This is a genomic window from Candidatus Neomarinimicrobiota bacterium (genome assembly GCA_022567655.1).
Taxonomy (GTDB): Bacteria; Fidelibacterota; SORT01; order SORT01; family SORT01; genus JADFGO01.
In genome coordinates, this window is record JADFGO010000004.1 from 1 (window position 1) to 50,438 (window position 50,438).

Below are 50,438 nucleotides of genomic sequence, written 5' to 3' on the forward strand. Positions count from 1 at the left end.
TCCCTAACAAAGTTGTGTTGCTTGCCGATGTGGAGAACAGGAACAATTTCACGAGTGAGAATTTGCCTATAATGAAATCAATGAATATGATAGGCGAAAAAGCAACGGCATATGTCTGTGAGGACTATGCATGCAAGCTACCTACGAACGACATTAAAGTATTTTTATCTCTTTTGGAGTAATTAAACTAAAGTAATTTAAAATAGATTACGGCGCTCTGCTGAATTGTATTATTTGTAAGGGGCGTTGAGTTTAATCAGATGATAGAGCCGGGAGAAAAATTGTATTAAGGGGAATTCGGCTTGCGTGGCAGCGTCTTACGAAGTATTATAATACTCACTATGATGCTTGATGTTCAAGATATCCTCAACGGTAACCGCAGAGCTATAGCAAGGGCTATCAGCTTAGTTGAGAATAATTCCGATGATTCAAAGGCACTTCTAAACAGTATTTTTGCGCATACCGGAAAGGCGCATAGACTCGGGATTACGGGCCCCCCGGGGGCTGGTAAAAGTACTATAGTAGATAATCTTGCCAAATTATTCAGAGAACAGAAGAGGAGCGTCGGAATAGTTGCCGTCGATCCTACGAGTCCGTTCACGGGAGGCGCACTGCTCGGGGACAGAATCAGGTTTCAGGAATACGCACAGAGCGATGATCTTTATTTCAGGAGCATGGCGACCAGAGGGAGCGTCGGCGGAATATCGAGAAAGACAGATGAAGTAGTTGACATACTTGATTCATCAGGAAAAGACGTAATACTGATTGAGACAGTGGGAGTCGGGCAGTCAGAACTTGAGATAGCCGAAGCGAGCGATACGACCATTGTTGTTCTTGTTCCTGAATCCGGAGATGATATTCAAGCCATGAAAGCCGGTCTGATGGAAATCGCTGACATTTTCGTTCTAAATAAATCCGACCGCGAAGGCGCCGATCTGGCTTATGCGAGCATTTCCAACTCTCTGCATCTTCGGGATAATAACGGCTGGGTACCACCGGTCATAAAAACAAGCGCGATCAATGGCGAGGGGATAGAAGAACTTATCGCGGCAATCAGCGAACATCATGATTGGATGGAAAAAGAGCAGACAGAAGAAAAATCACGGACGTTCAGGTTAAGAAAAAGGGTAAAAGAAATTATTAGTGAGGAATTAGATCAGAAATTCTGGACAGATAAGCGAAATAGACTACTGGACAAAATTCTCTCCGGAGATCAAAATGGAACTCAAACCCCGTATGAGATAGTTGAAGAGCTAAAGAAATAGAAATGAGCGGAAATTATTATCAATTGAAATTGATTGTCGATAGGCGTTTTTGGTGTTCATTGATCATTCTCATGAGTGTGGCTGAGATCGCGGACGCACAGTACCATTCGTTCGGGAGGAACAAAGTTCAGTACACAGATTTTGAATGGCAGGTGCTTTCGACCGATCATTTCGACATCTATTACGATCCCGATATGGAGGAGCTGACTCTTATCGGAGCAAAATACGCCGAGGAGTCGTACAAACTGCTGCAAAATAAATACAATCACACATTGAACTATCGGGTACCGTTAATATTTTACAGTTCGCATCTGTACTTTCAGCAAACAAACGTCATACCCAATATCCTCCCGGAGGGTGTAGGCGGGTTTTTCGAATATTTTAAGGGACGTGTTGTAATTCCAAGTGACGGTTCGATATCCCAGTTTAAACGGGTGATACGGCATGAATTGAACCACGTGTTCATGCACAGCAAACTTGTGCGGGTGCAGAAAAACCATCGAGTCTTAATTCCTAAGTTTCCACCCCTGTGGTTTTCGGAAGGGCTGGCAGAATTTTGGTCCGGAGAATCGGATACTCAGGCGGAAATGGTTATCAGAGACGCCGTACTTAATAATTATCTGGTTCCGGTCGATCAGCTGTTCACAATAGCCGGATCATACTTAATGTATAAAGAGGGAGAGAACTTACTTTCATTCATATCCGAGCGATACGGCGAAGAGAAGATTTTGCTTATAATGGAAAATTACTGGCTGTACTCCAAGTTCAGTGAGGTAGTTAAATACACCCTCGGCGTGGACTACAAAGAGCTGAACCGTCAGTGGACGTATCACTTGAAGAAAAAGTATTATCCCCTTTTAGAAGAGAAGGATAAGCCGCAAATGGCTTCGTCAATTGTAGATGAGGATGGATTTAACTCCAAGCCCACAATTTACACGGATAAAGACGGAATTAAGCAGGTGATCTACGTGGGAAATAAAATGGGATATTCGGGAATCTATCAAAAGCCATTTGATGCGCTAAAGCATGATGAACCTGAAGTTGTGCTTGTGGGCGAAAAATCAGGCGATTATGAGACGTTTCATCTTTTCAGGTCCTCAATCGACGTCAGTGAAAACCGCACTCTCATATTTGTTACAAAAAGCGGTGAGACAGACGTTATTCACAGAATCAGCCTTGATAACGGTCATAAATTTCCACCGTTGTTATTTCAAGATTTAGTTTCGATTGCCTCTCCCTCCTGGTCGCCGGACGGGAAAAAGATATCATTTGCCGGATTATCGAGAAACGGATATAACGATATTTATGTGTACGATCTATCTGATGATAATCTGTTAAAATTGACCAATGATTTTTACGACGATAGAGATCCCTCCTGGTCGCCGGATGGAAATCAGATATTGTTCGCATCGGACCGGACACAAACAGGACCTGCGGGTAAATACAACCTCTTCAAGGTCGGAATCAAAGATCTACAGATAAGATATCTCACTTTTGGAAATTTTAACGACCGGGCGCCAAAAGAGACCAAAGATGGAAAGATTATTTTTTATTCAGACCGGGGAGGCATGAATAATATATGGATGCTGATCCCGGTAGATAGAGAGGGCGGATTAAATATTATTTCTGCCTCTTTAAACAAAATGCCCGTGAGTAATCTGAAGAAATACCGGGCTGCCCGCATTACAAATTTTACTACTTCCGCGCTGGACCCTGTACTGAGTGACGACGGAGAGCTCATATTTACTGCATTTGAGGATTTTAGTTTCAAGATCATGAAATTAAAAAAATATAAGACGCACGAAATAAAGGTCGATAACGAGGTCGCTGTTCTCAACCGAACGGGATTATGGAGTCATAGTATATTGAAAAAGGACGTTTCGTCCATCAGCAAGAAATATAAAAGCGGTTACAGCCTCGACATAGCGCAAAGCCAGGTCACCCAGGACCCGATATTCGGTACGAGTGGAGGAGCGGCTTTCGCCTTTTCTGATATTCTCGGGAATAATCAATATTATATTCTCGTTTACAATAACGCACGAAGTTCGGGTGAATTACTAAAGAGTTTTAACGTGGCGGTAACCAAAATATCGCTGGCTGGAAGAACAAATATCGCCTACAGTGTTTTTCACCTAAATAACAGGAGGTTCAATCGAGTCAAAGGTTTTTTTGACGAGAGAAGATATGGCGGATTTTTGTCCGTTTCGTATCCGCTCTCATTTTTCAAAAGGATAGAAGCTTCCACGAGCCTAAGTTACTCCGACGAGGATAGGATAGGTATCGATTCCCGGCAGGCGTGGCTCGCCGTTAATTTCCTGCGATTCGTAAAAGACAACTCGCTTTGGGGACCCACAGGTCCGCTCGACGGTGAAAGGATTAGTTTATCAATTGGATATACAAATGATGTTCGGTACAACAACTTAAACTACTATACACTCATTGCCGACTACAGAAGATACTTTCGTTTCACGAGACGAACTTCATTTGCAACGAGATTAATGTACTTACACAGCCAGGGAAATCCGGACAGGGAGGTACAACGATTCTATCTCGGTGGTTCATGGACACTGAGACTATACCCGCGTTTTCAGGTTTGGGGAACGAGAGCATTTTTAATCAACAACGAATACAGATTCCCGTTCATCGACCAGCTGGGTATTAAATTTCCGTTTGGTACCATTGGATTTAGAGGTATCAGGGGCGCTGTGTTCTTTGACATGGGTAACGTTTATAATGGTGAATTGTTTGATGACAGGTGGGAAGACATCAAAGGGAGTTACGGAGTAGGATTTCGATTCAGGATAGGGGGGTTTCTCGTTCTGAGATATGATATAGGAAGAAGGACTGATTTTCGGGATTGGCCTGATACAATCTATAAACAATTTTTCTTCGGCTGGGATTTCTGACGGCATGATACTTATACACTTAATGACGTCGTTGATGCTATTGGCAATGTTGAGTTGTCCAGGTTCGATCAAGGTGACGAATATATCCACCATAAATAAGGATTCAGACTGGACACAGCTCGGGGGCAATCCCGAACATAACGGCAAGGCATTTAACGAGGTGAAACCGCCGTTGACTCAGCTATGGAGATCCTCTGTGGATCACGCACCCAACGGGAATTTAACAGCGGCACAGGGCAAAATATTTGTAGCCACGATGGGAGGTAAAGTCGTCGCACTCGATCACGAAACAGGTATATCATTAGGGTCATTAAATTTGGAGAAATCTATCGGGAAAGGAATTGCAATAGACGGCATACATGGCTACTTCGGAAGAGTGGGCGGTGACGAAACTTTATTCGGTTATGAACTCAGAAACGGAATTTACGTGTGGCAGAAAAAAATAGGTCCCGTAGAATCAATGCCCCTTGTTGTGGGAGAGCTTTTATATGTAACGACCGCTAACGGAGAGTTGTTTTGTCTCGACGCGGAAACAGGGACGGTAAAGTGGAGCTTTAAGAGCGGGAAGCCTTTTCATTCTACACCAACAAAGTCCGAGGGATTGATTTATGCGGCTAACGACTCCGGTTATGTTTATGCGCTGTACGCTTCGAGCGGAAAATTGAAATGGAAATACTTAACGGCAGCGCCTGTATTCTCCTCACCGATTGTTCATGGCGCTGATCTCTTCACAGCTAATCTGTCCGGACGTATATATTCTCTTGATAAAATCACAGGCGAAATTAACTGGGAATTCAGCGGAGAGGGAAGTTTTTATTCCATGGCTTCGATAGGCAATGACGCCTTATTTATAGCAAGCGGAAGCGGTATTCTCTATAAAATCGGCTTATCTCAAGGAAATTTAATCTGGGAGAGCGACTTATCAGCTCCGGTGAGTGAAGGATTACTCGTTTCAGGCAACTATATCTATGTGGGGTCACTAAATCATAATTTATATTGCTTGAGCGCCGAAACGGGTGAAATAGTCTGGCAGGAGAAACTTGACGGAAGAGTCAGAACCGCCCCCATCGAACACGCGGGAAAGATTTTTATCGGGGCTGAAGACAAATATGTTTACGCCTACTCAAATTTGGTTCAAGTGGATGAATAAGGTACTTATTCTCACTTTAACGCTGCTATTACAAACCGGTATGATAGAAGCTCAATCCGGCAGTGACAGCGATATTGAAATGTCATCTATCTTGATCACCGCACCGCGCGACGGCTTAACTCTATATATAGATGATTCGCTGATTGGCTACGTTACGAACGATACGCTGAGCATCCCGGCGGGTTTCCATCAATTGAGCGTTACCGACGGCAATTCCGACGTCTGGTCTGCAACTGATTGGACATGGTCGGGAATATTGGAACCTGACAGCGTCTATCTGTTCGAAGCAAAGATAGAAAGATTTACAATATTGAATACAATTCCGTTTGGGGCTAAGGTTGTGATCGATGGAATTCAGGTCGGCACCACACCTTTCGTTCTCAACAGTATAGAATCGGCGGTTGAGATTGTCATGGCAAACTACATGCCTGTTCGCCTGGAAGCTTCAGAACTTTCCGGGAAAAATATAATGACTATAGTCTTAGTTCAGGAATCTCCGGTTATGGCATCAGAATCGTCAGGTATTAAGCCTGAAATAACATCCGTCGGAGGAAGTATGGTCACCCGCTCGGCATATCTTCTGACAGCCGCATCGGGAATTGCAGCTGTTTGGTTCAAGTTCGAGGCGGATAAAGCGTTTAACGCCTTGCCGATGGCATTTGATCCGGAGGATATTGAGTATTATGAAAACCGAGCAAAAAAATATGACGATCTTGCAGCAATATCATTCGGAACATTTCAAATAGGATTCTTATATTCGATTTACCGTGCAATCCGCAATTGATTAAGAGCTAGAAAGGATTAGGGATAGGTGCAGGAGGAAAATTCCCATGACAGTGACTTAACAGAGGATAAAAAAGCCGGAGAAATGGGCTTTCTCGACCACCTCGAGGAGCTCAGATGGCGGATCCTCAAAGTTTTGATATCAGTTACAATTTTCAGCGTATTGTCATTCTTTTTTTCAGACTTCTTTGTCAATTTTCTTATTGAGCCGACGAAAGAAATGGATCCTCCCCTGAAACTCCAAGTCCTCAGGGTTCAAGGGATGCTGATAGTAAAGATGTGGATTGCGGTTTTAGGAGGATTTATAATCTCCCTGCCCACAATCGTTTATCAGGCGTGGCAATTTGTCTCACCCGGACTTTACCAAAGTGAAAAAAAGCACCTGCCAACTCTTATAGTTGCTACCTTCTTATCATTCATTCTCGGCGCAGCGTTCGCATACTACGTAATTATACCGCTGATAATTCCCACACTGCTTGCATTCGGAGTAGAGGGCGTGGAAAATAATATCTCGATAAATTACTATTTCGGTTTTGTGATACAGATGATTCTTGCAAGCGGGTTGATATTTGAAATGCCGGTTCTTTCGTACTTCCTGGGGAGAATAGGATTACTTACTCCTGCTTTTATGAGGCACTATCGAAGATATGCATTGGTAGGCATTATGATATTAGCAGCCCTGCTGACACCTCCTGACCCGCTAAGTCAGCTGTTGCTTGCAATACCGTTACTCATTCTCTATGAGATAAGCATTTACATTTCCGGAATCGCCTCAAGGAAACACAGAATAGGTACCTGAGCGGCATTGCCTTTATCTTCTATATGCTCACTTGAGTTTCGCATTCCCGGTCAAATGGATATTCACGGTTATTGCGTGTGTGTAAATGTGCCAAGTTCGATTAACGGGACATTAAAACTTGACCTTCAACAATCAGTGGATTACCTTTGCACTTTCAAATTTAAGGGCAATTAACGGAACAGATCGTTGGACTTATTCTTATCTACAAAAGCAGAAAAGATCAGAATGAAAAAGATCGTCGAGAATATCGGTGATGACCTGAAACTATTTAAAAGAGCCTACAAGTCCGCCATGCGGACGGATGTCTTCTTGATCAACAGGATTACAGGATACATGGCGGGACGATTCGGTAAATTACTGCGTCCTAAACTAGTAATTCTTTCTGCCCGTATGTTTGGGAATACAAATCAGAATTCAATCGCTTCCGCTGTCCTAATAGAACTGCTTCATACTGCTACCCTGATGCATGATGACGTTGTTGACAGGGCTGAGGAGAGGAGGGGAATACCCTCGATTCGTTCACTGTGGAAAAACAAAACCGCTGTGCTGATGGGAGATTTTCTATTCAGCAGAGCGTTGATAAACCTGATTGACCTTAAGGATTTCGATGCTCTCAGCGTACTTTCAAAAACAGCTGAACGGATGAGTAAGGGAGAGCTCCTACAGTTGGAGAAGAACCGGTCGACGGGGATGGACGAAGCCACGTATTTTAAAATGATCAGCGATAAAACCGCCTCACTCTTTTCAGCCGCCTGCGAAATGGGGGCGCTGACGACGACTGATTCCTCAGAACATAGAAAATCGTTGGCTGATTATGGAGAAAATCTCGGGATCGCATTTCAGTTGAAAGACGATCTATTCGATTTCACAGGCAAAAAGAAGCATACAGGCAAACCTGTCGGTAGGGACGTCAAAGAGAACTTGATGACTCTTCCAGTAATTCATTCTTTGTCCAACGGCAGACTCAGAGAATCGAGAAAATTCGTAGTTGCGCTCAGAAAGAGGAACGGAGCGCAGAATTTCGAAGAAGTTGTGGATTTTGTCAGAGGAAAAGGCGGTTTGGAGTACACAAAAGAAAAGCTTTTATTCCACAATCAAAAAGCACTGGACGCAATAGAAGGCATAAAAGAGTCAATCTATAAGGAAGCGCTCGTCAACTTCGTGCAATTTAACATCGACAGGTCAAATTAACTTTCAACTAATCAGCACGCACTTTTATTTAATAATTCTGTAACATGGAACGTAAACGATTCTTAATCATTAGATTAAGTTCTATCGGTGATATATTGCTTACGACTCCATTTATTCGATCATTAAGGCAACGGTTCGATGACGCCCTGATCGATTATCTTGTTAAAGATGAACACCGTGAATTATTAGAACATAATCCTTACCTCGACGAAATACATCCGTTCAATACGGCAAATGGACTCAAGGAGATACAAAAGTGGAGGAGATTTATACGTCAGAAGGGATATTCTGAGATATTCGATCTTCACAGGAACCTTCGTTCCATCCTTATGACCGGAGCAGTAAGAGGTGTAAAAGTGCGCAGAGTAAACAAAAGACTTGTGAAGAGGTACATCCTCATCAAATTCGGTATAAACCTATACAGAAATATAACACCTCTGCCCGAAAGATATTTAGAAACAGCATCGGCTTACGGGATTGAGGATGATGGAAAGGGGTTGGATCTGTTTCCTAACAAGAATATTGATATTTTCAATCAAAATAGGAGCTCGCACAGGTATAAAATCGCCATGGCGCCCGGAGCCGGATTTTATACAAAAAGATGGCCTATCGAATATTATGCGGAATTAGGGGACAATCTAATAGAAAATGCCGACGCTCAAATTATCTTAATCGGTTCCACGGAGAATAAACAAACAGCTGATGAGATAAAAAGAAGAATGAAGAACGATGTGAGAGATCTGACCGGTGATTATACTATCCCGGAGACGGCGGCAATTATAAAAACTGTTGACGCTGTGATTACTAACGACAGCGGTCTGATGCACGTTGCCGTTTCTCAGGATGTCCCTGTTGTATCTTTTTTCGGTTCCACCACGGAAGAGCTGGGTTTTTTCCCGTATAATGACAATAGTAAGGTTTTAGAGGTCAGGGGACTGAAGTGCAGACCCTGCACTCATATAGGTAGAGAGAGCTGTCCGTTGGGTCACTTTAATTGTATGAAAGAAATTACTCCCACCGCAGCCTACGAAGCTGTTGTCGGACAATTATCAAGAAAACTATGAAAGTTATATTATCCTTCATACTGTTTTTTATTTACTCTTACTTTTTACTCCCTATGTTTGTAGTCTTTTTGATAATTATTTCTCCGTTCAATAAAAAAGTGAGGGAAGGTATTGCCGGCAGAATAAGAAGCAGGAACGATATCAAGACTCTCGATAAGTCGCCCGCAAAAACGGTATGGATTCATTGTGCGTCACACGGTGAATATGAACAGGCGAAACCGATTATCAATGCCTTGAAAAGAAGCCAAGACGGGGTCAAAATAATCCTGACGTTCTTCTCGCCATCAGGTTACAAAAGGGTAAATGACGAAAACGTGGATTTAAAGTTATACCTGCCGTTCGATTTCCCGCATTCCATAAAGAGACTACATCAAGCGATAAAAGCGAGCGTTTTGATATTAGCAGGCTATGATGTCTGGCCAAACGCAGTAAAATGGACGCGAAAATCCGGCACTCCTGTTGTTATAATTTCTGCCAGATTGCGGCAGAACTCGCACAGACTTAAACCGGTAATATTGATATTTCAAAGATTCGTTTACAGTTTTATTGATGTGATTTTAGCCGTAACAGAAGAGGATGCCGAACGTTTTAAAAAATTGGGAATTAAAGGGAGTGCTATAAAAGTTCTCGGAAATACCCGGTATGACAGAGTCATCGAAAGAAAGGGCGAGCCGATCCTGAATGAAGAACAAATTTCTAAATTTTGTGATGCGAAAAGAGTGATGGTAATGGGAAGTATCTGGAGATCCGATTTAACAAAACTAATGAGTTCAATATTCGGGATATTAGAACGATACCCGGATTTATCTTTGATAGTGGCTCCACACGAGCCCCACGACAGCTTCTTAACCAAATTCTCCGAAGAACTACTGTCGAACGAGATCAGTTCTATAAGGTTTTCCGACCTGGACTCTAATTCAGCAGTTCACAGGGTTTTGATAATAGATAATGTTGGTATTCTTGCGGGTCTCTATAGATTTGCCGATATTGCTTATTTAGGGGGCGGATTTGGTCCCGGAGTACATAACGTTATGGAACCCGCGGTCTATGAAGTCCCCGTGTTGTACGGACCGAAACTGAAAAGCTCGGAAACAGCCCGTTACTTGAGTAAAACCGGTGGTGGATTTATAGTGGAAAACGGCACGGAATTTACGGAAATATTTGACCGCCTGTTCTCCGATGAAGAGTTCAGACTTAAAGCCGGAAAAGCCGCCGGGCAGGTTATTCTCGATAACATGGGTGCGACTCAACGAACGGCGGAGATAATTCAAGGATTGATCAGTTGATAAACCTGGTTAACGCATCCTATAAATTCAGCGGACAAGCGGGCAATAACGAATTTGCAATTAAGAATCTTTCGCTGATGATTGAAAAAGGGGAATTTGTTTCTTTGATAGGCTCTAACGGCTGTGGGAAATCAACAGTTGCAATGATATTAAACGGCGTGTATGAACTTGATTCAGGGTATTTAGAAGTGGATGGGATGAGGGTTGTCGATAAAACCGATAAGACCAACGCAAGAAAAAAGATCGCCGTTATTTTTCAAAACCCATCGGAGCAATTAATTGCCGGCTCGGTGGAAGCTGATGTAGCATTCACGCTTGAAAATTTCGGAATTGAAGTAAAGACGATTCGAGAGCGAGTTGATGCATCGCTGAATCTATTTAACTTGAATGACGTTAGAGGTAAGCATCCCGGAGAATTGTCCGGAGGTGAACAACAAAGGGTCGTCCTTGCGGGCGTATGGGCTCTTCAGCCCGATTATATCATTTGTGATGAGGTAACAACTTATCTTGATCATTATTCCACAAAGTTGATTATAAAAATGCTTCACGACTTCACCGAGAAAGATGGAGGGGTTCTTTTTATCACTCAATATCCTATTGAAACAATGAATTCCGACAGGCTTCTAATTATGAAGGACGGTGAAATTATATCCGAAGGAAAGCCGGAAAGTATACTACGGGACAGCGAGATGCTGCTGAAAGCAAATCATATCGTACCCCATGAAATCATTTTTGAGGAGCTGACTAAAAATTATTCAGGACGAGGAATTTGAACTTATTAAATCTAAATAAAATCAACTTCTCGTATGATGAGCTTCCAACCGGTAACTCATTTCAGCTGAATATATCTGATTTCAGTTTGGAAGCAGGTGAATCTCTCGCGGTAACCGGCAACTCCGGCGCGGGTAAGACTACTTTTGCAAAATTACTTTCCGGTATTCTAAAGCCATCGACCGGTGAATTTCAGATTTTGCAAAAAGGAATGAAAATCGGTATGTCATTTCAGTTTCCGGAAAATCAATTTTACCTGGACACTGTTTTGGACGACATTGTAGCGGGGCTATTGGCGAAAGGAACAGACGAAAAGGAAGCAATCTCCTCTGCCAAGGAAGCTTTAGAAATGGTCAATTTGAAACCTACGGTATTCGGAAAGCGCAGCCACACGACTTTGAGCGCAGGAGAACGAAGAAGAGCGGCAATAGCGATTCTTTTCAGTCTTCGTCCCGACCTGTATATCATAGATGAACCGACTGCCGGTCTCGATGGAATCGAGATAGAAAATCTTTCTAACATTTTCAACTCGTTATCGGATGAGGGAAAGACGCTGATAATAATTTCTCAGGATACAACCTTCATAGCGGAAACCTGTCAAAGGATAGTGCTTTTTGACAGGGGAAGCATAGTCTGCGATGATTCTGTTTACGATTTCTTCACCAACAGAGAGGTGACACAGAAGTATGGAATAGAAGTACCGCCTTCGGCTAAATTTGTGATGTCCAAAGAATTCATCGATCTGAGGGATAATACAAAGAGCCTAAAATTAAAAGATATTATGAGCTTAGTTGTGAATAAGAGGGTAGCAGAGGATAACATATTAACGGCATGAAACACTTCAACTTGCCAAACTGGATTTCTATCAGCCGAATATTGTTGACAGTTCCATGTTTAATGTTTTTTGATGCCGGGGATAATTATCCCGGTCTGTTGATGCTCGCGCTGATGATCGTTTCTGATTATGCGGACGGGATATTAGCCAGAAGAATGAAAATGGTTTCCGATGTTGGAAAAGCGCTCGACCCTTTAAGTGATAAAATTGTAACAGTTATACTGATTTCATATCTAATTTTGGAAAAAAGTTTTCCGATATGGTTTGTATCAACTCTTATTTTCAGGGACCTCATATTGTCGTATCTGGGGTTAAAAGTCAAAAAGAATACGGGTGTTATGCCTCAGGCAAACATGGCGGGGAAAATCGCTGTAAACGGCATCGCCATAATGATTATAGGGTGGTTCATGGACTGGGAATGGATGAAATTAATCGGGCTATGGGGAAGCGTAGTGATCATTTTATACTCGTCCGTTGTTTATTTTCGGGACTATTATAAACTGCTGAGGGTTGAAAATTTAAGTAAGGAGTCACAATAAAAACAATTTTTCAAAAATTCGTTTCCGGTCTTTCAAAGACTCGAAGTAAATTTCGGGCAACGCTGTCAGCGGCAGTAAGCCGCGCATCGAATCTGGATGAGGAACTGCTTGAGAATATAGAATCTGCGCTAATCCAAACTGACATGGGGATTGATATGGCGGCAGAATTAATTGATAAATTAAAAGCGGGGGTTGAAGCTGATATTTCGGAAGAGGAAATTTATGGATTCCTATCCCGCGAGATCAGATCAAAATTCTCCGGTCAGGATTGGGATATTGACGTTGGTGATGACCTACCCGCAAAGCCTTATGTTATAATGGTCGTGGGAGTGAACGGAACCGGAAAAACTACCACCGTCGGAAAATTGGCAAATTTACATAAAAGGCTTGGAAGGAAGGTATTGCTGGCTGCCGCCGATACATTTCGCGCCGCTGCCGTTGAACAGCTCACCGTATGGTCGGAGAGAGCCGGAGTTGATTTAGTCAAAAGCGACAGAGGAGCGGAACCGGCGTCTGTGGCACATAACGCTCTCACGTCCGCTCAATCACGAGGAATGGACGTTTTGATAGTTGATACGGCAGGGCGCTTGCATACGAGTAAAAATCTGATGGAGGAGCTGAAAAAAATAAAGCGGGTACTCGGAAAGGATGATGAGACTTCTCCGCATGAGATTTTGTTAACTCTTGACGCTAATAACGGCCAGAATGCTCACCGTCAGGCAAAAGAATTCAACGAAATGGTTGGCGTAACAGGGATAGTTCTGGCTAAATTAGACGGAACCGCGAAAGGAGGTATAGTTCTGTCCATAAACAATGAACTTGACATACCTGTAAAGTATATTGGTGTCGGTGAGGATTTGGAAGATTTGGAACCTTTTGAACCTGAGGCATTTGCCTCTTCGTTATTTTACGCAGGAGAATATGACTAAAAACGTAAAGATAGTAACTCTCGGCTGTCCGAAGAACGAAGTGGATTCCGAAGTTATGGGTAACGGTATTCAGAGAGCCGGATTCAACATTGTGGAAAATGCGGAAGAAGCGGACGTAATCATCATAAATACGTGCGGGTTTATCGAAGAAGCGAGAGAGAATTCGATTGAAGCAATACTTGATGCGGCAGACATAAAGAAAAACGGGCATGCGTCTGAACTCCTTGTCGCCGGATGTATGTCGCAGCGTTATGAATCCGAATTGAGAAAAGAGTTACCGGAGGTAGACGCTTTTTTCGGAGTAGAAGATTTCCGGAATATATTGACTCATTTAGGAGGTACCGAGGCTGCTCACTTTGCCCGTCCCGGCAGGAGGCTCCTGAACGAGACGAAATACTACGCATATCTCAAGATTGCCGAGGGATGCGATAACGAGTGCAGTTTCTGCGCCATACCCTCAATGCGGGGGTTACAAAAGAGCAGGAGCGTCGAATCACTCGTCGAAGAAACTGAAAAATTATTGTCAAAGGGGGTTAAAGAGATAATTCTTATCTCACAGGACCTCACTACTTACGGATGGGACTTAAAATCAAATGGAGACGGGAACGTAAGGATACATGATCTCGTTCGTGAAATATCCGGTGTCAAAGGCGTGGGATGGGTGAGGCTAATGTACGTTCATCCGGCTCACCTGACAAAGGAACTTCGAAATGTTATTAAAGAAGAGGAGAAGGTGTGCAATTATATCGATATGCCGATACAGCACATAGCCGATCGAATACTTAAATCTATGAAACGGGGCAGTGATGGAAATACCATTAAACGGTTAATTGAAGATCTGCGTAATAGGGATGATGAAGTAGCGCTGAGGACTTCACTGATAGTGGGATATCCGGGAGAGACTGATGAGGAGTTTCAGCAACTTTATGACTTTGTTTCAGAAACAGAATTTGACAGACTTGGAGTATTCACGTATTCTCATGAAGAAAATACAACTGCGGGATTCATGCAGGATGACGTGCCAAAGGCGGTTAAAATAGAGAGAATGGACGGCATAATGCTGCTCCAGCAGGAAATATCGCAAAGAAAAAATAGAATGATGTTGAACGGAACGTTCAATGTGTTGATAGATGAGTATAAAAACAAGAGTGGAGTTTCAATCGGAAGAACGTTTAAAGACGCACCGGAGATTGACAATATTGTGGTGGTTGATGAGAAGATAGACCCGGGCAGATTTGTCGATGTGCAAATCACCTCTACAGATGTTTATGAAGTAAGAGGAGTCCTGGCTTAAAGAGATTCGACGTATCTGATTAAACTCTTTATTTCGATCTAAGCAAGTCTTATGGCAGTGGATAAAAGAGCATCGAGCAACAGACTAACAACGTGGAGATTGTTGACGAACTCTCTTGTCTTACTGGTTACATTTTCCGCTCATATTCAATTCTCGTTTGCGCAGGAGACAGCTAACGAAAGATTCATAATATCACTCGATTCCGATCCGAATGCGAGAAATTATGAAGATTACTACGTCCAAAATCGTACTGACTTGGATGTTGCCGGGATAACGGTATTGCGAGCAATGAGAGAAAAATCTACTCTGAGTCAGGTAAAGTGGATTCAAAAACTTAACGATATGGTGCAGGATGGAAAGATAACCGACTTTCAACCGCTCTGGTTGATAGACGCAATAATTGTTACGGCGGATGACAGCATGATGGCATTATTTGAATCAGATAAAAATATAAAACACGTTTACGATGATATAGCGCTGACTAATCAGAGGACTGAACCGGTTCCGGTCGATACTTCCGTTTTTCACAAATTAAGGAACGTGATATCCGATCTGAAAGCAGCAAGCAGTAAAAAACCCTTAAATAACGGAGATGAAAGAAGGATAGCTCTCATAGGAGGCTATCTTCCGGAATTCTATCCCTACGGTCCGGAAGATTTAAGAACAAGGGAAACAGAAGAAAAATTCCTAATAGAAGAGGAGGCCGGTAACTGGGATTGGCTTGCCGTTTCGGCAGCGGGATGGTCAGATAGCTGGGATGATCGGGGTATAGCGTCAAGTTCCTCATTCGAGTACATTCCAATATTCAATGACGGCTATACCGTGAATCTTTCTGACATGCTCCTGATATTAGACGATTTAATGGATATCGCCGATGGAAAAAAGAAACCTGATGTGATAGGATTAACCTGGAAAGTCATGTTCGGGGTGGAATACGAACTTTTATGGGAAGCCATAAGAGCGATCGAATATTCCCAAACACCGGTTGTGATGATTTATCCTGAGAGTTCACCGGCGCCGGTGAACGAATTACCGGGATTGTTTGTGCAGGGGTACACCGATCAACCCCGGTTATCCGAATACGTTTTGGATATGCCGCAATTACTACAGACTCCGGACGGTTCGGTCTACTTCACCGAGCTGGTCTCTCTTGGATATGCAGTGGGGGCGTTAGCACTTTTAAGGAATTCCAATAACCGCTCTATAATAAAAAATCGTTATAATGCGTTGCGTTATGGAGCAGGATACAGGGAGGATTCTGCATTTGATCTTGACGTCGTTGTCTCCGCCCTTAATCTCGGTATCACTTCGGTTGAAGGTGCCTTAACACAAGCGGGAAGCAGAACACCTATACCGGGAGTACTTGTTGAAGTCGTTACGCTCAAGGAATCGAAATCTGGGAAAACGGATGAGCGGGGCCTCTATGAGATAAATATTGTTTCCGATGACGTTGTAATAAAAATCAATGATACAAAATTTTATCCGGATTCCCTGGTTACGAGTTTCCGGGGGAAAAACAGATACACGGCTGATTTTTCTTTAGTACCTAAAAAAAGGGTGATCGTTTCCGGGTCTATGGTCGATGACAACGATTTACCGGTACAGGGGATTATACAATACTTCATGGAGGATGAAAAATTCACGGAAGCAGACGTTGATGAGAAGGGCAGGTTCGAAGTAGAGTTAGTCCCGGGTAATTTCAATCTGAGAATTATACCCGAGTTTCCGTATGCGGTCGGCAGGTCGAAATACTGGGTCATAGACGGTCTCATGCCGCCTCAGAAGATCATGGTGAAAAAGGCGGACGTTGGCCTGATTTCACTCGATGGCAGTGATGAACTCTTAACATACTTTGCCTCTCCGCTTGACAGTCTGGAATTAACATATTCATTCAGCATTTGGGAGAACGACATTGATAAATACCAGACGCTGAATAATCTTGTTTATAAAACTGTGATAATATATACAGGGAGCGCAACACCGTTAACGTCTGTAACTTCGTTGTTGGAGGCGTTGAACGACTTCATAAATCAGGGTGGGCATGTTCTGTATTCGGGACAAAGGATTATGGAGTTTCTGAGTATGTACGAACCGTTCAAAGGTGACGGACTTGCACATGCGGGGAACAGGAACGAACTTCTGTTATATAACGCGAAATATACAGGATTACCCGTTTACACATCACTTTCCGGCGCCGGAAGTGCGGACAACCAAACAGATCCTGATGCGATTACCGTACCAACAGAAAACACTCCTTTTATATACTATGACGCACAGCAAAAGATAATTGCCGGAACCATTATACACCGAAACAGAGGAGGTGGCTACGTCATCCTTGGATTCGGACTTGAATCGGTGCACAAGCCTCATGGCAGCTCCTCTTTCACAAGCGGAATGGAGATGTTTGACTACTTGTTTAAAAAATTATGGATTGATTCCGAGCGAGGTATCCTCATCACAAGATTCGATTTTCCCATAACTGAAAATCATAATACTATCAGGTTACTGCAAAGCTCGCCGAACCGATATAAAGGTGAAGTAACGATCAAATTTTTTATTCCGCAACCCGCATCTGTAAAATTGGAGCTGTATGACCTGGGTGGAATCTTGGTAGGAAGTATAATGGAGGATGAGAGAGACTTGGGCGGATATTCGGTAACCTGGCAGCCGGCGAGAACCGGGCTGAATATGAATTCAGGTATGTATATCTTAGCGCTCCGGGTTCAGGGTACAACAGGAATCGAGCATTTACTTCTGAGTAAATTAGTATGGTTATAGTTTGTATACGCACTCAGAATAAAATAAAGCATCAAAATATTATGACAATATTACTTGATAATTATCAATAGTCCACCTAACTTTTAGGGTTATAACTGGGGAACATATGTCATAATGGCACTGTTTGAAATAGAATCGAATTTTAACCCGAGCGGTGATCAACCCAACGCGATAAAGGAACTAACATCCGCTCTCAAGTCGGGAAATGCCCACAACACCCTTCTCGGCGTCACCGGAAGCGGAAAAACCTTTTCAATGGCACATGTGATTAAAAATTTAGGGCTTCCCACGCTGGTCATCTCACATAACAAAACTCTTGCCGCACAGCTCTTCGGAGAATTCAAATCGCTATTCCCGAAAAATGCTGTTGAATTCTTTATATCATATTACGACTATTACCAACCGGAAGCGTATCTACCCGTTACTGACACTTTTATCGAAAAAGATTCTTCGGTAAATGAAGAGATAGACAAGCTTCGGCTTCGGACGACAAGCGCATTGATGGAGCGAAAGGATGTGATCGTAGTCTCTTCAGTTTCATGTATATACGGAATCGGGTCGCCAAAGGACTTCAGTGATATGTGCGTCATTCTGAACAAAGGCGAAGAAATTGATCGTCGCAAGGTTCTGATGAGTTTGGTAAATATCCACTACTTGAGAAATGACGCGGTGCTCGAAAGGGGCAACTTCAGGGTCAGAGGGGACGTGATAGAGGTATTTCCCGCTTACGATGATCATCCTGTCAGAATCGAGTTGTTTGGAGACGAGATCGAAAACATCTCCACGATCGACGCGCTGACGGGTGAAATATTGAATGAAAAGGATAGAACGGTGGTCTATCCCGCTAAACACTTTGTAACACCCGAGGAGAAAATGAAAGCCGCTATCGTCGAAATTGAAGAAGAGCTTTCACTCCGGCTTGAAGAGCTCAGAGCAGAAAATAAGCTGGTTGAAGAGCAAAGACTTGAGCAGAGGACGCGGTATGATATTGAGATGATCCAGGAGTTGGGATATTGCTCCGGTATTGAAAATTACTCAAGAATTATAGCCGGCAGAAAACCGGGTGCTCCGCCGGAAACTCTATTGGATTATTTTCCTGATGATTTTCTGGTGATGGTCGATGAGTCCCATGTAACATTACCTCAGGTCAGAGGTATGTTCAATGGGGACAGGGCTCGAAAGGAAGTGCTCGTCGATTATGGGTTCAGGCTTCCGTCAGCATTGGACAACAGGCCTCTGAAATTTGATGAGTTTATGTCCAAGATCAAACGTTTCGTGTACGTATCCGCTACACCGGGAGAATATGAATTAGAAAAGAGCGCGGGAGTTATTATCGAGCAGTTGGTGCGTCCTACCGGTTTGCTCGATCCCGAAATTGAGGTATTACCGACTAAGGGGCAGATCGATCACCTCGTAGCGAGTATCAGAGAGAGAGTGGAATCGGGAGAAAGAGTTCTGGTTATTACCTTAACGAAAAGAATGTCGGAGGATTTGACAGATTATCTTACCGAAATAAAAATTAACGTCCGATATTTACATTCGGAAATCGGAGCGTTGGAAAGGGTAAAAATATTAAGAGATTTGCGGTTAAATAAATTTGACGTACTTGTTGGAATAAATCTTCTGCGAGAGGGTCTCGACCTTCCCGAGGTGTCTCTTGTTGCGATACTTGATGCGGATAAGGAAGGTTTTTTAAGATCGGAAGTTTCTCTGATGCAAACGGCTGGCAGGGCAGCGAGAAACGTGTCAGGCAAGGTATTGTTTTACGCCGACAGAATTACCAATTCTATGCAGAAGGTAATTGACGAAACTAATCGAAGAAGAAAAAAACAGGCGGAATTCAATAAAAAGCACGGCATCATTCCCAAAACTATAGTAAAGAGTGATGAACAAGTAATGCGTACGACCGCAGTGGCGGATTCGTATTCAGGTATTTCTAAAGAGAGAAGATTGAGCTCGATTTCGGAGAAATATTCAGATCAACTGGATAAACTCGACTTTTTGGACATACTACGAAAAGAGATGACATCGGCTGCGGAAAAATTAGATTTCGAAATCGCCGCGGAACTGAGGGATGAAATAAAAAAGATAGAAGACGAAATAGGAGCCGCTGCTTGAAGATTCTTGTAATAGGTTCCGGCGGGAGGGAACATGCGCTTGTTTGGAAGATCGCTCAAGACGATAGGGTAGAGAAAATATATTGCGCCCCCGGAAACCCCGGAATGAAAGACGTTGAACTCCTGGATATCAAGACTACCGATATTGAAAGTCTCATAACGGCTGTAAAGACTGAACATATTGATTTTACTGTTGTCGGGCCTGAACAACCGCTGGTTGACGGGATAGTCGATTCCTTTGAATCTGAGGGACTTAAGATATTCGGACCGAGTGCGGAGGCATCTCAATTGGAAGGGAGTAAGTATTTTGCAAAGAGGTTTATGGAACGATATTCTATCCCCACTTCGAATTACGCATATTTTGATAATGCTGAAGAAGCGCTCCAATATATAAATCAAGAGACAATCCCATGCGTAGTAAAAGCGAGCGGTCTTGCAGCTGGGAAAGGAGCGGTCATTTGTAATAAAATCGAAGAAGCAAAAGATTGTATTGATTCAATGATGATAAGAAAAGATTTTGGAAAATCCGGCGACATGGTCTTGATAGAGGAACTCATGATAGGCGAGGAAGCGTCGATTCTTGCCATCTCAGACGGTGAAAATTACGTTATTCTTCCGAGTTCTCAGGATCATAAGAGAGTTTATGACAACGATGAAGGCCCAAATACCGGCGGTATGGGAGCTTACTCGCCTGCTCCGGTAATATCAGAAGAGATGTTATCAGAGATTGAAAGTAAAATAATCGAACCGACCATACGGGGGATGGCGCAGGACGGCACTCCTTTCAAGGGTTTATTATATGCTGGAATTATGGTCACTTCTGACGGTCCGAAAGTTGTTGAATTCAACGTAAGGTTTGGCGACCCGGAAGCGCAGGTCGTGATACCCTTGTTAGGCAACGAATTTCTTGACCTGCTTATGGACTCCGCTTCCGGTGAAATTTCACCACCTTACTCATCGGTCGATAGATCCAAACACGCTTCATGCGTTGTTCTTGCTTCAGAGGGATATCCAGCTGAATATGAGGTGGGACATAAAATATCCGGGCTCGATGACGACCTGAACAACGACGTCGTGATATTTCATGCGGGCACTATTTTGGATAAAGAAGAGTATTACACGAATGGAGGTAGAGTACTTACAATTAGCGGTATAGGGAGCACACTTAAAGGTTCACTTGATGTTGTATACGCCACTGTCGACAGAGTTTCTTTTCAGGGTGTACATTACAGAACTGATATCGGTCAGCGAGGTCTGAAATATCAGGAAGCAGTCGCAGAATGAATATCCTCGTTACGGGCGGAGCGGGATTCATAGGGTCTCATATTGTGGATAAATATGTTGAACTCGGACATAACGTTGAGGTCATTGATGATATGTCAAAAGGAAAAGAAGTAAACAAGAGAGACGACGTTGTTTACCATGAAATGGACATCCGGTCTAAGGAAGTTTCGAGAATATTTGACAAGGGTAATTTTGACGTAATTAATCATCATGCAGCGCAAATGGATATACGGAAATCGGTGGATAACCCGGCCGAGGACGCTGATATAAACATAATCGGGAGTCTGAACCTTATCAATAATTGCGTAAGAAAAGGAGTCAAGCAGATAATATTCGCTTCCACAGGCGGAGCGATATACGGAGAACAGTCTGAATATCCTGCACCGGAAGATCATGATACCAATCCGGTATCACCTTACGGCGTTTCAAAACTATCGCTCGAAAAATACCTACACTATTTTAATGTCGAGTACGGTTTGAATTTCAACGTTCTCCGCTATTCAAATGTTTACGGTCCGCGCCAGAATCCCGATGGAGAGGCGGGGGTAATCGCCATATTTGCGTTGAAATTACTAAAAAATGAAGATGTAGTGATTAACGGTGACGGGAAACAAACCCGTGATTACACCTACATAGATGATATTGTGCGACTGAATGCAAAGGTTTTGGGCGCTGATGATAACTCAATTGTCAATGCGGGAAGAGGAGTTGAAATTGACGTCAATGAACTCTATGAGATTCTAAGCAAAAAGACCGATTCAACAAGGCATGCGACTCATGGTCCTGCAGTGTCCGGGGAACAGCGGCGAAGTAGTATTGCATCGGATAGGGCAGAGAGACTATATGGCTGGAAAGCCGAAATTGAAATTGAAGAGGGAATTGAAAGAACTGTCGAATTTTTCAAGCGATACATTAAGAACGGTGGTAACGCAAGATGAAAAGCCTTCCTGAAACTAAGATCGAGCGTCTTCAGAAGAAGTACGGACTGATAGGAATTTCAGAAGAAATCAAGGACGTTGTCAGAACCATAGAGCAGGTGGGACCGACAGATATATCTGTGCTGATAGAAGGAGAGTCAGGCACCGGGAAAGAATTAGCCGCGAGGGCATTACACGAGGAGAGTGGAAGATCTTCCAAACCGCTCGTTATCGTGAATGCAGGCGCCATTCCCGAAGGGCTGATTGAGAGTGAGCTCTTTGGTCACGAGAAAGGATCTTTTACAGGTGCTTATTCGGACCGGAAAGGATACTTTGAGGAAGCTGACGGCGGTACGATATTTCTCGATGAGATAGGTGAAATGCCGTTGAACACGCAGGTAAAATTATTGAGGGTTCTCGAACAAAAAGAGTTTCAGAGAGTCGGGAGCGCAAATACCCGGACTCTCAACGTTCGCATAATTGCGGCGACGAATAGAAATCTGAAGGAGCTGGTCAGTGCAAACGAATTTCGCAGAGACTTATATTATAGGCTCAAATCAATAAGCATCATCATGCCGACGCTTAGAAAGAGAGTTGCCGACATTGAGATTCTCTCCCAAATATTCGCAAACGAAAGAGCACAAAGCCTCAATATCACTTTCGGCGGTTTCACTGACGATGCGATTCAGATGCTTGAATCTCACAACTGGCCGGGGAATGTGCGCGAGCTGAAGAATCTTATGGAAAGTCTGATAGTTCTTGAAAAGGGGAAAGTAATCACCGGCAAGGTTCTTAAAAAACACCTGTACGATCAGGAAGAAACGATTTCAACCGGTTCGACAAATTTACCCGTTCATTTGGAGAAAGACAGCGCCACAGCGGAACGGGAGATGATAATCAGAACGTTATTTCTTTTAAGGAATGATATATCGGAAATGAAAGATATGCTCGCAAACCGTTTGATGCTTCAACCTCGCCGGGGAGGCTTGGAATCAGAAAAGACTAATTATTCGGACGCGTTTGAAGAATCTGCTGTTGTAGTGAGTAACAAAGAGGTTGGAAACGTATCGATGCAGGATATGGAGAAGGAACTGATTATATCCACTCTTGATAAATACAGAGGCAACAGGCGGATGTCTTCTGAATCTCTCGGCATAAGCGAACGCACATTATATAGGAAGATTAAAGAGTATGACATTTAATCAATATTCCAGAAATATTTTTATCTTGATGTCAGTCGTGTTTATCTCCTGCGGCCCATATTCGTTTTCCGGTTCCTCAGTACCGGGGCATATTAAATCTGTCGCTATACCGCTATTCGAAAACGAAACGGCAGAATTCGGAATAAAAGAAAAAGTAACCGATGCCCTTCTTGATAATTTTATCAAAGAAAATATCCTCCAGATTGCGGATAAAAAAAATGCAGATTCAATCATACAGGGGACAATAACAAGAGTATCGGACGCGCCCTATACTTTTGATGAGAACGAAGACGTGCAGGAATTCAGGGTAAGTATTTCAATAGATATCGTCTGGTACGATCAGATTAAAAATGTTGATCTCTTTGAGGGTGGAATTATTGGATGGGGTGTATATTCAGCTTCGTCTCCTGAGGAGCGTGCAGACGGCTTGGATCAAGCTGTGGAAAGATTGGTTACGGAGATAATAAACCAAACACTCTCCGGATGGTAAAAAAATTATCTAAAAGGAAATAAATGAACAGAGTTTACATAAATAACCTCTCAAGCCACGTTGATGAAGAAGTCACAATTAACGGTTGGCTGTACAATAAAAGATCAAGCGGAAAAATTGCATTTATAATAGTCAGAGACGGAACAGGCAGAGTACAAGGGGTTGTTTCCAAATCAGATGTGTCCGATGAGGTATTTGATAAGATAGGTTTGATCACACAAGAGTCATCGCTCTCAATTACAGGAACGGTCAAAGAAGAAAAAAGGTCCGAGGGGGGATATGAAATACAAGTCACGGCAATAAAGATACACCAGGTGGCTGATGAGTATCCTATATCCCCGAAGGAACACGGGACGGCTTTTTTGATGGATAACCGGCACTTGTGGCTGCGGTCGCGCAGGCAGCATGCGATTTTGAAAATACGGCATACGATTATCAAAGCGTGCCGCGATTTTTTTGACGAGAGAGATTTCGTACTCGTAGATACACCGATATTTACTCCCACCTCTTGTGAGGGAACAACCACTCTTTTTGAAACAGAATATTTCGGACGTATTGCCTACCTCGCACAGAGTGGACAGCTGTACAGCGAAGCTTCGGCTGCTTCGCTTGGAAGAGTGTATTGTTTCGGCCCGACTTTCCGGGCGGAAAAGTCAAAAACAAGGAGGCACCTTACGGAATTCTGGATGGTGGAACCTGAGGTTGCGTATTCCGATTTGGAAGACAACATGAAGCTCGCCGAGGAATTCGTCAGTTACGTGGTACAAAAGGTTCTTGAAACGAAAACAGATGAATTGAAAATTCTCGAGAGGGATTTGACAAATCTCGAGAACGTAGTCCCCCCGTTTCCCCGCATCTCCTACACGGAAGCGGTAAAAAAACTAAACGATTCGGGGCATAAATTCGAATGGGGCGGTGATTTTGGAGGAGAGGATGAAACAATCCTTGCTGAAATGTTTGACAAACCGGTTTTGGTTCACAGGTATCCGGCCGCGGTGAAAGCGTTTTATATGAAAAGAGATAATGATAATGATGATCTTGCGCTCGGGGTGGACATGTTGGCTCCTGAAGGTTACGGAGAGATCATCGGTGGAGGAGAGCGCGAGGATAATTACGACATCATTCACAAAAGATTAAAAGAGTATGGTCTATCGGTCAAAGAGTTTGAATGGTACCTTGACCTCAGAAAGTACGGCACCTTTCCCCATTCGGGTTTCGGGATGGGTATCGAAAGAGTGGTTGCATGGATTTGCGGTCTTAAACATATCAGGGAATCGATACCGTTTCCCCGCATGATTCACAGGTTGGAACCTTAAATGCAGTCAACACCGGGCAGAAGAGTTGCGATTGGAGTTCTGGGTGGCAGAGACGTAAGTCAGGATATCAGGCAAATAGCGGAACAGGTGGGTAGAGGAATTGCTAAGCTGGGGGGAATCCTCGTGTGCGGCGGTATGGGAGGAGTGATGGAAGCAGCATGCATAGGCGCAAAATCCAACGATGGGATTACTGTGGGTATTCTTCCTACATCTACAAAAGAAGAAGGTAATCAATATATCGACATTGCCATTGCGACCGGGATGGGAATTGGCCGAAACGCCATAATAGCGAGATCGATCGATGCCGCTATCGCTATAGACGGACAGTACGGTACTCTGTCTGAAATAGCATACTGTCTTCAGCTGGATATACCGGTGATCGGTCTTCAAACATGGAGCATAGAGGGGATTATCAGTGCCGATTCCCCGGAAGATGCCGTAGCAAAGGCATATGAGCAGATATAAATGAATTATGCGGGTTTGCATGCAATCGTCAAAGGTAACGTTCAGGGTGTGGGTTACCGCTGGTTCGCTGCACGATCAGCTCAACGAATTAACCTGACGGGGTGGGCGAAAAACCTCCCCAGCGGTGAAGTTGAGGTGAAAGCGTTCGGCGATAGAGGCGCTTTAAATTCACTGATAAAACAACTCAGCATAGGTCCTTCGTTCTCTAAAGTTAATGACGTTGTAGTGAGGTGGATCGAATATGAACCGTCCCATACTGAGTTCAATATAAAAAACTGAAAATATGAAAGTCGCTCTCGCTCAGATAAATACGACAGTTGGCGCTTTAAAGGAAAATACCGATAAAGCAATACAATATATAGATAAGGCTCGCGGTGATGGAGCCGATATCGTGCTGCTTCCTGAAACTACAATTCCGGGTTACATGACACTTGACCTGTTATTCAATGATAAATTTGTCAGCGATAACCTGAAAGAACTGGACAGACTGATATCGGAATGTCAGAATATAGTTGTGATAGTCGGCTTCGTTGAGAAGCTCGATAACAGTCTTTACAACACCGCAGGAGTGATTCAAGACGGTAAACTTTTAGGAAAGGTGCACAAGATCAAACTCCCAACTTACGATGTTTTTGACGAAGATAGATACTATACCTCAGGAGTTAACTCAGATCCGGTTAAAGTAAAGATTGAGGGTAAAACGGTCAACCTCGGGATTCAGATTTGTGAAGATATGTGGGACAGATCGGCTAAGAACGTCACTACGGTATTAGCGTCCAATAATTCAGATATCTTACTCAACATTTCAGCCTCCCCTTATTCGGAAGGGAAAATTTCTGAAAGAATTCGATTGATTACCAACCATAGTAAAAATACCGGAAAGCCGTTTTTTTACTGTAATTTAGTGGGGGGGCAGGATGAGGTCGTCTTCGACGGTACGAGTCTGGCATCTGATACCAAAGGTAATTTGATACACAAATCGGATTCATTTAAAGAAGAACTTTCAATAATTAACCTCGAAGATAAAAAGTCAGTCAGTTTTCATGAAGAGACTGACCTCAACAGTGACAATATCGAGGATTCGTTTAATGCGATTACTCTCGGTATCCACGATTACATAAAAAAGAGCGGGTTCAATTCGGCGCTTGTCGGACTTTCAGGGGGAGTAGATTCATCGTTAGTTGCTGTTCTCGCATGTGAAGCTCTCGGTCCCGAAAATGTGACGGGCGTTTCCATGCCTTCACGGTATTCATCGGAACACGGTAAAAAGGATGCCGAAGAGCTGGCAAAAAGCCTGGGTATGAATTTTAAGAAGATCTCGATAGAGAAAATGTATTCAACCTATTTAGAAGCACTTTCAAAACATTTTCGAAATACTGATCAAAACGAATCGGAGGAAAATATTCAGGCGCGCATCCGCGGAAATATCCTGATGGCGCTCTCCAATAAATTCGGTCATATGCTGTTATCTACGGGAAACAAGACTGAATTAGCGCTCGGGTATGCGACTATGTACGGGGATATGGCAGGCGGTTTGTCGCCGATAAATGATGTCTCAAAGCTTCAGGTATATAAAATGTGCGAGTATTATAATAGAAAAATGAATAAGGCGATTATACCCGAGTCCGTGCTATTAAAAAAACCTTCCGCAGAATTATCAGAAAACCAATTCGATCCATTCGATTACGAGGTTGTAAGTCCTCTTGTTGAAGATATTATCGAGCATGGAAAGTCGGTTAAGGATCTGGTGAACGCGGGATATGCGGTAGAAGATGTTGAGAGGATTCATAATTTGATCAAGAATTCCGAATATAAAAGGCGCCAGGCTCCTCCCGGAATCAAGATAACTAAAAGAGCATTCGGGATAGGGAGGAGAATGCCTCTGATAAATCATTACAGGGCTGAATTATATGACTGACCTTCAGAGTTACATACGGACAATCGAAGACTTTCCTAAACAGGGAATTGGTTTCAAGGATATTACGACGTTAACGCGTGATCCAATCGGATTCAAAAACGCAATCGATGAGATGGTAAGGCATCTTTCGGGTGTAGAAGTTGACATCGTGCTTGGAATAGAATCGAGAGGATTTATTTTCGGCGGAGCAGTCGCAGATAGAATAGGCGTCGGGTTCGATCTAATTAGAAAGCCGGGTAAACTACCGGGTGATACAACTTCAGAAAACTATGACCTGGAGTATGGTACCGATACGCTTGAAATACATCGGGATTCGATTGCTGAAGGTTCTAACGTTGTTATTATCGATGACCTACTTGCTACGGGAGGAACGATGTCGGCGGCACTGAAGCTCGTCAAAAAATTAGGCGGAAACGTTTCTGCCGTTCTATTTCTCATCGAGCTTGGTTTTTTAAACGGACGTGAAAAACTCCCTGATGAAAATATCATATCGCTAATTACTTATGATAGCTGATAATAAATAGGACTCGATTTTGGGTATTGCCGGTATAGCGTCGCTTTTAAAATGGGGCGTAGTGGTTGTGTTGGCCATCTCGCTCATACCACTGGCATCAAGGGACCCTAAATCGATAGATTCAGAATTTGAAATTAGCGAAGAAGGAAAGATTGATCTGTCCGGCTATGAAATTACTGTACTAAAGTATAAAGTAAATAAAACCATGTTAAACTCCCCTATCATAAGAAGTTATGGATTTGTGATTGAGCGAGCCGGGAGGGTTTTAGCGGAACTCTACGTCCAAAAGCATTTTCGGTCTGAATGGGAATTTTCTGATGACGCTCGTACCGAATACACTACATGGGCTCTCGAAGAGAAAAAATCGGACGGTTACAAAATCATAAGAATCTACCCGGGATTTGAAAACTTTGTTCTCAATTTTCCCGCATTTGATTTGGCGATGACTGATGTGCAGAACTTGGTAAAAGAGAGATTTGTGAGTGATGTAAATATAAATTAAGATTGATAAACCATTTCGCTAAATATCCGGCACTCAAGGCGCTGATCCCTATCATATTCGGTATACTGTTTCAAGGGATACTCGAACTCCAGGTTCAGCCTCTGCTAATATTTGTCATACTATCCGTTCTTTTAATGTTGTTGTTTTTTCTTCGGAATTACGAATATAATTTTATCACCCAAACAGTTCTCCTTGCTTTTATAGGTTACAGCGCTTCATCACTTTCGAACTTCGATAACACCCGGCTCAATTCAAGCAGATGGGCGGATAATGACATCACTACAGTAGGTAAGGTGACAGCTGTTAGCAAAGGGAAGTCAAGGTGGATTGACATATCCGTTGACGGATTGATAGTGAATGATTCCGATCTTGTCAAGGATCGTTTAAAAATAAGGATCAGACTACCTGAAAGTTTAAATTTTGTCGGGTATGGCGATTCGATTGCTCTGCGGGGACGTCTCAATTTACCCGGAGGCAGGAGAAACCCCGGTGAATTCGACATTAGTAAGTACTTTCGTTCAATAGGAATAAACGCCTATATATCAAAGAAAAACCTCAATTCAGTTAATTTAATTTCTAAGAGAGACAATCGGCTTTCAATAAGCGACGGGACCTATTCAATCAGGGAGTCCCTACAAAACAGTGTTAACCGAATACTATCTCCGGAAAGTTCTTCCGTAATAAGCGCGATACTACTCGGTAATCGTGCATTGCTTTCAGAAGAGACTCGTGATGATTTTAGAAAGACGGGAATAATTCATGTCCTCGCAATTTCGGGATTACATATCGGTTACATTGTTGGAATTCTTTTCATTATCGGATCGCTCTTCCGGTTTAAAAGAAAACCAAAAGTTCTCTTTATAATTACGGGAATTATCATGTATGCATATCTGATTGGATGGAAGACACCGGTAACGAGAGCCTCGATTATGTCCATAATATTACTTGCAGGGATAATTTCCGAACGCAGACACTTACCGCTCAATACACTCGGAATAGCTGCGATCATCATCCTGCTTTTGAAACCTGCGGAATTATTCCAACCGGGATTCCAATTATCATTCGCAGCCGTTGCTTCAATAATATTTTTTAAAGAGAGGTTTGGAGATAAAATTCGTCTACCTAAACCTACTAACGGATTTCGACGAATATTGAGATGGATTATCTTGCTCTATTTAATGACACTGTCAGCCCAAGTAGTTACAATGCCGCTTACAGCGTATCATTTTAAAAACTTTTTTCTTACCGGGTTGCTGTTAAACGTTCTGATAGTTCCATTTGTCGGAGTACTTGTTGCGCTGGGTATAGTTACACTGTTCTTTTACTATTTATATCCGCCATCTGGATTGATTTTTGCGGCGGGTTTAGACTTTTTAACCGAGTCTCTCATTTCACTGCTCTCATTTTTTTCTGATAATTTTAGAGCAAATATCGTCACGGGGTCTTTCCCGTTCTGGTTACTTTTTATCATTCTCTTAACGATATTCAGCATCGGATTCCTGAATGAATTAAAGGGGAGAAAATGGTTAGTGATACTTGTCTTAATTACCTTGAACGGATTTATGTGGAACAAGGCGTTGCATTTTAGAGGAATTGACGTCTATTTCTTAGACGTGGGACAAGGAGACGCAATTTTCATAGACGGTTTTGCGACAAAAAATATTTTGATAGATGCTGGACGAAAAGGATTCGGCAAACAGGCGGGAAAATACATTATTTCACCCTTCCTCTTGGAAAAAGGGATTAAAAAAATTGATTATCTTCTGCTCAGTCATCAGGACGCAGACCATGTTGGCGGCGTGAAATATTTACTTCAAAACTTTCAGGTAGACAGTTTAATGACCAGTTATAATGATTCAAAATCTCCACCATATATTGATGCTCTGTCAGCAGCGGGTGAACTCGGAATTCCCGTAAGGAAAGTCAAGATGGGTGACACAATAAGGTTAGGTTCATTTTCGAACATGCAGGTGTATAATCCGCCTGGAAGTTATGCTTACTCGGTGCTGCAGTCCTCCAACGACTTATCGATCGTTATGAAATTCACCTATGGATATTCGACTTTTCTGTTTCCGGGAGATATTGATTCTAAAGCGGAAAAATTTCTGGCTGAGTCTGGTTTTCAGATCAACTCGGAGGTTTTAAAAGTTCCGCATCACGGCAGTGCGACGTCAAGCAGCGAGATTTTTTTAAATCGTGTAAGTCCAAAGGAAGCTGTAATTTCAGTCGGAATGAACAATCCTTATAATCATCCTTCAGAAAATGTACTGACCAGATATCATTCTTTAGGCATAAATTATTATCGAACCGATTTTGAAGGCGCGCTGTTGTTCAGGTCAAACGGAAGAAGCATCAGCAGAGAATCATGGAATTGACGTTAAGCTATATCGGAATGAGGTTTTGTGATCAAGAAAGATAAATTGACTCGAACGACCGGCATAATACTTATGTTTTCGATATTGATGCAATCAACGGCGTGCGCGGTTCGCCCCCCGCTAAAAGATTCGGAATGGATCTACCTGGAAAAAGAAGAAAAAAGACCCTTTTTCGAAAACGTTCTTGAGGAATCGGATAAGCCTACGCTGCATCTCACCGTAACTTACATAGCTATAGGCGGTCTGGTAGCGTTTTTGGGGTTAGGCGTAGCATTTGATAAAAAAACAAATCCACTTTATTCCTGGTTGGCGTTTTTAAGTTCGGCAGGATTACTCTGGGGAGTGTCAGGCACGCTTATACAGAAAAATTATGATAAACAGCGCAAACGTATAGCAACTAGGGAATTAGCAATCCTTGACCACCCTGAATGGAGGGGTGACAAAGTTCGAGCTATCAGGAATGGAAGGATTGACGTTGGATTTGAAGACTTGATGGTGACCGCTGCATGGTCCGACCCGCAAATCGTCCGGTATAACGTTGAATTCAATGGTGAACTATTTGAGGAATGGACATATTTCATCAAGAAGAACACCAAAGTTTACATAAATATTGACCGTAAAGTTGCCGTGATTCAAACACCTCAGATGACATACCAAAGAAGAGCTGCCGAGAGAGTCAAAGAAGAGTAGCCGGATTCAGTCTCAAATTTAATAAAATTCTCCTCCCGAGTTATTCAAAATGAGAATTTACTCCACAACAGAAGACAATATTGTATTACAGAACTCAGTTTAAAGTATGTTGCTAAATCTAAAATAAACAGTATGATAACGAATCGCTTTAATCAATTCGCATGAATATTTCTCCCAATTTGACGGAGTGGCATAATATATGCCTTAACAACGCACAGAATGCGAAGCCAGCTCATTCCTGGCAAGGGGGGAGCCAGGTTTTTAAGCGGAGATTAGCATTCCGGTCAAGTTATAAAAACTGGTTGCGGACGATTTAAATATACACCCACAACCAGTTTTTTATTTTGAATATTCAGTGCGATCCGGTTATTATAGTATAATAGTAAAAATTGTTTAACTTCCGAGTATTCCCAATGGGCGTAAGATGAACCGGAGATTCGACTATGACGACAGGTATTGAAAAAGATTTTCAAGAAGGTGAGGTAATTTGCAATGAGGGAGACGCCGGGGACTATATCTATATTCTCAAAAAAGGGAAATTAGGAGTATATAAGGATGAAAATTTAGTCTCAGAATACGAAAAACCGGGTACTATTCTTGGAGAAATGTCCATTATTCTCGGTGAGGAAAGAACCGCAACCATCAAAGCGTTATCACCATCAACAGTATCCGTCATTCGAATCACTCTGAGGGATTTGGTAAGGAATTTCCCCGCGTTTACGGTAAAAATATTAGAAGTACTCGCAAGCCGGCTAAAAGATACAACTGATGTTTTGACGGACACCCTTGTGGAGCATAACATTGAAGATGAAGACGTTCAGTGATATGATGCACCGTATATTTCTCGTTAAATATCTCACAGCACTGATCTGAATCAGAGCGGCAAACACTCTCCCCCGTATGCCTGAAATAGACCCGATTCATTATGAAAAACAACTCTGGTCAAAAGGAATTAATAAAATTGCAGGTGTGGACGAAGCAGGCAGAGGTCCGTTAGCGGGTCCTGTTGTAGCCGCTGCGGTTATATTAGACAAGGACAATATACCGGAAGGAATTGATGACTCAAAGAAATTGCGTCCCGCCGTTAGAGAAGAACTCTATGAAATCATTACTGCAAAGTGCGTTAGATTCGGCGTAGGAACGGTTTGGCAGGAAGAAATCGATAAAACCGATATTTTAAAATCTACTCACAAGGCCATGAGAAAAGCTATCGGAAACCTGGGAACCACGCCCGATCATATATTAGTTGACGGAAGAGGATTGCCGGGTAAAATTTTCCCACAAACAGCAATAATAAACGGGGATTCGCTCTCAACCTCAATCGGCGCCGCTTCAATAATTGCTAAAGTGACGCGCGATGGCATCATGCGTGAAATATCAAAAATATATCCCGAATACGGGTTCGAAATTCATAAAGGATACGGAACAGAAAAGCATATAAAATCCATAAACCAATTAGGACCATCTCCGGTCCACCGAAAGAGTTTCCGAAGAGTTAAAGAGATAGAAGTGAAATTAGATCTCACTAACCAAAAAAAGGTAGGGGAGCATGGAGAACGTATAGCATCGCTTGAACTGATAAAGAGGGGTTACACGGTAATAGAAAGAAACTACTGGGCTGGAAAAAGGGAGAGTGAGATAGATATAATCGCATCAAAAGAGAACACACTTGTATTTGTAGAGGTTAAAACTAAATTACATCAAAATTTCGGCGAACCGGAGGAGTGGATATCCGAAAAAAAGAGGGAACAATTGATAAGAGCTGCCGAAGCATACATACAAGAAAAAAAACCTGATGCGGAAGAATACAGGTTCGACGCTATGGCTGTAGACATTGAACCTGAAATACCGACAGTGCATCATATCATCAATGCTTTTCAAAAAAAGTAGTCCTTTTGTGATCTACAAAAGACTCCTAATAATCTTTGTTCTTACGATTCCAGCGTGTAATCCGAATATCCCGGTTGATGATAGATCAGAATTTCATTCAGCGGGTATCGTCGTCTCGGCCGACAGCCTTGCAACAGACGTAGGACTGAAGATACTCAAAAAGGGAGGTAACGCGGTAGACGCTGCTGTGGCTGTGGGCTTTACCCTTGCGGTGACGTATCCGAGAGCAGGGAACTTAGGCGGAGGAGGATTTATGGTTCTTCGCCTGTCAGACGGAACTAAAACTACAATAGATTTCAGGGAGAAAGCCCCTGAAAAGGCTACCCGTGATATGTTCCTCGATTCGGCAGGAAATCATATACCCGAACTTTCGGAAGAAGGTGGGCTTGCTGCCGGTGTCCCCGGAAGTGTTGCCGGAATGCTATACGCTTTGGATAAATACGGAACGATGAGTGTTGAGGAACTGATTTTACCCTCGTATAAGTTGGCGAAAGAAGGGATAATCGTGACCTCCGGAATGTCGGAAACGATTTCGCAGAGATTGGATATATTTCGAAAATATCCGGCAACCTCGTCCATATTCCTGAAAGATTTGCTTCCATATAAGGTAGGAGACAGACTGATTCAGGCAGACCTATCAGAAACGCTAATGAGGATCATGGAAGAGGGAGCGAAAGGATTTTATGAAGGAAAGACCGCCGAGTTATTCGTATCTACAATGAATAATTATGGCGGGCTGATAACAATCTCCGACCTGCGTGCGTATAGACCGGTTGAGCGTGTTCCCGTAATCGGCAACTACCGGGGGTACGAGATCATAGGAATGCAGCCTCCGAGTTCCGGCGGCATAGTTTTGACAGAGATGCTGAACATACTCGAAAATTTTGATATATCCGGAATGGAAAGAGGCTCTTATTCGTTCAATAAAACGTTTACAGAAGCGGCTAAACATGCATACGCCGACAGAGCGGCGTATCTCGGTGATATGGATTTCTATCATGTCCCTGTAAACGCATTAACAGCGAAGGAATACGCGCAGCCGAAGGCGGACACCATTAAAACAGGAAAAATAATCCCAAGTAAGAATTTAAAGTACTGGAATGAAACCCGGCTTGATTCCGTGGAGAATGTGCTTTTAAATGAGAGCACCGAGACCACACACTATTCGGTTATCGATAAGTGGGGCAACGCCGTATCTGTATCAACGACCATAAATGCCTATTACGGCTCTAAGATTGTGGTTGACGGCGCGGGTTTCTTTCTGAACAATGAAATGGACGACTTTGCTGCCAAACCCGGAGTTCCGAATATGTATGGTCTGGTACAAGGGGAAGCGAACATAGTCGAGCCCGGAAAGAGAATGTTGAGTTCGATGACTCCTACTATTGTGGAAAAGAACGGAAAGGTAGTGCTTATAACCGGCTCACCTGGCGGGAGCAGAATAATCACCACAGTAGCTCAGGTACTCATAAACTATATAGATTTTAAGATGGAACCGGTCGAAGCGGTGAAGAGACCGAGAATTCACCATCAGTGGCTGCCTGATTCACTATACTACGAACCGGATGCGCTTGATAGTGAAATGAAACTGAAATTGGAATCATCAGGGTACGATTTAAAAGAAAAGGATATAATTGGTATCGCACAAACCATCGGGTGGGATCGCTCCACTGGAAGGTTGGTACCGGCGCCGGATATGCGTAGAAACGGATATGGGGGTACAGTAGAGCAATGAATAAAAGGATGAAAGTAACGGAGGAAATTCAATAATGAAGTTGTACGGATGGGCGGGACTCTTGATAATTCTATTTGCGGAGATAGGTCTGATAATCGAAAATAAATTTGTATTGAGTTATATGACCCCTATAGCATGGACAGGTTATATAATGTTCATGGACGCTTTGATTTTCCGATTAACCGGTTCTTCATATCTAATGAACAGAAGACTGGAATTCGTATGGATGCTCCCCTGGTCGGTACTATGCTGGCTGCTCTTTGAGGCTTACGATCTTTATATGAACAATTGGCATTACGTCGGTATTCCGGAGAGTTTACCTATTTACTGGTTATCATCAGCGTGGGCATTCGCTACTATATTCCCGGGTATTCTGCTTACATATGAGTTCATAAAGCATTTAAAACTGTTCGATAATATACGTATCAAACCCTGGAAATTAGGGCAGGGTATGATGAGGGGGTATGTTGTTACAGGATTTTTTTTAGTGTTTTTGCCGTTCGCATTCAATAGCAACGTAGCCGCATATTTTTATGCGTTTGTCTGGTCCGGATACGTTTTTTTGTTGGAACCGATAAATGAACGGCTTGGAGGAAAATCAATTCTACCCGACATGAGGGCGGGCAAGCCGGCAAAACTGCTGAACCTTTTTACCGCAGGTATAATTTGCGGATTTCTCTGGGAGTTCTGGAATTACTGGGCTCACACGAAATGGATATACACAGTACCCGGTTTTCTTGGAGCGGGTCCAAAGTATTTCGAGATGCCGATAATCGGCTTTTTGGGATTTCTGCCGTTCGCCGCAGAAGTGTACGCAATGCAAAACTTTTTGATGGCTGTATTGAAAAAATATTTCCGCATAGGTGAGACAAACGGCGTTCCGGTGTCCGCATAACTGAATACGAAATGTACAAAGTTGGATTCATAAAAATTGACGGGTGAGCATTGCAGAGTGGTGAAGGTATAACAGACGTACCCGGAGTCAAAGTCGGCAGCGCCGAAGACACCGAAGCCAAGACCGGATGCACGGTCGCTATATTCGAATATGGCGCCGTTGCGGGCGTAGACGTGAGGGGTTCAGCACCCGGAACTCGTGAGATCGAATCTATCAAGCCGGTTCGAAACGTAGAGAAGATACACGCAATCTTACTTACGGGAGGGAGCGCATTCGGATTGGATGCCGCGGGCGGAGTGCAAAAGTTTCTTGAGGAGAAGGGTATCGGATATGACGTACAAGTTGCGCGGATTCCTATAGTGCCAGCGGCGGTGATATTCGATTTAAGGGTTGGCTCCGCATCAGTTCGTCCTGATTTTGAAATGGGGTACCGGGCAGCTGCTGATGCTTCGGGTGAAAATCCGGAGATAGGACTGCACGGCGTAGGTATCGGAGCATCTGCGGGCGGTATTTCGGGAGAGAAAAGAGGCAGAGGTGGATTCGGAACGACATCGTTCAAGATAAACGATAATGTCGTAGTGGGAGTGATGACTGTAGCAAATCCTCTTGGTAACGTGATAGACCCTTATAGAAATAAAACGATAGTCGGAAGCATTAACAGGGACGATTGGGTAATGCCGAAGTCCGGTGAGCCATGGATAGAAAACACCGTCCTTGCCGTAGTAGCGACAAATTGTAAGATGACAAAGGAGCAGGCGACAAAAGTTGCTCAAATGGCGCAGGACGGCGTTTCAAGGACTATAATTCCGGCTCACACTATGTATGACGGTGACATTGTTTTTGCCGTCTCTACCGGAAATGAGGAATGCGATATAAACGTTGTCGGGGACGTAGCGGCAGAAGCGGTGGCAAAAAGCATCATCATTGGCGTTTCGGCGGCGAATGGATTAGAACTTGACTCTGTCAACCGAGAAACAATAGTTTAACTACATGCGTATAAGACTACAGATGATAAAACAAGAAACTATGGATAAAATCGTTCAGAACGCCAAATCGATAGGCGGAATTATTTTAACGGCTTTGATAATCAAAGCTACTATCGTGGAGGCGTATCAGATCCCGACCGGTTCTATGGAGGATACGATATTAGTCGGTGATTTTATTCTCGGGAACAAATTCATATTCGGTGTTCGAATTCCGGGCACCGATTGGCGTCTTCCTTCCTTCAGGCATCCCAAGCAGGGAGACATTATAATTTTTAAATACCCCCGCGATCCGAGTCAGAATTATATTAAGCGCGCGATCGCCGTCGGAGGTCAAACCCTCACCATACGTAATAAAAAGGTGTATGTTGACAACAAGTTCGTAGAACTCCCTGATAATGGCAAATACAGCGATCCGAATATTCGCAGTAGGAAGATGCAGGAAGGTCTCATTTATCCGAAGGGCGCCGGAAACAGAGATAATTACGGGCCGATAGAAATACCCGAGGGTTATATTTTCGTTATGGGTGACAACAGAGATGAGAGTTACGACAGCCGATATTGGGGTTTGGTTCCCGAGCGAAACATACTTGGAGAAGGTCTGATTATCTACTGGTCCTGGGACAAAACTATTCCATTGTACAACATATTCGAAAAAGTTCGTTGGTCAAGAATCGGCACAATACTAAGTTAGCATCGTCCGCCGGTATATATCTTCACGTTCCTTTTTGCATATTTAAATGCCCTTACTGTGATTTTTATTCCATCGAGAGCGGGATAGATGAAGAATCTTCAAGAAAGAGTTTTGTAGATTCGCTGCTCTCTGAAATAAAGGTAAATCCACCAACAAATCTCGATATCGGCACTGTCTATTTTGGGGGCGGCACCCCGAGTATGCTTTCCGGAGATCAAATTAAGGAAATATTGGACTCGCTGAAGAAGCATTTCAGAATTCTCGGAGAAGCTGAGATAACTCTCGAAGCCAACCCCGATGAGATTAAAAAGGATAAACTCCACGCATATAAAGAGGCGGGAGTCAATAGGCTCAGTATCGGAGCGCAATCGTTTCAGCCGGAAGAGCTGAAGACGCTCGGAAGAATCCATTCGCCGGAAGATATTGTTGCGGCTGTTGAAGCAGCCCGGGAGTCGGGATTCGAAAATTTTAATCTGGACCTTATTTACGGTATACCGGGACAGAGCGTCGATTCTGTGCGCGAAAACGTCAAAAAGGTGATCAGATTGAAGCCGAAACACATCTCTGTTTATTCACTCACTTATGAAGAGGGCACACCTTTTTATGGTATGAAAGAGAGAGGAGAGATTACACCTGTGGACGAAAAGTTAGAGGCGGAAATGAGCGCTGCTATAATAGAGTTTCTTGAAAATGCCGATTATAAACGATATGAGATCTCAAGTTATTCCCTTCCCGGATACAAATCCATGCATAATTCCTCATATTGGAACGGAGCAACATATTATGGTTTCGGTCCCTCAGCGCATTCGTTCGACGGCAAAGTCAGATGGTGGAATCTGCCCGATGTTGATTCGTATATAAAGAAGATAAATAACGGTGAGAGTCCGATAGCGGGAAGGGAGGAACTAAGCCGGGAGCAATTGATATTTGAACGGATTTTTCTAAAATTAAGAACGACAGAGGGATTACATCTTCCGTCCTTTGAAAGAGAGTTCGATATTGTCTTCGAAAACCGATATGAAACTCAACTGAAAAAAGTAGATGAACTGAATGAACCCGGTCAGGAACCGATATTATTAATAGAAAACGATTTTCTCTTTTTATCCGACTACGGAATGAAATACAGTGAAGAGATATCCGCGTTATTTGCGCCTCAGTAAACCCCGATTTCACTTGACATTCGTGGCTAAAAAGGACGTTATTGAAACTAATTGAAAGTACCTGTTAACAAATTGATACGTCGAATCCAGCTATTCGTAATTATATGCTTCTTTGTCGCTGCCACTGTGGAAGCGAAAGCCGGAACCGACTCAACATCGCACCCGATCTTTCATCTAATAACCGTAGAGGGAGTTATAAATCCCGTGACTGCGGAGTACATAATCAAAGGGATCGACCGGGCAGAAGAATTAAATGCCGACGGACTGATAATAGAACTCGACACTCCCGGCGGCTTGATGGAATCGATGAGACAGATAGTGAAAGCAGTGCTGGAGTCCGATGTGCCCGTGATAGTGTATGTAGCGCCGTCCGGCTCAAGAGCCGGATCCGCAGGAGTTTTCATCACCTTAGCGGCTCACATAGCAGTAATGGACAACGGGACCAATATAGGTGCAGCACACCCGGTGGGCTTGGGAGGGGCCTCTCCCGATTCGGGAAGCGTAATGTGGGATAAGGTTACGAATGATGCGGTAGCGCAGATTCGATCTATAGCCGATAAACAAGGCAAAAATGCGGATTGGGCAGAATTAGCCGTTATCGAGAGCGCATCTATCACTGAGATAAAGGCTTTAGAGCTAAATGTGATAGACTATATTTCTCCGAATATCGACAGCCTTTTGGTATCCATAAACGGTGACACTATAAAATTAGAACATAAAGAGATCGTTTTAAATACGGTAAATGCCAAGATCGTTCACTATGAAATGGGATTCAGGCACAAATTTTTGTTGACAATTTCAAATCCGAATATAGCCTATATTTTCATGATGCTCGGGGTATACGGATTGTTTTTCGAAATATCAAATCCCGGTGCGTTGGTTCCCGGTATCCTCGGGGGAATATTCCTGATTCTCGCTTTCTTCAGCTTCCAGACTCTCCCGATCAATTGGGCAGGCATGGCTTTGATACTCTTTGCTTTAATACTTTTTATTCTTGAAATTAAGGTGATAAGTTATGGAGGTCTGACAATCGGTGGAATTGTAGCTATGACGCTCGGCTCGATAATGTTAATAGATTCGCCATTACCCATTTACCAGATAAGTCTTTCGGTCATTATTCCGTCTGTATTATTGACAGCATCATTTTTCATTACTGCGATGTATCTTTATTACAAGGCTCAAAAACGAAAAATTGCAACCGGGGCTGAAGGTCTTATCGGTGAAATAGGCGTGGCGAAAACGGATATAGGCAAAAGCGGTGAGATCAGGGTTCACGGAGAAATCTGGTCCGCATTCAGCGATGAAAATATTTCCAGCGGTGAGAGCGTTGAAGTTGCTTCAATTACCGGGTTAAAAATTAAAGTCAAAAAAGTCGAAAATAACTAAGGGGTAAATTATGGCACAGATAATACTCATTATAATAGTTGTCCTGTTTTTCTTAAGCACAGCTCTAAAAGTTGTGAGGGAATATGACAGAGGCGTGATATTTAGATTGGGCAGACTCATCGGTTCGAAAGGTCCAGGGTTGATATTCCTCATCCCAATTATCGATAAGATGGTGAAAGTAAGTTTACGAGTCGTGACCATGGATATCCCGACGCAGGATATAATCACAAAAGATAACGTTTCCGTTAAGGTTAACGCCGTTTTGTATTTTAGGGTTATTAACCCTGAAAAAGCTATCGTGGAAGTGGAGGATTATCTTTTTGCCACCGGTCAGTTGGCACAAACGACCTTAAGGAGCATATTAGGGCAGGTCGAGCTCGATGAGCTACTATCGAATCGTGAAGAGATAAACGAAAAACTGCAAAAAATCGTTGATGATCAGACAGACCCCTGGGGGGTTAAGGTAAGTCTGGTAGAGCTCAAACATGTGGAGCTTACGAAGGAGATGCAAAGAGCAATGGCAAAGCAAGCGGAAGCCGAGAGAGAAAGACGCGCGAAAATAATCCACGCCGAAGGAGAATTTCAGGCATCAGATAAATTAGCAAAGGCAGCTCATATTATCGGTAAGGAACCGGCAGCGATTCAACTTCGATTTCTTCAGACGTTGACGGAGGTTGCGGCGGAGAATAACTCTACTGTCGTATTCCCTCTCCCGATAGAATTCCTGAAGGCATTCGCAAAAACTGCGGATTCCACATCAGGATAAATATGGGTATTAGTAATCCACAATACATTAAGCTCGTTGATGATTACGCATCTTGAATACATGAACTGCAAGTGTCATAAAAGAACGAATATGAATTGAAGGAGTAGATGGTTGATGAGGTTTAAGGCAATAATGATGGCAGGAATTACGGCACTTACGATGGCGGCATGTTCCTCGAATGAATCCGGAAGTAAAGTGGAGGCTAAATCTTTATCAATTGATGAGGCTGAATTAAGGCCTATGCCGCATTTTGAATTAGAGTACCTCGATGGAACTCATTTTGATTCGAATTCGCTGAAAGGAAAGGTGCTGTTCGTTGATTTCTGGGCAACCTGGTGCGGTCCGTGCCTGCACGAGATACCTGACATGATCGAGATGCGAAGAAAATACAAAGAGTACGGTTTTGAGGTAGTAGGCGTTACAGTACAGTCGGGCGATGCTGACGATATAATGCCTACTGTTGAACGGCTCGGGATGGATTATCATGTCCTGATCGGTAATGAAAAAGTTATGGAATCATTCGGGGGTATCTGGGGTTTTCCCACGAATTTCATTATAACGAAAAAAGGGAATATCTATAAAAAGTTTCTCGGGATATATCCTGATAAAGCGGCTGTTGTAGAAAAGGATATCAGGTTTCTTCTCGGCTTGGATAATATGCCGTCTGAATCGGAAAGCTTATAATTTTCTTAACAAGTGAAACAATTGGGCAGCGCTGTCGTATAACAAATAGAAACGATAATGATATGGAACTGAAATGAACATAGCGATAATGATAACGGTGATAACGCTTTTGACTATCACAGTGATTGATAGGCTTAAAAGGAAGAGATCGTTAGTCAGAAACATGATTTACGAAGACGCAAGGGGCAGGAACAGATAACGAAAGACTTCACCTAATACCCACAGAACAAACCTACCGAAAATAAAGGCGGTGGCTGTAAAAGGTCACCGCCCTTTAATTTATCTTATATTGTAACTTCATTCTTCTTTCCTTAAATTCGCATCGGTTTAAAATTAATACCGGCGAGAGATGGAATTTAAAGACCTAATGCAGATAGTTAACGGCTTCCAGGCTTCAAGAATACTCAATTCCGCCGTAGAGCTCGGATTGTTCGAGGCGATTAAGAGTAATGCGATTGAGGCTGCTGAACTGTCAGAGCTTTGCGGTACAGATGTAGATACGACCGAGATTCTTCTGAATGCGCTGGTCAGCATGGAGCTGCTCACGAAAGAAGAAAAAAGGTACTCAAACAATGAATCTTCAAAACGATTTTTGCTGAAAGGATCAGAATCTTACATCGGCGATATAATCCAATTTACGGGTGACCACTGGAAGAGGTGGGAGAAACTAACTTCTATGATTCGAGAGGGAACCCCGCAAGAGAAACCGTATATGGAAAAACGGCATGAATCCGGATGGGAGCATTTTATACAGGGAATGCATAATTTCGCACTTTCAAGGGGCGATGCAGCGATAACGGCTGAAGTTATCGATTTATCAAAAGCAACAAGACTACTCGACGTAGCGTGCGGACCGGGAACTTACTCCTATGAATTGTGCAAAAAATATCCTGACATCAAAGCGTTTCTTTTCGATCTCCCTGAAACTATTGCCATTGCGAAAAAAATCTCGATGGAGTACTCTTTAGGTGAAAGATTAGAATTTGTCGAGGGCGATTACAAAACCGATAACTTCCCGGAATCAATTGATTGTGCGCTCCTATTCAATATTATTCATCAGGAAACGTCAGAAGAAAACATAAAACTAATTGAAAAGATATATAAGAGCCTGAACAAAGATGGAGTTCTTTTGATAAAAGATCATATCTTAAATGAGGAGAAAACGGCTCCGTATGACGGTTCTATCTTTTCTGTGCAAATGCAATTGATGACGGGTGGAAGATGCTACAGCGGGAACGAGATGAAGTCATGGCTGTCAGACGTCGGGTTCAGGGATATTGATATTAAAGATCCTGTACCCCCTATGACGTCAGCCTTTGTTACAGGTATAAAGTAAAGCAAGAATCAGTATTGCTGATAAGGAATCATAATGGAATACACCAATTTAGGTAGAAGCGGATTGAAAGTATCCCGGTTATGTCTCGGGACTATGAACTTCGGTCCGTTCACCGATGAAGACAAATCTCACGATATAATGGATAAAGCGATTGAGATTGGAATAAATTTTTTTGATACTGCAAACGTGTACGGTTGGAAAATGGGAGATGGAATTACCGAAAAAATAATCGGCAGCTGGTTCGCTAATGAAAGTTCGAGAAGGGAAAAGGTCGTACTCGCGACCAAAGTCTATGGGAAAATGGGAGAGGAGCCAAATGACAGAGGATTATCCAAACATCACATCATCAGGGCGTGTGAAGATAGCCTCGAACGCCTGAAGACTGACAGGATAGACCTCTACCAGATGCATCACGTGGAAAGAACAACCCCGTACGAAGAGATATGGGAAGCAATGGAGCAGTTAGTCCGGGATGGGAAGGTTTTGTACATCGGCAGCAGCAATTTTGCAGGGTGGGATATCGCAAAAGCGCAGGCAGCGGCGAACAGCAGAAATTTTCTGGGATTGGTATCCGAACAACATAAATATACTCTCAGCTGTCGACTACCTGAACTTGAAGTGCTACCGTCATGCAGAGACCATGGGATAGGCATTATACCCTGGAGTCCCTTAGACGGCGGCATCTTGAGCGGGTCAGCGTTCAAGGCAAAAGGAAAAGTAAGAACGGCGGATAAATTTGCACGGGAAAAGGTCGATGAATTCAAAACGAATATTGAAGATTATTACAAATTTTGCGCGGAGATAGATGAATCACCCGCTCACGTTACAATCGCATGGCTCCTGCATAACGATGCAGTTACAGCTCCGATTATCGGGCCGAGAAATGAAGAACAACTAACAGGTATAATTAGAGCATTGGAGATCAAATTAGACGATGAGTCCTTACGTAAGATCGATGAAATTTGGCCCGGACCGGGTGGTGCAGCTCCGGAGGCGTATGCATGGTAATTATAAAATCAACGAAGAGTTGATAGAAAGATGAACAAATGGAACCCATAAACGTTGAAACCATGCCGAATGACTTGGCGATCAACTGGTCGGACGGTCATGAGACATTCATAGATTTTGTCACACTCAGAAACGCCTGTCCCTGCGCCGCTTGCAGGGGAGAACCCCATTTGTGGGGGAAGACTACACCTACGATAGATTCGAGTAAGTTACCCTCCGAAGCATTCGAATTGATGAAGATAAACGGAATGGGAAATTACGCACTTCAGTTCGAGTGGGGAGATCGTCACGATACTGGAATTTATACGTATGATCTTCTTAGAGTGCTCTGTCAATGCGAAGAGTGTAATGCTAAAAGAGCATCTTAGTATCGCATTTTTCAGATTACAAGTATTAATGCTGTTATTGGTCGCCGGGTGCGCTCAGCCGAATTTTAATGTCAATTATGAGAAAATCGCTCAATTCAGCGGTGAAAAAGAGGGGATAAAACTGTTTTTCGCCGTTAAGACGAGGGGCGGCATAGCGCTTCCCGGTGACAGGTATATGATATACGTAGTTAACGAGTCCGGCAGGACAATAGAATTCGATCTTGAAAAAGATAAATATCTATATTACACGAATACTCAGGTTTTCCGGGCACACATGTTTAAAGTAGGCGGAAATTTCCCACGCTTTGTGAGACCTGGTGAAGTAGTTACTATTGGAATAATGACTGACCGGAAAGGCTTATCTATCGAAGGATTTGAAGTTGAATTCAGTAAACCTGCGATAAAAATATTTGCGGGTAAGATAAATTAGGCGGATTATTCGAGGCTTCCTGATTTAACTCCGAACCGGTTTTCTTCTCCTTTCAACAATCTCCGAATGTTGCTCCTGTGCGTGTACAAGATGAACAGCATCACAAACAGTGCGAAATAAAATTGTACAGGCGGGGTAGAGCTTCCCGCATAGAGTTCCAGCAGGTAAAGCGAGACGGGGAGTGTTATTGCCGCAAGCATCGATGCCAGGGAAACGAATTTCGATGTAAAAGCAACTATAAGAAATACTATAAGGCAGAATATCAATGCGACGGGGTAGATAGCGAGGAGCATACCTGCCGTCGTCCCAACTCCTTTTCCTCCTTTAAACCTGGCGAAAACGGTATAAACATGACCTAAAATCGCCGATACTCCGGCAATAATCTGAACAAGCATAGGAGAGAGGATTCCGTTTTCATATCCCAAGCTGGCTATATAATAAGCAGCAACCCAACCCTTCGCTACGTCGACGAAAATAACTACCAACCCCGGGCCCCAACCGAGCGTCCTTAATACATTTGTTCCGCCGGGGTTCCCGCTGCCGAAATCTCTGATATCGATGCCCTTGAGAAACTTACTCAGTATAATTGAAGTCGGGACGGAACCGATAATGTAGCTTAATAATACAACTCCTATAATCGATATCATTATTCTTTAGGTTCTCCGATGAACGCGGCGCCAATGGCACCCATACCCGTATGAGCGCCGAGAGCGGCGGAAGCTTCCGCTATATAGAGGTCGTTTGTGCCAAATCTTTCCATAATGTGATCGGCGAGCCACTTAGCCAGCATCGGTGCGCGAGTGTGCACAACGGCAAAACGGAGGTTAGTATATTTCTCCGCCCGCTTGATAAGCAGATTCAACACTTTTTTATGAAGGCCTCTCTTACCGAATGAAACTGATATGGATTTCGCTTTGCCGTTTTCGTCAAAAGTAATAATCGGTTTTAGATTAAGGAGAGATTTTATAATGCCTTTGGAAAGAGGAACCCGTCCGCTTCTAATCAAATTTGCGACGTCTTTGATACCCACGACAATATCGATGTTCGGAACCATTTTTCTCGTGAGACGGACCACCTCATCGTACGATCTTCCATCTTCAAGTAAACCGGCGGTATATCGAACTAAAAGTCCCAGCGCAATACTCGTCGTAGTGCTGTCGATTGTTGTAACGACCGTATCGGGAATGTTCCTCGAGACGGTCTGGGCTGATTGAAGCGTACCGCTCGCGCCCCCCGAAACGTGGATAGAGATAATTTGATTCGATTGCCTGGATACAGATTCATAAATTTTCTTAAAATCCGCCGGAGTAGGCTGACTTGTGGTTGGCGATACATCCGAGATTTCAAACATTTTATAAAATTCTCCGGTGGTCATGGTTACTTTGTCAAGATATGAATCTGTTCCGAAATAAATTCTCAACGGAACTACGTTGATCTTAAGCTCCTTGATAACCTCGTCCTGTAAATCACAGGAAGAATCTGTGACGATTGAAATCTGTTCCATTTCTGAATCCTCAAATTAGGCGACATGCCGCGATTTCATGTCGTGTATTTTTTCTTTGACAGCTCGCCGTAATCTTCAAGTATGGTGAAAACAACGTCAGGTTCATTTGAATGAATGCGAATTTTTACCATTTGTGAGGAGCCTGCCGGCATAGCGCGTAAAAGATGCGGCCCGTTTAGGTAGTTAATTTTCATTAGAGTGGGTGAATTTATACTAATACCGAAATAATGTCAAGCATGACAGCAGTTATTTTCGATTCTACAGTCTGTTTGCAGCCTCCTAAATTTTAAAGTCTTTGGATATGGTCGCTTTTCATTTGCGAATTTCAGCTGGGTAAAGTATAATTATCCCGGAAGGTCGTTTAACTGAATAAAGAGGAAGATTTTGAATTATACTATTTTAACATGCGTATTGTTATTATTGGCGGCGGCCGGTTGCTCGTCAAGCAGTGGAGAGGGATATAACGAAATTTCTGTCGTGGAAGTGAGAAAAATGGTTGACAGCGAAGACGAGAGTGTCTTATTGCTCGACGTGCGCACACTTGAAGAATATTATGGCGATTTAGGACATCTTCCAAAAGCTACTCTGATACCTTATAATGAGCTTGAATCAAGGATAGCGGAGCTATCGGAACAGAAGGACAAAAAGATTATCGCATACTGTCGTGTGGGCAGGAGAAGCGCAATTGCTGCAAAAATATTAGCTGATAATGGATTCGACGCTTATAACATGACCGGCGGGATGAAGAAGTGGAAAGATGAGTATCCTGACTATTAATTTAAATTTGGATCAGTGATGGAATTTTCACTTACAGTATCAAACTATCTGCACATTATCGCAATGTCAACGTGGGTCGGCGGAATGCTTTATATTGTATTGATAGAAGTACCGGTATTGAGAAAACACCTGGATCCGGCTGATTTCTCCACCCAGATGACGCTTCTCGGGAGGCGGTTTCAGACGGTAGGATGGATACTCCTTCTGATCTTATTTGCGACCGGACTGTCGAATATTATGCTCGAAGATTCTATATCCGATCTAATGAAAACACCAATCTACACGATGAGTATAATTATTAAGCTGATTCTATTCGCTTTAATGGTTCTGAACACTGCACTGCATACTTTTTATTTGGGTCCTAAAATGTCCAGATTGTCAGAAAGATTGCAATCTTCCGAGTCCGAAGAAATTAGTGTTGAACTGAACAACCTCAGAAAACGGTCAATATTTTCTTCAGCCTTCAGTTTGTTATTATCACTTGTCATCGTGTATTTCGGGATGCTTGCGTCAAAGGTATAACCGATCATGGATTTCTTGAGAGTCATCTTTTGAGAAAATTATTACTGTTTACATTTCTTTTATCATTGGGTTCGGCACAATTCTCCTGTGCTTATTTCAACACTTACTATAATGCCAAGAAATATTATAACAGCGGCAGAAACGCGTCCGAAAAGAATACCGGTATCAAGATAACTCAAAATGAAGTGAAAAATTACGAACTCGCAATCGAAAAATGTAAGTCGGTAATTCGTAAGTTTCCGGACAGCCGCTATGTTGACGATGCTTTATTAATAATGGGGAAATCATATTACTATCTTGGCGATTATGAGAATTCAAAGATCAATTTAGAAGAACTTCTCAGGAGGTATCCCGAAAGTAACCTGACAAACGAATCGCTTCTGTGGTCTGGAAGGGCGGCATGGAAACTCGGACAATACACGATTGCCGAAGAGGGAATCACCAAAGTATTGGAGTTGACGAACGACGATAAACTACGCTCCGCCGGGTATGAAATGTTGTCTGAAATTTACAGGGATAAGGGATCTGAGGATCTCGAATTAAAGTATCTTCGAGAAAACCTGAAATACAGTAAAAACGATCAACAAAAAGCTGAAATAAATTATCGAATCGGGACGATACTCTTAGGGAAAGGCGATTTCGAAAATGCTATTAGTGCATTTAAAAAAGTCGAATCTCTTTTGCCGAATCCTGAGCTGTTAGAAAAGGCAAAAATGGATTACACCCGGTCGTTGAAGCATATGGGAAGAACAAACGAAGCTCTTGATATTCTTCAGACGATGCATGATTCTGAACGGTTCAAAAAAATCAGGGGTGAAATTGAAAATGAAATAGCGGACATCTCATTGCGCGGCGGTGATACCGAAGGAGCGATAGAGATGTACGGAGATGTAGGAATTAATTATCAAAAGACGACATCTTCTGCTCATGCATGGTTCATATTAGGCAATCTTCATCTCTATCCGATTGACAGTTTGCACAACCGAATCAACTACCATTTTGCGCGTGAGTATTTTGCTCGCTCGGCAAAATCGAAAAAAAAGAATGTATATACAAATTCTTCCCGTCGGAACAAAAGAATTCTGGATGGTTTCCTTGCCACTCTGGAAACAACGAAGATAGACAATATCGAACTTCTTTGGTTGTCGGGTGAAAAAGAGAAAGCCGAAGATTTATTAAGAGAGTATACAATTGTAAAAAAAGAATTCTTAGATGATATACTTCCCGCGCGGAAGCAAAAACAAGGTGTGAAGGGAAAAACGGACAATTCGGCATCCGGTAAAACAGATGAATCAGACGAAAACACAACGGATGAATTGCTAAATAGTGAATTTGCGAACCTGGAAGATGAAGATGAGGAAATAGAGGAAAGAAAATCGGATTTAATGAGAGATGATTTCAAGATATTCGGATTAAACGAAGTTCCGATCGACAGCTCGGAAGCATTGAAAGAAAAGGTAAAGACAGTCGTAGAAGTGAAAAAACCGAAGAAAGAAAGTAGATTCGGAAAAAGAGCTTATGACGTTGTACTTCGTGAGCTGATAATGAGCAAATATCTGATGGCTGAATACTATTATCTTGATTTAGCACAACCGGACTCAGCAAGGCAAATCCTCGAAAGAATCTTAAAAGATCATCATAATTCTGAGTTTGCACCGCGCGCCGCTCTCACACTCGGACTGCTTTACGATTCAGTGTACGAAAATGAACAATACGCCGATTCGATGTTTCACCTCGTCATAAATGATTACTCTGATAGCCCCTCTGTTATGGAGGCGAGCCGGCATCTTAAAATACCAATAGAGGAAAAGGGCTTATCCCAGATCCCGGAGATGGATATCTATGACAGGGCGTTTAACGAGGGTCTGATAAGAGAAAACAGAACGGAAGCGTTTAAACTGGTGCAACAATTAGAGTCGGAATATCCTTATTCAGCATACGCGGCAAAAGCAGCATATCTTAGAGCCTCGATAATAGATAACAGAAATGAATCTCCGGAGATCAGTCATTCTGAATATAAACGTATCGTCGAACAGTATCCCGATACAAAGTACGCTAAAGAAGCCAGGTCAAAAATGAAACGATTAGCTCTGCTGATAAAATCTAAAGAGACTGAAGAAAAGGAGACGGAAGAACATCTTAAAGAAAAACCAAAAAAGTTAAAAAGACGGTGATACTTGCTTAACAAATAATGGGTAAATCTTTTGTAATGGTACTTTCAAACAGGGAAATTGCCCATAATATCTATTCATTAGAATTTGAAACAACTCCGGAAATTTCTAAATCTACTCCGGGTCAATTCATAAATATCAGAGTTCGGGGTGAAGACGCACCTTTTTTCAGGAGGCCGTTCAGCATAGCCGGCACGGATGATGAATCGACTGAAATCATCTACGAAGTGGTGGGCAGAGGAACATATTATCTCTCCTTATTAGAAACAGGAGACTCTCTCGACATTTTAGGACCACTCGGATCCGGATTCAGATTTGAAAAGGAAAATTCCGATATCCTTTTGATAGGGGGTGGGATCGGACTGCCTCCATTGCTCTATTTAGCGCAAAAAATGTTCTCTTATGGAATTAACCCGTTGCTTCTTGCCGGATTCAGGACAAAATCGGTCAACTATCTTCCCAGCAATACTGATCGTGTACTGTATGCGACTAATGACGGAACTTTAGGATATAACGGTTATATTACCGATTTGTTGATTGAAAAATTGAGAGACAAAAAATATGAGAGAATATATGCTTGTGGACCGGATCCTATGTTGTCGAAAGTTATAGAAATCGCCGACGAATTTAAGGTAGCCTGCTCAGTTTCGGTAGAAAATGTATTCGGATGCGGAACAGGGCTGTGTCTCGGTTGTATAATGGAAAACTCTCTTAAAAGATACACCGAAACAGGTAGAAAATATGCTCTC

47 protein-coding genes are annotated in these 50,438 nt (G+C 42.9%); 45 read left to right on the plus strand and 2 right to left on the minus strand.

Translation table 11 applies throughout. The features are described 5' to 3' along the window. Positions 1-341: 341 nt before the first annotated feature. The 41 genes from meaB (at position 342) to IID12_00900 (ending at position 44,715) form a co-directional block, all read left to right on the plus strand. The gene (gene meaB, locus IID12_00700) at positions 342-1,265 is read left to right on the plus strand and encodes a methylmalonyl Co-A mutase-associated GTPase MeaB (protein MCH8287610.1); all 924 of its coding nucleotides are present in this window, start codon (positions 342-344) and stop codon (positions 1,263-1,265) included. A 2-nt stretch (positions 1,266-1,267) separates the two neighbouring features. After that, complete coding sequence (locus tag IID12_00705) at positions 1,268-4,171, plus strand: PD40 domain-containing protein (protein ID MCH8287611.1); 2,904 nt, start codon at positions 1,268-1,270, stop codon at positions 4,169-4,171. Positions 4,172-4,175: 4 nt separating this feature from the next. Further along, the gene (locus tag IID12_00710; protein MCH8287612.1) at positions 4,176-5,321 is read left to right on the plus strand and encodes a PQQ-binding-like beta-propeller repeat protein; all 1,146 of its coding nucleotides are present in this window, start codon (positions 4,176-4,178) and stop codon (positions 5,319-5,321) included. Beyond that, complete coding sequence (locus IID12_00715) at positions 5,314-6,105, plus strand: hypothetical protein (GenBank protein ID MCH8287613.1); 792 nt, start codon at positions 5,314-5,316, stop codon at positions 6,103-6,105. The genes IID12_00710 and IID12_00715 overlap by 8 nt, the downstream gene beginning before the upstream one ends. A gap of 84 nt (positions 6,106-6,189) precedes the next feature. Then, complete coding sequence (gene tatC, locus IID12_00720; GenBank protein ID MCH8287614.1) at positions 6,190-6,903, plus strand: twin-arginine translocase subunit TatC; 714 nt, start codon at positions 6,190-6,192, stop codon at positions 6,901-6,903. A gap of 186 nt (positions 6,904-7,089) precedes the next feature. Further along, the gene (locus tag IID12_00725; protein ID MCH8287615.1) at positions 7,090-8,094 is read left to right on the plus strand and encodes a polyprenyl synthetase family protein; all 1,005 of its coding nucleotides are present in this window, start codon (positions 7,090-7,092) and stop codon (positions 8,092-8,094) included. A gap of 44 nt (positions 8,095-8,138) precedes the next feature. After that, positions 8,139-9,158, plus strand: coding sequence for a lipopolysaccharide heptosyltransferase II (gene waaF, locus IID12_00730; protein MCH8287616.1), 1,020 nt, complete (start codon positions 8,139-8,141; stop codon positions 9,156-9,158). Next, entirely contained in the window at positions 9,155-10,444 is a 1,290-nt protein-coding gene (locus IID12_00735; protein ID MCH8287617.1) for a hypothetical protein, read from the plus strand. Before waaF ends, IID12_00735 begins: the two co-directional genes overlap by 4 nt. Next, complete coding sequence (locus IID12_00740; protein ID MCH8287618.1) at positions 10,441-11,217, plus strand: ATP-binding cassette domain-containing protein; 777 nt, start codon at positions 10,441-10,443, stop codon at positions 11,215-11,217. Before IID12_00735 ends, IID12_00740 begins: the two co-directional genes overlap by 4 nt. After that, a complete protein-coding gene (locus IID12_00745; protein MCH8287619.1) occupies positions 11,214-12,050 on the plus strand; it encodes an ABC transporter ATP-binding protein in 837 nt (278 codons plus the stop codon). Before IID12_00740 ends, IID12_00745 begins: the two co-directional genes overlap by 4 nt. Further along, positions 12,047-12,589, plus strand: coding sequence for a CDP-alcohol phosphatidyltransferase family protein (locus tag IID12_00750; protein MCH8287620.1), 543 nt, complete (start codon positions 12,047-12,049; stop codon positions 12,587-12,589). The genes IID12_00745 and IID12_00750 overlap by 4 nt, the downstream gene beginning before the upstream one ends. Further along, positions 12,586-13,518, plus strand: coding sequence for a signal recognition particle-docking protein FtsY (gene ftsY, locus IID12_00755; protein ID MCH8287621.1), 933 nt, complete (start codon positions 12,586-12,588; stop codon positions 13,516-13,518). Before IID12_00750 ends, ftsY begins: the two co-directional genes overlap by 4 nt. Beyond that, the gene (gene rimO, locus IID12_00760; GenBank protein ID MCH8287622.1) at positions 13,511-14,812 is read left to right on the plus strand and encodes a 30S ribosomal protein S12 methylthiotransferase RimO; all 1,302 of its coding nucleotides are present in this window, start codon (positions 13,511-13,513) and stop codon (positions 14,810-14,812) included. The genes ftsY and rimO overlap by 8 nt, the downstream gene beginning before the upstream one ends. Positions 14,813-14,863: 51 nt before the next feature. Next, positions 14,864-17,590 carry a hypothetical protein gene (locus tag IID12_00765; GenBank protein MCH8287623.1) on the plus strand — a complete coding sequence of 909 codons (2,727 nt, stop codon included), beginning with the start codon at positions 14,864-14,866 and terminating at the stop codon, positions 17,588-17,590. 111 nt (positions 17,591-17,701) lie between these two features. Then, a complete protein-coding gene (gene uvrB / locus IID12_00770; protein ID MCH8287624.1) occupies positions 17,702-19,708 on the plus strand; it encodes an excinuclease ABC subunit UvrB in 2,007 nt (668 codons plus the stop codon). After that, on the plus strand, positions 19,705-20,991 hold the full coding sequence (gene purD, locus IID12_00775; GenBank protein ID MCH8287625.1) for a phosphoribosylamine--glycine ligase: 1,287 nt from the start codon (positions 19,705-19,707) through the stop codon (positions 20,989-20,991). Before uvrB ends, purD begins: the two co-directional genes overlap by 4 nt. Next, on the plus strand, positions 20,988-21,929 hold the full coding sequence (locus tag IID12_00780) for an NAD-dependent epimerase/dehydratase family protein (GenBank protein ID MCH8287626.1): 942 nt from the start codon (positions 20,988-20,990) through the stop codon (positions 21,927-21,929). The genes purD and IID12_00780 overlap by 4 nt, the downstream gene beginning before the upstream one ends. Beyond that, on the plus strand, positions 21,926-23,110 hold the full coding sequence (locus IID12_00785; GenBank protein MCH8287627.1) for a sigma-54-dependent Fis family transcriptional regulator: 1,185 nt from the start codon (positions 21,926-21,928) through the stop codon (positions 23,108-23,110). The genes IID12_00780 and IID12_00785 overlap by 4 nt, the downstream gene beginning before the upstream one ends. A gap of 28 nt (positions 23,111-23,138) precedes the next feature. Beyond that, a complete protein-coding gene (locus tag IID12_00790; GenBank protein MCH8287628.1) occupies positions 23,139-23,600 on the plus strand; it encodes an LptE family protein in 462 nt (153 codons plus the stop codon). 23 nt (positions 23,601-23,623) lie between these two features. Next, positions 23,624-24,916: an asparagine--tRNA ligase gene (gene asnS / locus IID12_00795; GenBank protein ID MCH8287629.1), complete on the plus strand. Its 1,293-nt coding sequence runs from the start codon at positions 23,624-23,626 to the stop codon at positions 24,914-24,916. Further along, positions 24,917-25,381 carry a TIGR00725 family protein gene (locus tag IID12_00800; protein ID MCH8287630.1) on the plus strand — a complete coding sequence of 155 codons (465 nt, stop codon included), beginning with the start codon at positions 24,917-24,919 and terminating at the stop codon, positions 25,379-25,381. Beyond that, positions 25,382-25,660, plus strand: a complete 279-nt coding sequence (locus IID12_00805; GenBank protein ID MCH8287631.1) for an acylphosphatase — start codon at positions 25,382-25,384, stop codon at positions 25,658-25,660. A gap of 4 nt (positions 25,661-25,664) precedes the next feature. Continuing rightward, the gene (locus tag IID12_00810; protein ID MCH8287632.1) at positions 25,665-27,299 is read left to right on the plus strand and encodes an NAD+ synthase; all 1,635 of its coding nucleotides are present in this window, start codon (positions 25,665-25,667) and stop codon (positions 27,297-27,299) included. Then, complete coding sequence (locus tag IID12_00815; GenBank protein ID MCH8287633.1) at positions 27,292-27,813, plus strand: adenine phosphoribosyltransferase; 522 nt, start codon at positions 27,292-27,294, stop codon at positions 27,811-27,813. Before IID12_00810 ends, IID12_00815 begins: the two co-directional genes overlap by 8 nt. A 19-nt stretch (positions 27,814-27,832) precedes the next feature. Next, entirely contained in the window at positions 27,833-28,315 is a 483-nt protein-coding gene (locus tag IID12_00820) for a hypothetical protein (GenBank protein ID MCH8287634.1), read from the plus strand. Positions 28,316-28,317: 2 nt separating this feature from the next. Beyond that, positions 28,318-30,690, plus strand: a complete 2,373-nt coding sequence (locus IID12_00825; GenBank protein MCH8287635.1) for a DNA internalization-related competence protein ComEC/Rec2 — start codon at positions 28,318-28,320, stop codon at positions 30,688-30,690. Positions 30,691-30,717: 27 nt separating this feature from the next. Beyond that, the gene (locus IID12_00830; protein ID MCH8287636.1) at positions 30,718-31,380 is read left to right on the plus strand and encodes a hypothetical protein; all 663 of its coding nucleotides are present in this window, start codon (positions 30,718-30,720) and stop codon (positions 31,378-31,380) included. A gap of 443 nt (positions 31,381-31,823) precedes the next feature. Further along, positions 31,824-32,204 carry a cyclic nucleotide-binding domain-containing protein gene (locus IID12_00835; protein MCH8287637.1) on the plus strand — a complete coding sequence of 127 codons (381 nt, stop codon included), beginning with the start codon at positions 31,824-31,826 and terminating at the stop codon, positions 32,202-32,204. Positions 32,205-32,280: 76 nt separating this feature from the next. Continuing rightward, on the plus strand, positions 32,281-33,270 hold the full coding sequence (locus IID12_00840) for a ribonuclease HII (GenBank protein MCH8287638.1): 990 nt from the start codon (positions 32,281-32,283) through the stop codon (positions 33,268-33,270). Positions 33,271-33,277: 7 nt separating this feature from the next. After that, complete coding sequence (ggt, locus tag IID12_00845) at positions 33,278-35,005, plus strand: gamma-glutamyltransferase (protein ID MCH8287639.1); 1,728 nt, start codon at positions 33,278-33,280, stop codon at positions 35,003-35,005. Between the two features lie 34 nt (positions 35,006-35,039). After that, the gene (locus tag IID12_00850; GenBank protein MCH8287640.1) at positions 35,040-35,900 is read left to right on the plus strand and encodes a hypothetical protein; all 861 of its coding nucleotides are present in this window, start codon (positions 35,040-35,042) and stop codon (positions 35,898-35,900) included. Between the two features lie 50 nt (positions 35,901-35,950). Continuing rightward, positions 35,951-36,886, plus strand: coding sequence for a P1 family peptidase (locus tag IID12_00855; protein ID MCH8287641.1), 936 nt, complete (start codon positions 35,951-35,953; stop codon positions 36,884-36,886). A gap of 40 nt (positions 36,887-36,926) precedes the next feature. Then, a complete protein-coding gene (gene lepB, locus IID12_00860; GenBank protein MCH8287642.1) occupies positions 36,927-37,577 on the plus strand; it encodes a signal peptidase I in 651 nt (216 codons plus the stop codon). Continuing rightward, on the plus strand, positions 37,547-38,737 hold the full coding sequence (gene hemW, locus IID12_00865; GenBank protein MCH8287643.1) for a radical SAM family heme chaperone HemW: 1,191 nt from the start codon (positions 37,547-37,549) through the stop codon (positions 38,735-38,737). The genes lepB and hemW overlap by 31 nt, the downstream gene beginning before the upstream one ends. Positions 38,738-38,821: 84 nt before the next feature. Then, on the plus strand, positions 38,822-40,123 hold the full coding sequence (locus tag IID12_00870; protein MCH8287644.1) for a nodulation protein NfeD: 1,302 nt from the start codon (positions 38,822-38,824) through the stop codon (positions 40,121-40,123). Positions 40,124-40,133: 10 nt separating this feature from the next. Then, complete coding sequence (locus IID12_00875) at positions 40,134-40,889, plus strand: slipin family protein (GenBank protein ID MCH8287645.1); 756 nt, start codon at positions 40,134-40,136, stop codon at positions 40,887-40,889. Between the two features lie 111 nt (positions 40,890-41,000). Further along, a complete protein-coding gene (locus IID12_00880) occupies positions 41,001-41,573 on the plus strand; it encodes a TlpA family protein disulfide reductase (protein ID MCH8287646.1) in 573 nt (190 codons plus the stop codon). A gap of 349 nt (positions 41,574-41,922) precedes the next feature. Beyond that, entirely contained in the window at positions 41,923-42,909 is a 987-nt protein-coding gene (locus IID12_00885) for a methyltransferase domain-containing protein (GenBank protein ID MCH8287647.1), read from the plus strand. Positions 42,910-42,942: 33 nt separating this feature from the next. Continuing rightward, on the plus strand, positions 42,943-43,917 hold the full coding sequence (locus IID12_00890; protein MCH8287648.1) for an aldo/keto reductase: 975 nt from the start codon (positions 42,943-42,945) through the stop codon (positions 43,915-43,917). Between the two features lie 38 nt (positions 43,918-43,955). Continuing rightward, positions 43,956-44,285 (plus strand): DUF971 domain-containing protein, encoded by a 330-nt coding sequence (locus IID12_00895; protein ID MCH8287649.1) that lies wholly within the window; start codon positions 43,956-43,958, stop codon positions 44,283-44,285. After that, the gene (locus tag IID12_00900) at positions 44,266-44,715 is read left to right on the plus strand and encodes a hypothetical protein (protein MCH8287650.1); all 450 of its coding nucleotides are present in this window, start codon (positions 44,266-44,268) and stop codon (positions 44,713-44,715) included. The genes IID12_00895 and IID12_00900 overlap by 20 nt, the downstream gene beginning before the upstream one ends. Positions 44,716-44,720: 5 nt before the next feature. On the opposite strand, the gene plsY is transcribed toward IID12_00900, so the two are convergent. After that, positions 44,721-45,362, minus strand: a complete 642-nt coding sequence (plsY, locus tag IID12_00905; GenBank protein MCH8287651.1) for a glycerol-3-phosphate 1-O-acyltransferase PlsY — start codon at positions 45,360-45,362, stop codon at positions 44,721-44,723. Continuing rightward, a complete protein-coding gene (locus tag IID12_00910) occupies positions 45,362-46,219 on the minus strand; it encodes a DegV family protein (GenBank protein MCH8287652.1) in 858 nt (285 codons plus the stop codon). The genes plsY and IID12_00910 overlap by 1 nt, the downstream gene beginning before the upstream one ends. Positions 46,220-46,711: 492 nt before the next feature. Between IID12_00910 and IID12_00915 the strand changes: the two genes are divergently transcribed. The 4 genes from IID12_00915 to IID12_00930 all read left to right on the plus strand — a co-directional run. Beyond that, the gene (locus tag IID12_00915; protein MCH8287653.1) at positions 46,712-46,996 is read left to right on the plus strand and encodes a rhodanese-like domain-containing protein; all 285 of its coding nucleotides are present in this window, start codon (positions 46,712-46,714) and stop codon (positions 46,994-46,996) included. A gap of 18 nt (positions 46,997-47,014) precedes the next feature. Continuing rightward, positions 47,015-47,518, plus strand: a complete 504-nt coding sequence (locus IID12_00920; protein ID MCH8287654.1) for a DUF4149 domain-containing protein — start codon at positions 47,015-47,017, stop codon at positions 47,516-47,518. A gap of 29 nt (positions 47,519-47,547) precedes the next feature. Next, positions 47,548-49,692, plus strand: coding sequence for a tetratricopeptide repeat protein (locus IID12_00925; GenBank protein MCH8287655.1), 2,145 nt, complete (start codon positions 47,548-47,550; stop codon positions 49,690-49,692). 17 nt (positions 49,693-49,709) lie between these two features. Next, on the plus strand, positions 49,710-50,438 hold a 729-nt coding region (locus IID12_00930), incomplete at its 3' end, for a dihydroorotate dehydrogenase electron transfer subunit (protein ID MCH8287656.1).

Coding starts and splice junctions, on each gene's coding strand:
- IID12_00810 (MCH8287632.1), top strand. CDS start 25,665: ATGAAAGTCGCTCTCGCTCAGATAAATACGACAGTTGGCGCTTTAAAG.
- plsY (MCH8287651.1), bottom strand. CDS start 45,362: ATGATATCGATTATAGGAGTTGTATTATTAAGCTACATTATCGGTTCC.
- IID12_00705 (MCH8287611.1), top strand. CDS start 1,268: ATGAGCGGAAATTATTATCAATTGAAATTGATTGTCGATAGGCGTTTT.
- meaB (MCH8287610.1), top strand. CDS start 342: ATGATGCTTGATGTTCAAGATATCCTCAACGGTAACCGCAGAGCTATA.
- IID12_00800 (MCH8287630.1), top strand. CDS start 24,917: ATGCAGTCAACACCGGGCAGAAGAGTTGCGATTGGAGTTCTGGGTGGC.
- IID12_00915 (MCH8287653.1), top strand. CDS start 46,712: ATGGTTGACAGCGAAGACGAGAGTGTCTTATTGCTCGACGTGCGCACA.
- IID12_00750 (MCH8287620.1), top strand. CDS start 12,047: ATGAAACACTTCAACTTGCCAAACTGGATTTCTATCAGCCGAATATTG.
- IID12_00715 (MCH8287613.1), top strand. CDS start 5,314: ATGAATAAGGTACTTATTCTCACTTTAACGCTGCTATTACAAACCGGT.
- IID12_00900 (MCH8287650.1), top strand. CDS start 44,266: ATGCTAAAAGAGCATCTTAGTATCGCATTTTTCAGATTACAAGTATTA.
- IID12_00850 (MCH8287640.1), top strand. CDS start 35,040: ATGAAGTTGTACGGATGGGCGGGACTCTTGATAATTCTATTTGCGGAG.
- asnS (MCH8287629.1), top strand. CDS start 23,624: ATGAACAGAGTTTACATAAATAACCTCTCAAGCCACGTTGATGAAGAA.
- IID12_00780 (MCH8287626.1), top strand. CDS start 20,988: ATGAATATCCTCGTTACGGGCGGAGCGGGATTCATAGGGTCTCATATT.
- IID12_00835 (MCH8287637.1), top strand. CDS start 31,824: ATGACGACAGGTATTGAAAAAGATTTTCAAGAAGGTGAGGTAATTTGC.
- IID12_00785 (MCH8287627.1), top strand. CDS start 21,926: ATGAAAAGCCTTCCTGAAACTAAGATCGAGCGTCTTCAGAAGAAGTAC.
- IID12_00885 (MCH8287647.1), top strand. CDS start 41,923: ATGGAATTTAAAGACCTAATGCAGATAGTTAACGGCTTCCAGGCTTCA.
- IID12_00920 (MCH8287654.1), top strand. CDS start 47,015: ATGGAATTTTCACTTACAGTATCAAACTATCTGCACATTATCGCAATG.
- IID12_00805 (MCH8287631.1), top strand. CDS start 25,382: ATGAATTATGCGGGTTTGCATGCAATCGTCAAAGGTAACGTTCAGGGT.
- IID12_00890 (MCH8287648.1), top strand. CDS start 42,943: ATGGAATACACCAATTTAGGTAGAAGCGGATTGAAAGTATCCCGGTTA.
- IID12_00735 (MCH8287617.1), top strand. CDS start 9,155: ATGAAAGTTATATTATCCTTCATACTGTTTTTTATTTACTCTTACTTT.
- lepB (MCH8287642.1), top strand. CDS start 36,927: ATGGATAAAATCGTTCAGAACGCCAAATCGATAGGCGGAATTATTTTA.
- waaF (MCH8287616.1), top strand. CDS start 8,139: ATGGAACGTAAACGATTCTTAATCATTAGATTAAGTTCTATCGGTGAT.
- IID12_00910 (MCH8287652.1), bottom strand. CDS start 46,219: ATGGAACAGATTTCAATCGTCACAGATTCTTCCTGTGATTTACAGGAC.
- IID12_00895 (MCH8287649.1), top strand. CDS start 43,956: ATGGAACCCATAAACGTTGAAACCATGCCGAATGACTTGGCGATCAAC.
- IID12_00815 (MCH8287633.1), top strand. CDS start 27,292: ATGACTGACCTTCAGAGTTACATACGGACAATCGAAGACTTTCCTAAA.
- IID12_00875 (MCH8287645.1), top strand. CDS start 40,134: ATGGCACAGATAATACTCATTATAATAGTTGTCCTGTTTTTCTTAAGC.
- IID12_00710 (MCH8287612.1), top strand. CDS start 4,176: ATGATACTTATACACTTAATGACGTCGTTGATGCTATTGGCAATGTTG.
- rimO (MCH8287622.1), top strand. CDS start 13,511: ATGACTAAAAACGTAAAGATAGTAACTCTCGGCTGTCCGAAGAACGAA.
- IID12_00840 (MCH8287638.1), top strand. CDS start 32,281: ATGCCTGAAATAGACCCGATTCATTATGAAAAACAACTCTGGTCAAAA.
- IID12_00765 (MCH8287623.1), top strand. CDS start 14,864: ATGGCAGTGGATAAAAGAGCATCGAGCAACAGACTAACAACGTGGAGA.
- tatC (MCH8287614.1), top strand. CDS start 6,190: ATGGGCTTTCTCGACCACCTCGAGGAGCTCAGATGGCGGATCCTCAAA.
- IID12_00790 (MCH8287628.1), top strand. CDS start 23,139: ATGTCAGTCGTGTTTATCTCCTGCGGCCCATATTCGTTTTCCGGTTCC.